Raw genomic sequence first — 57,671 nt, 5'->3', positions numbered from 1 at the left:
TCGTCGGGCAGCACGGCGTTGCGGCGCAGGAAGTCGGCGTCCTCGGTCGTGTAGATGTCGTTGGTGACGACGGCGAGGTCGTACTCCTGCCCCAGCGTGCGGCACAGGGCCGCGGCCAGCGCCGTCTTGCCCGAGCCCACCGGACCGCCCAGGCCCACCCGCAGCGGGCCGTGCCGGTGGCCGCGGGCAGCCGGGTCGTCGTAGGGGTCCACGTAGTCGTCCAGGACGTGGTCAGGCGGCACGGGAGCTCCAGTCGTCAGGGGGTTCGGGGCGGGTTCAGGAAGCGAAGAACCGGTCCGTCCGGTCGGCGTGCACCTCGGCGAGCAGGTCCAGGAGGGGGTCGGTGCCGGCCGGCAGCCAGCCGTCGGCGTCGGGCACGGCGGCGGCGGACACCTCGTCGACGGCGTCGCCCAGGCGGGCGGTCACCACGGCGACGGTGATCGGGTCCATCGCCAGCAGCCGCTGGGCCGCCGTGGCCGGACCGGTGATGGACAGGTAGGCCGCCGCGGCGGCGGCGTCGCCCGGGGCCAGGCCGGCCACCGCGGCGGCCACCCCCAGGGCGAGCGGGTGGTGCGGGTGGGCTGGCAGGTCGTCCCACACCGGGTCGGGCCAGGCCCGGCGGCCGACCCGGACCAGCCCGCGGCCCTGCTGCCGGGAGGCCGCCCGCAGCGCCGGGGACGGCGTCCGCGCCTCGGCCTCCCTGTCCAGCGCGCGGAGCGCCGCGACCCGGTCCCCAGCCGGCGCGGGGGCCGCACCGGTCCGCGGCCCGCCGGCGGTGCGGCAGGCGGCCGCGGCCAGACCGGCCGCCGTGCTGCCCGAGGTGGTCAGCCGCCGGCGGAGGAAGGTCTCCAGGCTGCGCGGGTCGGACACCACGCCGGCGGCGATGGCCTGCTCCACGCCGCCGGAGTGCGTGTGGCCACCGGCCGGCAACCGGGAGTCGGCGAGCGCGAGCAGGGCTGCGGTCATCTCAGAACAGGAAGTAGCGCTGGGCCATGGGCAGCTCGGCGACCGGCTCGGGCTCCCACACCTCGCCATCGACGGACACCGTGAAGGTGTCCGGGTCGACCCGGATGTCGGGCAGCGCGGTGTTCTCCGGCATGTCGGCCTTGCCCAGCCGGCTGGTGTCGGTGACCGCCACCAGCCGGCGGTCGACGGCCAACCGGTCGGGGAGCCCGGCGTCGAGGGCGGCCTGGGCCACGAAGTGCAGCGAGGTCTGCGCCGGGACCTTGCCGTAGGCGCCGAACATCGGTCGCGGGTAGACCGGCTGCGGCGTCGGGATGGAGGCGTTGGCGTCGCCCATCTGGCCCCAGGCGATCATCCCGCCCTTGAGCACGACGTGCGGCCGGACCCCGAAGGTCTTCGGGTCCCACAGCACCAGGTCGGCCAGCTTGCCCGGCTCCACCGAGCCGACCTCGCCGTCGATGCCGTGCGCGACCGCCGGGCAGATCGTGTACTTGGCGACGTAGCGGCGGGCCCGGGCGTTGTCCGCCGCGCCGTCCCCGGCCAGCGACCCGCGGCGGCGCTTCATCACGTGCGCGGTCTGCCAGGTGCGCATCACCACCTCACCGACCCGGCCCATCGCCTGGGCGTCCGAGCCGATCATCGAGATCGCGCCCAGGTCGTGCAGCAGGTCCTCGGCGGCGATCGTCGTGGGCCGGATCCGGCTCTCGGCGAACGCGAGGTCCTCGGGCACCGAGCTGTCCAGGTGGTGGCAGACCATGAGCATGTCGAGGTGCTCGTCGAGGGTGTTCACGGTGTGCGGCCGGGTCGGGTTCGTGCTGCTGGGCAGCACGTTCGGGTGCCCGGCGACGGTGATGATGTCCGGTGCGTGCCCGCCCCCGGCCCCCTCGGTGTGGTAGGCGTGGATGCTCCGGCCGGCGATCGCGGCCAGGGTGTCCTCGACGAACCCGGCCTCGTTGAGGGTGTCCGAGTGCAGCGCGACCGGCACGCCGTGCCGGCCGGCGACGGTGAGCGCGGCGTCGATCGCCGCCGGGGTGGAGCCCCAGTCCTCGTGCAGCTTGAAGCCGCTGGCCCCGGCCCGCAGCTGCTCCTCCAGGGAGGCGTGCGAGACGGTGTTGCCCTTGCCGAGCAGCGCGACGTTCACCGGCCAGACGTCCATCGACTCGAGCATCCGGGCCAGGTACCAGTCGCCGGGGGTGATCGTGGTGGCCTTGGAGCCCTCGGCCGGACCCGTGCCGCCGCCGATCAGCGTGGTGACGCCGGACCCCAGCGCGGTGGGCACGATCTGCGGGCAGATGAAGTGCACGTGGCAGTCGATGCCGCCGGCGGTGAGGATCTTGCCGTTGCCGGCGAGCACCTCGGTGGCCGGGCCGATGACCAGGTCGGGGTGGACGCCGTCCATGGTGTCGGGGTTGCCGGCCTTGCCCAGCGCCACGATCCGGCCGTCGCGGATGCCGACGTCGGCCTTGACCACGCCCCAGTGGTCGAGCACGACCGCGCCGGTGATGACCAGGTCGGGGGCACCCTCGGCCCGGGTCGCCCGACCCTGGCCCATCGACTCCCGGATGACCTTGCCGCCGCCGAAGACCGCCTCCTCGCCGGCCAGGCCAGGCCCGCCGGAGCGGTCCTCGGTGACCTCGATCAGCAGGTCGGTGTCGGCCAGCCGGATCCGGTCGCCGGTGGTCGGGCCGTACAGCTGCGCGTAGCGCTCGCGGGACAACCGGACCATCAGCCCAGACCCCCTTCTGCGGTCAGCCCGGGGACGACGCGGGCGCCGGCCAACGGGACGAGGACGACGGTCTGCTCGATGCCCGGCTCGAACCGGACCGCGGTGCCGGCGGCGATGTCGAGGCGGTGACCGTGCGCGGCGGCGCGGTCGAAGACGAGCGCGGTGTTGGTCTGGGCGAAGTGGAAGTGCGAGCCGACCTGGACCGGCCGGTCGCCGCTGTTGACCACCTCGAGCTCGACCCGCGGCACGCCGGGCAGGGTCTCGATCCAGCCCTCGGCCGGGATGACCTCGCCGGGCACGGCCCCGTGCAGGTCCCCGCTCGCGGGCCCCGCTCGATGATCCCGTTCGCTGGCGCTCACGGGATGGGGTGGTGGACGGTCACCAGCTTGGTCCCGTCCGGGAAGGTCGCCTCCACCTGCACCTCCTCGAGCATCTCGGGCACGCCGTCCATGACGTCGTCGCGGGAGAGCACGGTGCGCCCGCTCTGCATGAGCTCGGTGACCAGGACGCCGTCCCGGGCGCCCTCCAGCACGTGGTCGCTGACCAGCGCGGTGGCCTCCGGGAGGTTGAGCTTCAGGCCCCGGGCCTGCCGCCTGCGGGCCAGCTCGGCGGCATAGCTGAGCAGCAGCCGTTCCTGCTCGTGCGGGGTCAGGTGCACCGCTGTCCGCCCTCCGTCGTCGGTGCCCGGGACGCTAGCCCGGGGGTGTGACAGGCGTGTTGCCCATCCCCCTCTTGCGCCGAGAGGCTCGGCACTTCTATGGTTCGCTACATGAGTAACGAACCAACGAGCTACCCGGCTCGCCCGAACCGCGCCCGGTCGGCGTGAACGAGGACGGCGGCCCGATCTTCCGCCAGATCGCGGCCCAGGTGGAGAACGCGATCGTCGACGGCTCCCTCGCCGAGGACAGCCAGGCGCCCTCGACCAACGAGCTGGCTGCCTTCCACCGCATCAACCCCGCGACGGCGGCCAAGGGCCTCAACCGGCTGGTCGACGACGGGGTCCTCCACAAGAGACGAGGAGTCGGGATGTTCGTGTCCCCCGGCGCGCGCGACCAGCTGCTGGCCCGCCGCCGCACCGAGTTCGCCACCCAGTACGTCGTCCCCCTGCTCACCGAGGCCGCCAAGCTCGGCATCTCCGGCCCCGAGCTCGCCGCCATGATCGAGGAACGGAAGGACCAGGCATGACCGCCGCCGCCACCCTGGACGACGTCACGATGCGCTTCCGCGGCCAGACCGCCGTCGACGGCGTCACGGCCACCCTGCAGGAGGACTGCATCACCGGACTGCTGGGCCGCAACGGCGCCGGCAAGACCACGCTCATGCAGCTGCTGACCGGGCACCGCGTACCCACCTCGGGACGCGTTCGGGTCTTCGGCGCCGACCCCTACGAGAACGACGCGGCGCTGAGCCGCATCTGCTTCGTCAAGGAGAGCCAGCGCTACCCGGACCACTTCCGCGTGTGCGACGTGCTCAGCAGCGCCGCCATGCTGTTCCCGGGGTGGGACGACGACGTCGCCCGCGACCTGGTCGCCGAGTTCGACCTGCCCCGACGCCGCGCGGTGAAGAAGCTGTCCCGGGGGATGACCTCCATGGTCGGCATCGTCGTGGGGCTGGCCTCGCGGGCCCCGCTCACGTTCTTCGACGAGCCGTACCTGGGTCTGGACGCCGTGGCCCGCCAGCAGTTCTACGACCGGCTCATCGCCGACTACGCCGAGCAGCCCCGCACCATCGTGCTCAGCACGCACCTCATCGAGGAGATCGGCGACCTGCTCGAGCACGTGCTGCTCATCGACCACGGCCGGGTCCTGCTCGACGAGGACGCCGAGACGCTCCGGGGGAGGGCGTTGACCGTGTCGGGGCCGACCGCCGCGGTCGCCGGCTTCACCGCCGGGCGGCGGGTGCTGCACTCCGACGGCATCGGCGCCTTCACCCGCGCGGTCGTGGAGGTCGCCGGACCGGCCGACCACGCAGCCGCCGCCTCCGCCGGGCTGACCCCCGAACCGACGTCGCTGCAGCAGCTCGTCGTCGCCATGAGCCGCACCACCGACACCCTGCAGGAGGTCTCCCGATGAACCGGACCCTGGTCGCCGCGCGGCTGCACGCCGTGCACGCGCTCATCGCCCTCGGCATCCCGTGGGTGGTGGTCGGCTCGAGCTTCGCCATCAACCTGGTCGTCTGGGCGGCGCTGCCGGCCGACGCCCGCGACGAGGGCGGGACCGGCGGGATCATCTCCCTCTACGTCACCGTCGCCATCGTCTTCCTGCAGGCGGTCACCCAGCTGTTCCCGATGGCGCTGGGGCTCAGCCTGAGCCGGCGCACGTTCTACCTGGGCACGCTGCTCGCGGCCGCCGTGCAGTCCCTCGGCTACGGGGTGCTGCTCACGCTGCTGACCCTGGTGGAGAACGGCACGGGCGGCTGGGGTCTGGGGCTGTCGTTCTGGGCGCCCGGGCCGGTGGACGTGGGCAACCCGGCGCTGCAGGTCCTCGTGTTCGCCGCCCCGATGTTCCTGGCCGCATCGCTGGGCGTCGGCCTGGGGGTCGTGCTCAAGCGCTGGGGGCAGATCGGGATGTGGACCCTGGGCATCGTGCTGCTGCTCGCCGGCGGCGCCGCGGTCGCCCTCATCACGTGGCGCGGCGGTTGGCCCGCTGTGGGGTCCTTCTTCCTGGACACCTCGGTCGTGGCCCTGCTGCTCGTGGGACCCGCGGTGGTGGCGCTCCTCGTCGCCGGTGCCAGCTTCCTGGGCCTGCGTCGCGCCGTCCCCTGAGCACTCTGCTCCGCCCCCGTCAGCCGGTCCGTCCCCACGGGCCGGCTCTCGGCGTTCCGGCCCCGGGACCGGTTCGGTGCAGGCGCCAGCGGCCTGCATCGTCACCGACGAAACCGCCTACGGCCTCAGCTGAGGGCAGCTGGTGACGCGTGGGACATCGTCGGTCCGCAGCGCGCCTCCTGGACGTAGGCGCTCGCCGCCATGACGCCGAGACCCGGGGCCCATCGAACTGCCGGCCGCCACGGCGAATGGACCATGGGTCCTCTTGGTCCTGAATGCACGAAACGGGGCCACAGCAGATGCTGTGACCCCGTTTCGGGAATGGTGTCCGGCGGCGTCCTACTCTCCCACCCAGTCCCCCGGGCAGTACCATCGGCGCTGAGAGGCTTAGCTTCCGGGTTCGGAATGAGACCGGGCGTTTCCCTCTCGCCATGACCGCCGTAACGCTGTGAAAGTTTCCACCCCGAGCGCACCCGGTCAAAGGGATGCTGGTGGGGCGGTCTGTGGAGCACACACGAGGTGTGTCCGTTCTTTCAGAACCGCACAGTGGACGCGAGACAAGATCTTGCTGATTGCGTGAATGTTTGAGGTGAGTCAAGTCCTCGGCCTATTAGTACCGGTCAGCTCCACACATTGCTGTGCTTCCACCTCCGGCCTATCAACCCGCTGGTCTGGGCGGGGGCCTTAACCCACAAGGGGTGAGAGACCTCATCTTGAAGCGAGCTTCCCGCTTAGATGCTTTCAGCGGTTATCCCTGCCGAACGTAGCCAACCAGCAGTGCTCCTGGCGGAACAACTGGCACACCAGAGGTTCGTCCGTCCCGGTCCTCTCGTACTAGGGACAGCTCTTCTCAAGTCTCTTACGCGCACGGCGGATAGGGACCGAACTGTCTCACGACGTTCTCAACCCGGCGCGCGTACCGCATGGATGGGAGAGCAACCGAACCCTTGGGACCGACCCCAGCCCCAAGATGCGACGAGCCGACATCGAGGTGCCAAACCATCCCGTCGATATGGACTCTTGGGGAAGATCAGCCTGTTATCCCCGGGGTACCTTTTATCCGTTGAGCGACACCGCTTCCACATGCCGGTGCCGGGTCACTAGTCCCAGCTTTCGCTCCTGCTCGACCCGTCGGTCTCACAGTCAAGCTCCCTTGTGCACTTGCACTCGACACCTGATTGCCAACCAGGCTGAGGGAACCTTTGGGCGCCTCCGTTACATTTTGGGAGGCAACCGCCCCAGTTAAACTACCCACCTGACACTGTCCCTGATCCGGATCACGGACCGAGGTTAGACATCCAATTCGACCAGAGTGGTATTTCAACGACGACTCCACGAACACTGGCGTGCCCGCTTCACAGTCTCCCACCTATCCTACACAAACCGAACCGAACACCAATATCAAGCTATAGTGAAGGTCCCGGGGTCTTTCCGTCCTGCCGCGCGTAACGAGCATCTTTACTCGTAGTGCAATTTCGCCGAGCCTGTGGTTGAGACAGCTGAGAAGTCGTTACGCCATTCGTGCAGGTCGGAACTTACCCGACAAGGAATTTCGCTACCTTAGGATGGTTATAGTTACCACCGCCGTTTACTGGCGCTTGAGTTCTGAGCTTCGCCCTAAAAGAGCTAACCCGTCCCCTTAACGTTCCAGCACCGGGCAGGCGTCAGTCCGTATACATCGTCTTTCGACTTCGCACGGACCTGTGTTTTTAGTAAACAGTCGCTTCTCACTGGTCTCTGCGGCCACCCACCGCTGCCCACCGCAAGGGTGATGACAGTGAATGGCCCCCCTTCTCCCGAAGTTACGGGGGCATTTTGCCGAGTTCCTTAACCACAGTTCGCTCGATCGCCTTGGTATTCTCTACCTGACCACCTGAGTTGGTTTGGGGTACGGGCCGCTCAGAGCTCGCTAGAGGCTTTTCTCGGCAGCATAGGATCATCCCATTCGCCTCATTCGGCTATGCGTCAGGCCTCACCCTATTGCGGAACGGATTTGCCTATTCCACGGGCCACACCCTTGCACCGGTACTACCACTCACCGGTAGGACTACCTTCCTGCGTCACCCCATCGCTTGCCTACTACCAGTCCGGGTCCCACGTTCCACCCACACGCCACCACCCCGAAGGGCAGCAGTCACGGAGCTTCAGATGGTTAGCATCGCTGGGTTCAGCATGGACGCTCTTTCGCGGGTACGGGAATATCAACCCGTTGTCCATCGACTACGCCTGTCGGCCTCGCCTTAGGTCCCGACTCACCCTGGGCGGATTAGCCTGGCCCAGGAACCCTTGGTCATCCGGCGGGGGAGTTTCTCACTCCCCTTTCGCTACTCATGCCTGCATTCTCACTCGTGTGGCGTCCACGGCTGGATCACTCCGCCGCTTCCATCGCCACACGACGCTCCCCTACCCATCCACACACCTGGCTCAACGACCTTGATCGAGGAGCAGGCTATTGCGTGAATGCCATAGCTTCGGCGGTGTGCTTGAGCCCCGCTACATTGTCGGCGCGGAATCACTTGACCAGTGAGCTATTACGCACTCTTTCAAGGGTGGCTGCTTCTAAGCCAACCTCCTGGTTGTCACTGCGACTCCACATCCTTTTCCACTTAGCACACGCTTAGGGGCCTTAGCTGATGATCTGGGCTGTTTCCCTCTCGACTACGAACCTTATCGCCCGCAGTCTCACTGCCACGCTCTCACTTACCGGCATTCGGAGTTTGGTTGATTTCAGTAACCTTGTGGGGCCCCTAGACCATCCAGTGCTCTACCTCCGGCAAGAAACACGTGACGCTGCACCTAAATGCATTTCGGGGAGAACCAGCTATCACCGAGTTTGATTGGCCTTTCACCCCTACCCACAGCTCATCCCCTCCGTTTTCAACCGAAGTGGGTTCGGTCCTCCACGCGGTCTTACCCGCGCTTCAACCTGGCCATGGGTAGATCACTCGGCTTCGGGTCTAGAGCACGCGACTGGAACGCCCTATTCGGACTCGCTTTCGCTACGGCTACCCCACACGGGTTAACCTCGCCACGTACCGCTAACTCGCAGGCTCATTCTTCAAAAGGCACGCAATCACCCCCACGCACGAATGCGCATAAGGCTCTCACGGCTTGTAGGCACACGGTTTCAGGTACTATTTCACTCCCCTCCCGGGGTACTTTTCACCTTTCCCTCACGGTACTTGTCCGCTATCGGTCACCAGGGAGTATTTAGGCTTAGCGGGTGGTCCCGCCAGATTCACACCGAATTTCACGAGCTCGGTGCTACTTGGGAACACATCAAAGGAGAGTGCGCGTTTTCGTGTACGGGGCTCTCACCCTCTATGGCGACCCCTTCCAGAGGCCTTCCACTAACACAACACTTTTCTGACTCCCCGAACCTTCGGCAGAAGGATCAAGATGCGTCCCACGACCCCACATGCACAACGCCTGCCGGCTATCACATGCACATGGTTTAGCCTCATCCGCTTTCGCTCGCCACTACTCACGGAATCACGGTTGTTTTCTCTTCCTGTGGGTACTGAGATGTTTCACTTCCCCACGTTCCCTCCACACGCCCTATATATTCAGGCGCGGGTCACACCACATGACTGGTGCGGGGTTCCCCCATTCGGAAATCCTCGGATCAACGCTCGGTTGACAGCTCCCCGAGGCTTATCGCAGCCTCCTACGTCCTTCATCGGCTCCTGGTGCCAAGGCATCCACCGTGCGCCCTTAACAACTTGAACACACAAACAAACAATCACTACAAGATGCTCGCGTCCACTGTGCAGTTCTCAAAGAACGAACGACCACCCACCCCACACCCACCACCAACACCCGCAACCGGGCTGATGTGACGGACAGGCAGGCCCCGTACGAGATCGCATACCCCAATCCCCACCTTCCGGTGGGCATCGGGTCCGCTCCCTCAGGACCCAACAGCGTGCCTACAACCCCTCAACCGTCCCCACCCCCGTTCCCACCAGCAAGCTGGCTGTACTTGGGGCCGATGACGACCGATCGGTCGAACTGGTCAGTGTTCCACCCGTGAGCGACACCCCACACACTTCGCGCCACCAGAAGACCTGGCGACGTCATCGGCGTGGGCGTGACTCTGGACCGGACACCCACAGGAGGAACCCCATGGACATGCGCCGGCCAGTGCTCCTTAGAAAGGAGGTGATCCAGCCGCACCTTCCGGTACGGCTACCTTGTTACGACTTCGTCCCAATCGCCGATCCCGCCTTCGACGGCTCCCTCCCACAAGGGGTTGGGCCACCGGCTTCGGGCGTTACCGACTTTCGTGACGTGACGGGCGGTGTGTACAAGGCCCGGGAACGTATTCACCGCAGCGTTGCTGATCTGCGATTACTAGCGACTCCAACTTCATGGGGTCGAGTTGCAGACCCCAATCCGAACTGAGACCGGCTTTTTGGGATTCGCTCCACCTCGCGGTATCGCAGCCCTTTGTACCGGCCATTGTAGCATGTTTGCAGCCCTAGACATAAGGGGCATGATGATTTGACGTCATCCCCACCTTCCTCCGAGTTGACCCCGGCAGTCTCCCATGAGTCCCCACCATGACGTGCTGGCAACATGGAACGAGGGTTGCGCTCGTTGCGGGACTTAACCCAACATCTCACGACACGAGCTGACGACAACCATGCACCACCTGTGTGCGACCCTTACGGACCCACCATCTCTGGAGGATTTCCGCACATGTCAAGCCTAGGTAAGGTTCTTCGCGTTGCATCGAATTAAGCAACATGCTCCGCCGCTTGTGCGGGCCCCCGTCAATTCCTTTGAGTTTTAGCCTTGCGGCCGTACTCCCCAGGCGGGGCGCTTAATGCGTTAGCTGCGGCACGGAGACCGTGGAATGGCCCCCACACCTAGCGCCCAACGTTTACGGCGTGGACTACCAGGGTATCTAATCCTGTTCGCTCCCCACGCTTTCGCTCCTCAGCGTCAGTTGTTGCCCAGAGACCCGCCTTCGCCACCGGTGTTCCTCCTGATATCTGCGCATTTCACCGCTACACCAGGAATTCCAGTCTCCCCTGCAACACTCAAGTCTGCCCGTATCGACTGCAGACCCGGAGTTGAGCTCCGGGCTTTCACAGCCGACGCGACAAACCGCCTACGAGCTCTTTACGCCCAATAATTCCGGACAACGCTTGCACCCTACGTATTACCGCGGCTGCTGGCACGTAGTTGGCCGGTGCTTCTTCTGCAGGTACCGTCACTTTCGCTTCGTCCCTGCTGAAAGAGGTTTACAACCCGAAGGCCGTCCTCCCTCACGCGGCGCCGCTGCGTCACGCCTCCGCCCACTGCGCAATATTCCCCACTGCTGCCTCCCGTAGGAGTCTGGGCCGTGTCTCAGTCCCAGTGTGGCCGGTCACCCTCTCAGGCCGGCTACCCGTCGTCGCCTTGGTAGGCCATCACCCCACCAACAAGCTGATAGGCCGCGGGCCCATCCCCAGCCGAAAAACTTTCCACACAACCCCATGCGAGGCTGAATGAATATCCGGTATTAGCACCAATTTCTTGGAGTTATCCCAGAGCTGAGGGCAGGTTGCCCACGTGTTACTCACCCGTTCGCCACTAATCCACCAGCAAGCTGGCTTCATCGTTCGACTTGCATGTGTTAAGCACGCCGCCAGCGTTCGTCCTGAGCCAGGATCAAACTCTCCGTAGATGAATTTCGATCCAAGGCCGAGAACCAAGAGTTGGCACTCTCGATATCAATCAACCCAACACCCACCCCCCGAGAGGAGTGGGGATCAAACATATGGCACTGACTTTCGGCACGCTGTTGAGTTCTCAAGGAGCGGACGCGCTGACACTCAGNGGCCGAGAACCAAGAGTTGGCACTCTCGATATCAATCAACCCAACACCCACCCCCCGAGAGGAGTGGGGATCAAACATATGGCACTGACTTTCGGCACGCTGTTGAGTTCTCAAGGAGCGGACGCGCTGACACTCAGACCCGGAGGCCTTCGTCATCAGGCGGCTGCTGCACGTTACTCCACGATCCGAGCTCGTCAACCCCGGGGGGTCTGGCTCGCGGTTCGGCCTCTCAGCCTTGCCGGTGTTTCGCGGTGCATGGAGAACCATACACGCCTCTGAGAGGGGTCTGCAGGGGGGTCCCCGCAGGGGGGTCCACGACCCGGCCGGCCAGCCCCGCACGCGGCGCTCAGCAGGGCATATGGGTGGTTCAGGCGACCCCGCGGGGGCGGAACTGCACGCTCACCCGGGGGCCGACCGGCTTGCTGGTCTTCGGGATGCAGTGCTCCCAGGTGCGCTGGCAACTGCCACCCATGACGACGAGGTCCCCGTGCCCAAGGGTGAAGCGGACCGAGGCGCCGCCACCGACCGGTCGGAGCATCAGCGCCCGGGGCGAGCCGAACGAGACGATGGCGACCATCGTGTCCTGGCTCCGACCGCGGCCGATGCGGTCGCCGTGCCAGGCCACGGAGTCCCGGCCGTCCCGGTACAGGCACATCCCCGCACTGACGAACGGCTCCCCGAGCTCGGGGAGGTAGTGCGCGTCGAGGTCGGCGCGCGCCTGCCCCAGGAGCGGGTGCGGCAGCGTCTCGCCGCCGGCGTACCAGCGGAGCAACCGGGGGACGGCCACCTCGCGGTCGTACATCTGCCGCCGGTCGGCGCGCCAGCCGATGTCCCCGAGCAGGACCTCGAGCACCTCGTCGGAGCCATGCACCCACCCGGGGAGGTGGTCCACCCACGCCCCGCGGTCGAGATCGCGCCGGGTGACGCGCCCCGGCAGGGCGGCGAGCGACGCGGTCTCGGCGACGTCCCACATCGAGGGCTGGTGCACCACGGTCATGCCCGCAGCCTACGAGAAGTTTCGAACAGGTGTGCGAAACCCTGTGGAGAACCGAGTCGGGTTTCGAACAGGTGTGCGGAACCCTGTGGACAGTTGAGCTAGGCGGACAGGGCCAGCACGAACGGGAGCACGCCCGAGGCCCCGGCGCGCCGCAGCTCACGCCCGGCCACCGTGACCGTCCACCGGGAGTCGGCCAGGTCGTCCACCAGCAGGACCGGGCCGGTCAGGTCGGCCAGCCGGCCGCGCAGCTCGTCCCCGACCACGATCCGCTGCCAGACCCCGGCGAGCCGGAAGGCGGAGTTGCCGCCGGGGCCGCCGGTGGGGCCGCCGTGCTGCAGCTCCAGCTCCCCCAGGTAGGGCAGCCGCCCCAGCCGGGCGAGCCCCTGGGCCACACCCGAGACCAGCGCCGGCCGGCGGCGGGACGGGACGGCGACCACGGCGGCGGGACGGTCGGCCCAGTCCCAGGCACCCAGCACCCGGGCGCACGCGGCCATCAGCTCGTCGGTGGGTGGGGCGTCGGAGGCCACCCCGGGCCGGATCACCCGGTGGGAGACGTCGAAGGCGGCGTCGGGGTCCTCCTCGATCGAGGGCGCCTCGAGGTCCTCGGCCAGGCTGGCCACCCCTCCGACGCCGTCGTCCCCGAGCAGGGTGCGCAACCGCTGGCCCCAGCCCAGGTCGGTCAACCGGGCGACCGCCCGGCCGGTCAGCACCTGGTCGCCCGGGGCGATCTTGCCCTTGACCTCGACGCCGAGCCGGTCGGCGCCGGTCGGCCACTGCGCCCGGGGAGGCAGCTCCACACCGGGCCGGTCCAGCCGGGCGTTCGCCGCCTCGGCCGCGCCGGCCGGGATGTCGGTCGGGTACCAGGGGCCGGCGCAGACGTCGCACCGACCGCAGGGTGCCGCGGTGGGGTCGTCGAGGGCCTCCTGCAGGAACGCCATGCGGCAGACGGCCTCGTCGACGGGGCGGGCGTAGGCGATCATCGACCGCTGCTCGGCCTCCCGGGTGCGGGTGACCCGGGCGTACCGGTCGGCGTCGTAGACCCAGGGCACCCCGGTCGACCGCCACCCGCCCTGGACCCGCTCCACCGCGCCGTCGACCGACAGCACCTTGAGCAGCAGCTCGAGGCGGGACCGGCGGACGTCGGCGACGGTCTCCAGGCGGGCCACCGACCACGCCTTGCCGTCGGCCATTGCGGTCAGCACCGCCGCGGCGTGGTCCTCCCGGGGCATGGAGGACGTGGCGAACCACTGCCAGATCGCCAGGTCCTCCGGCCCGGGGAGCAGCAGCACGTCCGCGTGCTCCACCGCACGGCCGGCACGACCCACCTGCTGGTAGTAGCTGACCGGCGACGACGGCGCCCCCAGGTGGACCACGAAGCCCAGGTCGGGCTTGTCGAAGCCCATGCCCAGCGCCGAGGTGGCGACCAGGGCCTTCACCCGGTTCTCCCGCAGCGCCTCCTCGGCGTCCTTGCGGTCGGCGTCGTCCAGTCGGCCGGTGTAGGCGCGCACGTCGTGACCTGCGTCGCGCAGCAGCGCCGCGGTCTCCTCGGCCGCGGCCACGGTGAGCGTGTAGACGATCCCGCTGCCCGGCAGCTCCTCCAGGTGGGCGGCCAGCCAGCCCAGCCTCGCCCGGTCGGTGGGCAGCCGGAGCACCCCCAGCCGCAGCGAGTCCCGGGCCAGCGGACCGCGCACGGTGGTGACCTCGACGCCCCCCGACCCCAGCTGCTCGGCGACGTCCTCGACCACCCGCTCGTTGGCCGTCGCGGTGGTGGCCAGCACCGGCGTGCCGGCCGGGAGGCGGCCCAGCAGCTCGCGGATGCGGCGGTAGTCGGGCCGGAAGTCGTGCCCCCAGTCGGAGACGCAGTGGGCCTCGTCGACCACCAGCAGGCCGCAGCGGTCGACCAGGCCGGGCAGCTGTTCGTCGCGGAAGCGGGGGTTGGTCAGCCGCTCCGGGGAGACCAGCAGCACGTCGACGTCGTCGGCGGCCAGCCGGGCGGCGACGTCGTCCCACTCGGTGGCGTTGGCGCTGGAGATCTCCACCGCCTTGATGCCGGCCCGCGCGGCGGCCGCGACCTGGTCGCGCATCAGCGCCAGCAGCGGGCTGACCAGCAGCGTCGGGCCGGCCCCGCGCCGGCGCAGCAGGGCGGTGGAGACGAAGTAGACCGCCGACTTGCCCCACCCGGTGCGCTGCACGACGAGCGCGCGCTGGTGCCGCTCGACCAGGGCCGACACCGCGGAGTCCTGCCCCTCGCGGAAGACCGCATCGGGTCGGCCGGTGAGCTCACGGAGGACCGCGAGCGCCTCGTCGGCGATCTCGGTGGGGGCCACAGCGGTGCTCATGGGACCGACAGTAGGCACCCGGTCCGACAGTCCCGGCCCGCCCTGCGCGCCCTGTGGACGACGGGGGAGGATGGACCCCGATGCTGCCTCCCGACAACCACGTGCACACCGAGTTCTCGTGGGACACCGGGCCCTGGGCCTCGATGGTGGAGACCTGCGAGCGGGCCGTGCAGGTGGGGCTGCCCGCGGTGGCCTTCACCGAGCACCTGGACTTCACCGTCTGGGCCGCCGAGGACCGGGCCAGCCGCGACGGGCTCGTCGACCGGCACCCGGCCAACCAGCGACCGATCGACGTCGAGGGCTACGCCGCCTCGATCGCCGAGTGCCGCGACCGGTTCCCCGAGCTGCGCGTGGTGTCCGGGGTGGAGGCCGGCGAGCCGCACCTGTTCGCCGAGAGCGTCGCGCGCCACCTGGCCGCCGCCCCGGTCGACCGGATCCTGGGGTCGCTGCACTCCCTCACCGAGGGGAACCGGTTGATCGGGGTGAACCGGATGCTGACGAGGTCCGGCGCCGACGCCACCATGCGCCGGTACCTGACCGAGATGGCCCAGATGGTCCGCGCCAGCGACGTCTTCCAGGTGCTGGCGCACGTCGACTACCCCCGGCGGTACTGGCCCGGGGGGCGCGACCGGTACGCCGAGCGCCCGTTCGAGGCCGAGTACCGGGAGGTCTTCCGGGCCCTGGCCGAGACCGGCCGGGCCCTGGAGGTCAACACCACCAGCCCGCTGGCCTCGGTGGAGCTGGTCCGGTGGTTCCGCGACGAGGGCGGCGAGGCGGTCAGCTTCGGCAGCGACGCGCACGTGCCCACGTCGGTCGGCCAGCGGTTCGACCTCGCGGTCGACGTCGTCGAGGCCGCCGGCTTCCGCCCCGGCCGCGACCGCTTCGACTTCTGGCGCCGCTGAAGTACTTCACCGCTAAGAGAAATCCGGCTAGGGTCCCGGCATGACCTCGCAACGCCGCGTCGTGATCGCCCTGGGCGGCAACGCGATGACCGGGCCGGACGGCTCGGCCACCCCCGGCGCCCAGCGGGCGGCCATCGCCGTCGCCGCCGGGCACGTGGCCGCGGTCGTCGCCACCGGCGCGGAGGTCGTGGTCACCCACGGCAACGGGCCGCAGGTGGGGAACCTGCTCGTGAAGAACGAGCTCGCCGCGCACGAGGTCCCCCCGGTCCCGCTGGACTGGAACGTCGCGCAGACCCAGGGCACGATCGGCTTCACCGTCGTCGACGAGCTGGACGCCGCCCTCGCCGCCCGCGGCCTGGACCAGCGCACCGCCGCCCTGGTCACCCGCACCCTGGTCGACGCCGAGGACCCCGGGTTCGCCGAGCCGACCAAGCCGGTGGGCCGATTCCTGCCGCGTGAGCAGGCGCAGCGCTTCGTGGAGCTCGGCCAGCGCTGGGAGGACCGTGGCGAGAAGGGTTGGCGCCGCGTCGTCGCCTCGCCCGAGCCCCGCTCGGTGCTGGACTCCCCCGCGATCCGCGCGCTGGCGGCCGCCGGGTTCGTCGTCGTCTGCGCCGGCGGCGGCGGCATCCCGGTCGTGGACGACGGCCGGGACGGCGCTGCCCTGCGCGGCGTCGAGGCCGTCATCGACAAGGACCTGACCGCGGCGCTCATGGCCGCCGAGCTCGGCGCCGACACCCTGGTCATCGCCACCGACGTGGACCACGTGATGGTCGACTTCGGCACCCCCGACGCCCGGCCGCTGGGCCGGGTCACCGTCGACGAGCTGCGCGCGCACGCCGCGGCCGGCCAGTTCGCCCGCGGCAGCATGGGCCCCAAGGTCGACGCCGCGCTGCGGTTCGTCGCCGGCGGGCCCGGTCGTCGCGCCGTCATCACCTCTCTCGAGCACATCGCTGGAGCCGTCGCCGACGACGCCGTCGGCACCGTCATCAACCGCGCCACCAACCAGGAGGAGTCCTGATGCCCGCACCGATCGAGGTCCGCAAGGTCCCGCTGCACAACGTGAGTGACGCCTCCGAGCTGGCCAAGCTCATCGACTCCGGCGTCATGGAGGCCGACCGCGTGGTCGCCGTCATCGGCAAGACCGAGGGCAACGGCGGGGTGAACGACTACACCCGGATCATCGCCGACCGCGCCTTCCGCGAGGTCCTGATGGCCAAGGGCACCCGCAGCGAGGCCGAGGTCAAGCAGATCCCGATCGTCTGGTCCGGCGGCACGGACGGCGTCATCAGCCCGCACGCCACCATCTTCGCCACGCTGCCCGAGGACTCGGTCGAGAAGACCGATGAGCCCCGGCTGACCGTCGGCTTCGCGATGAGCGAGGTGCTGCTGCCCGAGGACATCGGCCGGATCACCATGGTCGAGAAGGTCGCCGAGGGCGTGAAGCGCGCGATGGCCGAGGCCGGCATCACCGACCCCGCCGACGTGCACTACGTGCAGACCAAGACCCCGCTGCTGACCATCGAGACGATCCGCGAGGCCAAGTCGCGCGGCCAGGAGACCTACTACGACGAGCCGCACGGCTCGATGGACCTCTCCAACGGCACCACCGCGCTGGGCATCGCCCTGGCCCTGGGCGAGATCGAGCTGCCCGAGCAGAAGCAGGTCATGCGGGACTTCTCGCTGTTCTCCGCCGTCGCCTCCTGCTCCTCGGGCGTCGAGCTGGACCAGGCGCAGATCGTCGTCGTCGGCAACGCCCGCGGGCACGGCGGCAACTACCGGATCGGCCACTCGGTCATGAAGGACGCCCTGGACCAGGAAGGCATCTGGGACGCCATCCGCGAGGCCGGCCTCGACCTGCCCGAGCGCCCGCGCACCTCCGACCTCGGCGACAACCTGGTCAACGTCTTCCTCAAGTGCGAGGCCGACCCGACCGGCTACGTCCGCGGCCGCCGCAACGCGATGCTCGACGACTCCGACGTGTTCTGGCACCGCCAGATCAAGGCCACCGTCGGCGGCGTCGCCGCCTCGGTGACCGGCGACCCGGCGGTCTTCGTCTCCGTCGCCGCGGTGCACCAGGGCCCCTCGGGCGGTGGCCCCGTCGCCGCCATCGTCAAGGCCTGACCCGACAGCTCACCGGCCCGTCACCTCGTCGAGGTGGCGGGCCGGTGGTCGTTCAGGCGACGGTGGTCTCGAGGGTGACCGGGATGTTGCCGCGGGTGGCGTTGGAGTAGGGGCACACCTGGTGGGCGGCCTCGACGAGCGCCTCGGCGGCGGCCTGGTCCAGCCCGCCCAGCTCCACGTGCAGCGCGACCTCGAGGCCGAAGCCGCCGGCGTCGTTCGGGCCGATGCCCACCTCGGCGGTGACCGCGGAGTCGCTCAGGGTCGCGCCCTGGCGCTTGGCGACGACCTTCAGCGCCGAGTGGAAGCAGGCCGCGTACCCGGCGGCGAAGAGCTGCTCCGGGTTGGTCGCGCCGCCGGCGCCGCCCATCTCGACCGGGGTGGCGAGGTCGACGTCCACGATGCCGTCCGAGGAGCGGGCGTGGCCGTTGCGGCCGTCCCCCGTGGCGGTGGCGATGGCGGTGTACAGGACGGGCACGGTGTTCCTCCAGGAGATCGGGATGGTTCCCACCTGGCGCAAGACGCCTGGTGGCCGGGGGATTCCCCCGGTCAGCCGCGGGCGGCCAGCACCCGGGCGGCGTCCCGCTCCGCGGCGGTGTTGACCACCCCGGCCCGCGAGCCGCGCAGCTTGGCGGCCACGTGCTCGCCCACGGTCACCGGCAGGTACCGCGGCTCCTCGCCCGGGCCGACGCAGGACGGCAGCACCGAGATCACCGCGTCGACGTCCCCGTCGTGGAAGAACGCGGCCGAGCGCCGACGGCGGATCGTGCCGTCCACGACCGGCGGCTTGACCCGGTGCAGGGTGGACGTCCAGCGCTCGTTGGTCAGCCGCGCGGTGACGTCGCCCAGGTTGACCAGCAGCGCGCCGTCCACCGGGGAGACGTCGTGCCAGCCGCCGTCGGCGCCGAGGACCTGCAGGCCCGGCACCTGGTCGGCCCAGAGCACGGTGACGATCCCGTAGTCGGTGTGCTCGCCCATCCCGGTCAGCTCGCCGTCCAGGTCCACGGTGCCCGGCGGCAGCGCGTAGTTGTTCATCCGCAGCACGTCGAGCGAGTGCCCGGTGATCGCGTCGAAGAAGTCCGCCGGCAGGTCGAGCGCGTCGGCGAACACCCGGGTGAGGGTTCGGGCGACGCGGGCGGCCTCGCCGAACCAGGTGTCCACCGCGTCCTGGAAGCCGGGCACGTCGGGCCAGGTGTTGGGCGCGTAGTCCGGCAGCGGCAGGCCCGGGGAGCCCGGGTAGGTCTCCTGCGAGGCGCCGACGTTGAAGGCCTCGAAGAAGTCGTTCATCCGGGTCGCCGACGCGACGCCCAGGCTCAGCGACAGGGACTCGCTCTTCGGCGGGCTGTACCCACGGTTGACCTCCGGCGGCGTCCGGACGGCGGCCTTGGCGTGCGCGGGCAGGCCGAAGAAGGCATCCATCGCCGCGGCCAGCCCGTCGGACGCCGTCCTCGGGACGCCGTGGCCGACCACCTGCACGAAGCCGACCGTCCGGCACGCGGCGTCCATCGCGGCGGCCGTGGCGGACCGGTCCCCCACGCCGGTGACGTAGGGCGCGATGTCGACGACCGGGACCTCGAAGCTCACCCCTCCAGGCTGGCGCACCCGTATTGCGCCGGTGTCACGGCAGGATCGAGTCCACGTAGCCGCCGTCCACCCGCACCGCGCCGCCGGTGGTCGCCGAGGCCAGCGGCGAGGCCAGGTAGACCACCATGTTGGCGATCTCCTCGGGCTCGATCAGCCGCTGCAGCAGCGACTGCGGCCGGTGCACGCGCATGAACTCGCGCTGCGCCTCGTCCCACGGCAGGTCCCCGGGCACCAGGGAGTGGACGAAGTCCTCGACCCCGCCGGTGTGCGTCGGGCCGGCGATGACCGAGTTCACCGTGACGCCGGACCCGGCCGCCTCCTTGGCGAAGCCGCGGGAGACGGCGAGCAGGGCGGTCTTGGAGACGCCGTACTGGATCATCTCGACCGGGGTCACGATCGCGGAGTCGCTGGCGATCTGCAGCACCCGGCCCCAGCCGCGGTCCCGCATCGCCGGCAGGTAGGCCCGGATCAACCGGACGGCGGTCAGCACGTTGACCTCGAAGTAGCGGCGCCACTCGTCGTCGGGGATCTCCAGCGCGGGCTGGGCGCCGAAGACACCGAGGTTGTTGACCAGCACGTCGACGTCCGGGACGGCGGCCAGCAGCGTGGCGGTGCCCTCGTCGGTGCTGACGTCGGCGGCCACGGTGGTGACCTCGGCGCCCTCGACGGCGGCCCGCACCTCGTCGGCCGCGGCGGCCAGCTTCCCCTCCCCGCGCGCGGTGAGGACGACGGCGGCCCCGGCCGAGGCGAGCCCGGTGGCGATGGCCAGGCCGATGCCCTGGGAGGAGCCGGTGACGAGGGCGGTCTTCCCGCTGAGGTCCAGTCGCATGCGCCCACCCTGGCGCACCCGGCCGACCGGTGTCAGGCGAAGCCGGTGCCGACGAGGTCGAACCCGCGGCCGACCAGCTCGGCGAAGCGGGCCGGGTCGTCGTCCGGGGACCAGCTGAGGAAGGCGGTCATCAGCACCGCCGCGGCCGTCTCGCCGACCAACCGGGCGCTGAAGGGGTCGTCGGGCAGCTGGGCGCCGACCCAGCCGTCGATCGCCTCGCCGACGTGCCGGTGCGCGGTGCGGTGGTAGGCATCCAGCTCGGGGTCCCCGACCAGCCGCCGGCGCACGGCGAGCACCTCCTCCTGCCGCGCCACCAGGGCCAGGCAGACCTCGCGCAGCGCCGGCCAGACACCGCCCGAGGTGTCGGCGCCGGCCAGCAGCGCGGCCAGGGCCTCGGCGTCGTCCGGGTGCGGGTCGAAGAGCGCAGCGGCCTTCGTCGGGAAGTGGTTGAAGAAGGTGCGGCGGGAGACCCCGGCCGCCACGGCGACGTCCTCCACCGTGACGGCGTCGAAGCCCCGTTCGCTGACCAGCGCCAACGCCGCTGCCTGGACGGCGGCCCAGCTGTCGCGGCGCTGCTGCTCACGGACCGGCGTCGGCACGCCGCCCACGCTAATCGAGCAGGCGCTACGGTGACCACGCTCACGTTGCACTCAGTGCACCCAATACGACGTGCCTCCGACGAGGCCCGGAGGAGATCCCCATGACCACCCCCACCTCCCGCCGTCTCGAGGGCAAGGTCGCCCTCGTCACCGGGGCCGCCCGCGGCCAGGGCCGCGCGCACGCCGTCCGGCTGTCCGCGGAGGGCGCCGACGTCATCGCCGTCGACGTCTGCGCCCAGCCGGCCACCACGCACTACGCCGGCGCGACCGCCGACGACCTGGCCGAGACCGTGCGGCTGGTCGAGGCGCAGGACCGGCGGATCGTGGCCCGGCAGGCCGACGTCGCCGACTTCGCGGCGCTGTCCGCGGCGGTGTCCGAGGGCGTCGCCGAGCTCGGCCGGCTGGACGTCGTCGTCGCCAACGCCGGGATCTGCTCGGCCGGCAACAGCTGGGAGATCACCCTCGAGCAGTGGAACGAGACGGTCGCGGTCAACCTGACCGGCGTCTTCCACACCGCCAAGGCGACCATCCCGACCCTGCTCGAGCAGGGCACCGGCGGGTCGATCGTGATCACCAGCTCGGTGGCCGGGCTGCGCGGGCTGCCGTTCCTGTCGGCCTACGCGGCGACCAAGCACGGGGTCGTGGGGTACGCGAAGTCGCTGGCCAACGAGCTGGCCCAGCACAACATCCGGGTCAACACCGTGCACCCGCACGGCGTGGCCACCGGCATGACCGTCGACGACCTGGGCCCGCTGATCGCGGCGAACGCCCAGACCCTCGCACCGATCTTCATGCAGGCGCTGCCGGACCAGGTCTCCCAGCCCGAGGACATCGCGAACGCCGTCGCCTTCCTCGCCTCGGACGAGGCCCGGCACATCACCGGCATCCAGCTGCCCGTGGACCTGGGCACGCTGATCCGCTGACGCGGGGGCCGCGCCGCCCTCAGCCGAGGGCGGCGCGGGACTCCTCGGCGAGGGCGGCGACGGCCTGCTCGAAGCACGACGCCGGCGGCTGCACCAGACCGGCGCCGACCTGGCCGGTGCCGGCCACCCGGCCGGCCATGCCGGTGTTGATCTGCGGCAGCCAGCCGGTGCGGGCCACCGACAGCACGTCGATGCCGGTGGGGGCGCCGCGGAAGCCCAGGATCGGCACCTGCATGGCCGGGTTCTCCTGCAGGGTGATCTGGTACATCCGCTCGGTGGTGGCCAACGCGTCGGGCACGGTGCCGCCGACGAACCGGACGATCGCCGGGGCGGCGGCCATGCAGAACCCGCCGACGCCGTAGGTCTCCATGATCGCGGAGTCGCCGATGTCGGGGTTGGCGTCCTCGGGGCCGTAGTCGCCCAGGAACAGCCCGACCGGGGTGTTGGCCGGCGCGGTGAACCAGCGGTCGCCGGTGCCCGCCGTCCGGACGCCGAACTCGGTGCCGTTGCGGGCCAGCGTCGTCACCATGGTCGAGCCGGGCACGTGCCCGACGGCGTCCATGGCCAGCTTGGCCGTGGGCATGCCCAGGTTGAGGAAGAAGTGCTCGTTGCCGCCGATGAAGCGCAGCACCTCGGCGATGTCGTCCTTGGGCGCGTCCACGGCGACGATCGAGGGCGACAGCTCGCGCAGGGTCATCAGCGACCCGGCCCGGTTGCGGTTGTGCCCCTCGTCGCCCATCTGCAGCATCTGCGCGAGCACGCCGGTGACGTCCAGCGGCTCGGGCCGCGAGCGGACGGCGGCCTGCAGGATCGGGCCCATCACGTCGGTCATCCAGTGCAGGCGGGTGACCACCTCGGGGCCGTAGGCGCCCATCCGCAGCACCTTGCCCAGGCCCTCGTTGAGGTTGGAGAAGGCCTGCCGGCCGTCGGTGGGGTCGGTCAGGCACCACATCCACATCGACGGGCTGGTGACGCCGGCCATCGGGCCCACGGTGCGGTGGTGGTGGCAGCTGTCGAGCGCGACGCCGCCGGAGGCCAGCAGCTGCTCGGCGGCCTCGGGGGTGTCGGCCCAGCCCTCGAACAGGCAGGCGCCCATCAGCGCACCGCGCATCGGGCCCGAGGCGGTCTCCCAGCTCAGCGGCGGGCCGGAGTGCAGCAGCGTGCGCCCGGTGAGCCCGATGACCTCCGAGGCGGGGGCGACGTCGGTGAGGGTGGACCGGCTGGCCAGCACCCGCTCCACGGCGACCCGGTTCGCGGCGGCCCGGCGGGGGTCCAGCGCGAGCTGGGTGAGGTCGTCCGCGGACCCGATCGTCGGGGGCCGCCACTCCACGTCGGTGACGGCCGCACCCTGGGCGCGCAGCGCGTCGGAGAACACGTCGACCCCGGCGGCCACGACGGCCGGCGGTCCGCTCAGCAGGTTGGTCACTTCGAAGCCCCGATCAGGTCGATCGCGTACCGGGTGGCCGCGGAGTTGGAGGCGAACACGTGCACGCCGGCCGCGGCCAGCGCGTCGGCCTGCCGGGACCACCCCTGCGGGTCGCCCTCGGTGCCGACCAGCGCGACCACGACCGGGAACGGCAGGTCGCGGACGGCGGGGACCAGCGCGGCGGCCGGGTCGGGGTCGGCCCCGTACCCGAGGACGACGTCCAGCAGCAGGACGGCGGGCTCCCCGCCCGCGGCGAGGCCGGCGATGGCCTCCAGCCGCAGCGTGGGGTCGATCATCGGGTGCGCGCGGCCCACGGTGAGCGCGTCGTCGCCGAAGTCGACGACCACGTGGCCCGTCGCGCCGAAGTCGGCGCCCAGGTCCAGCTCCGGGCGCAGCGGGGTGTTGCTGCGGACGTCGCCCAGCGCGGGCGCGGCGACCAGCATGGCCTCGTCGGCCAGCGTCCCGCCGGAGTAGAAGCCCTTGAGCACGGCACCGGCCGGGACCGCGCGGTCGGCGCCGGCGCGGGTCGGCCAGGTCGGGACGTCGACGCCCATCTCCTGCAGCAGCGCCTCGACGGAGGCGGTGAGGTCGGGGCTGGCGGCGCTCAGCGCGGCGCTGGAGAACGGGGTGCCCAGCTCGGCGGCCGTCCCGGCGACCTGCTCGGCGACCTCGGGTGCCGGGGGCTTGCTGACCAGCAGCACCCGCTCGGTGGCGGCGTCGCCGTCCAGCATCCGCAGCGCGTCCAGCGTGGCCAGGCCGCCGACGGCGGCCGACAGGTCCCGCCCGCCGACGCCGAGCACGTGGCTGACACCCACGCCGGCCATGTCCAGCAGGCAGCTGACCTGCTGGGCACCGGTGCCCGACGCCGCGACCAGGCCGACCGGCCCGGGCCGGACGACGTTGGCGAAGCCGAGCGCGACGCCGGAGACGATCGCCGTCCCGCAGTCCGGGCCCATGACCAGGACCCCGGCCTCGTGCGCGGCCCGCTTGAGCGCGATCTCGTGCTCCACCGGGACGCCGTCGGAGAAGACCAGCACGCTGCGGCCGGCGGCGACGGCGTCCATGGCCTCGGCGACGGCGTACGGGCCGGGGACGCTGATGATCGCCAGCGGGGTCTCCTGCTGCTCGCCCAGGGCGAAGCCGACCGTGCGCGGCGGGATCGCGTCGGCCGAGCCGCGCTCCTCCCGGGCGGTCAGCGCGGCGTCGACCGCGGTGATCGCGGCGGCCAGCTCGGCCTCGTCGACGGCGCGCAGGGCGATGAGCAGCTGGTCGGGCTTCGCCCCGGCGTCGGGCGACAGGCCCATCCCGGCGGCGAGTTCGAGGTTCAGCGGGGTGGCCATCGCGACCAGGACGGCGGTGACGCCGTCGCGGCCGCCGACCGCCTTGCTGACCTGCATCAACTTCACCGAGTCGGCGTACACGCCGCTGCGGAGGGAGACGTGCCGGGCGTCGGTGGGGTCAGGTGCGGAGCCGCTCACAGTGGCGCACGCTACCCCGGAAGTACCTCAGCGGTGAGAGAAATGTGGTGGCAACATCACGGGTACGAAGATTTAGCGCTGAGGTACTTCCGCAGTGTCGGTGGTCGGTGTCACAGTGGCCGCTCCCGGCGGGATCGTGCTCGCCGGGCAGGGTCCGCGGCCCGTGGTGGCCGCACCGAGCAGGAGGAACATCAATGGCGTTCGGGTGGAAGCTGTACGGCGACGGGAAGACCCCGCCGCCCGGCGAGGCCGTGGCCCCCGACGAGCGGCTCTCGTGGCCGTTGACGGTCGGCATCGGTGCCCAGCACGTGGTCGCCATGTTCGGTGCCACCTTCGTCTTCCCGCTGATCATGGGGCTGGACGCCAACCTGGCGATCATGATGAGCGGGATCGCGACGATCGTCTTCCTGCTCATCGTGCAGGGCAAGGTGCCCTCCTACCTGGGCACCTCCGCCGCCTTCGTCGGCGGCGTGGCCGCGGTGCGGGCCGGCGGCGGTGACTCCGGCGACGTGGTCGGCGCGATCCTGGTCTCCGGTGTCGTGCTCGCGCTCGTCGGCCTGGTCATCCAGCAGGCCGGGCCGGTCGTGGTGAACAAGGTGCTGCCCCCGGCGGTCACCGGTGCCGTCGTGCTGCTGATCGGCTTCAACCTGGCCCCGGTCGCCGCGCAGACGTACTGGCCCCAGGACCAGTGGGTCGCCCTGGCCACCATGGCCTTCGTCGTCGTGGTCTCCCTGGCCCTGCGCGGCTTCTGGTCGCGCATCTCGATCCTGCTCGGCCTGGTCTTCGGCTACGTGCTGTCCCTGGTGCTCGACGCCCTCTCCGGCCCGATCACGGCGCCCGACGGCGCCGGTGTGGTCAGCGCGCACGACCGGGTCAACCTCGACGGCGTCGGCGCGGCCGACTGGTTCGGCTTCCCCACCCTCACCGCCCCGAGCTTCTCGGTGAACTTCTCGCTGCTGGTGCTGCCCGCCGTCATCGCCCTGATCGCCGAGAACGCCGGGCACGTCAAGGCCGTCGGCGAGATGACCAAGCGCAACCTGGACCCGGTGCTCGGCCGTGCGGTCTTCGCCGACGGCGTCGGCACGGTGCTGGCCAGCTCGGTCGGTGGCTCGCCCACCACCACCTACGCGGAGAACATCGGCGTCATGGCCGCCACCCGCGTCTACTCCACGGCCGCCTACTACGTGGCCGCGATCGTGGCCATCGTGCTGGGCCTGGTGCCCAAGTTCGGCGCGGTCGTCAACGCCACCCCGGGCGGTGTGCTCGGCGGCATCACCGTCGTCCTCTACGGGATGATCGGTCTGCTGGGCGCCAAGATCTGGAAGGAGAACCGGGTCGACTTCGCCAACCCGATCAACCTGGTGCCGCTCGCGGCCGGGATCATCATCGGTGTCGGCAACGTCAACCTGCAGTTCTCCGACAACTTCTCCCTCGGCGGCATCTCGCTGGGCACGATCGTGGCCGTGGTCGGCTGGCACGTGGCCCGGGCCCTCGCCCCCCGGGAGATGAAGGAGTCCCTGCTGGCCGAGGACGGCTTCCGGCACGGCACCGGGCCGGCGCTGGGCAACACCGGGGCGCACGACGCCGCCGGCAGCGCCGACCCCTCCACGCTGGACCAGCAGACCGGTACGCAGACGATCGAGAGGGAGACCCGCAACCCGTGAAGCCCGCGCCCTTCGGCTACGCCGACCCCACCTCGCTCGACGAGGCGCTGACCCTCCTCACCGAGGACGGCGCCAAGGTGTTGGCCGGAGGGCAGTCGCTGCTCCCCCTGCTGTCCATGCGGCTGGCCTCCCCGGCCACGCTGGTGGACATCAACCGGATCCCCGGCCTGGACTCCGTCGTCGTCACCCCCAGCGGTGACGGCGCTGGGGTCCGGGTCGGGGCCCTGGTCCGGCACGTCGAGCTGCTGCACCACGCCGAGGCCGCGCAGGTGCAGCCGCTGCTGGCCCGCGCGACGTCCAACGTCGCCCACCCGGCCATCCGCAACCGCGGCACCACCGTCGGCTCCATCGCCCACGCCGACCCCTCGGGCGAGATGACCTCCGTGCTGGCGCTGACCGGTGGCTCCGTCACCGTCGCGACCCCGGCCGGCTCGTCCGCCGTCGGCTGGGCCGACTTCTTCGTCGGCCCGCTGGAGACCTCGGTGCACGGCCCCGCCGTCGTCACCGAGGCCTTCTTCCCCGCGCTGCCCCCGCGCACCGGCACCGCCTTCGAGGAGGTGTCCCGCCGCAAGGGCGACTACGCGGTCTGCGGCGCCGGCGTGACCGTGACCCTCGACGAGGACTCGAGGGTCACCTCCGCCCGCGCCTCCTACATCTCCGTCGGCCTCGTCCCCGAGGTGCACGACCTGACCGACGCCGTCGTCGGCCAGTCCGTCGACAGCGCCGACTGGACCGCCGCCGGCGCGCTGGCCCGCACGCTCGTCGACCCCGACGGCGACCTGCACGCCAGCGCGGACTACCGCCGGCTGCTGGTCGGCGTCCTCACCGAACGCACCCTCGCCCGCGCCGCCCAGGAGGCACAGAACCGATGATCGTCTCCACCGAGCGCACCATCTCCGTCACCGTCAACGGTGTGCCACGTGAAACCACCGTGCCGGCCCGCCGGCTGCTGTCCGACGCGCTGCGGCACGACCTGCAGCTGACCGGGACGCACGTCGGCTGCGAGCACGGCGTCTGCGGCGCCTGCACCGTGCTGGTCGACGGCACCCCGGTGCGGTCCTGCCTGGTGCTCGCCGTCCAGGTCGACGGGAAGGCGGTCACCACCGTCGAGGGCCTGGCCCGCGACGACGGCCGGGGCGGGGAGATCCTGCACCCGGTGCAGGAGGCCTTCCGCGAGTGCCACGCCCTGCAGTGCGGCTTCTGCACCCCCGGTTTCCTCATGACCATGGCGGCCGGGCTCGAGGCCCGCGACCGCAGCACGGACATCACCGAGGACGAGGTCGACGAGATCGTCGGCGGCAACCTCTGCCGGTGCACCGGCTACGCCAACATCAAGAAGGCCTGCCGGCACGCCGCGGGCCTCATGAAGGAGGCCGCGGAGTGACCACCAAGCTGATGGGCGAGCCGGTCCGCCGGCGCGAGGACCTGCGGCTGATCACCGGCCGCGGCCGGTACACCGACGACATCGGGCACGGCGCCGCCGCTGCGGCCTTCGTCCGCAGCCCGTACGCGCACGCCCGGATCCTGGGCATCGACGTGGACGCCGCGCTGGACGTCGAGGGCGTCATCGCCATCTACACCTACGAGGACCTCGTGGGCCCGATGGCCGAGCCGCTGCCCGTGCTCATCCCGCACCCCCAGCTCACCGCCCCGCGCACCGGCTTCCCGCTGGCCCGCGACGTGGTGCAGCACGTGGGCGAGGCCGTGGTCATGGTGGTCGCCACCGACCGGTACGTGGCCGAGGACGTCTGCGACCGGATCACCGTCTCCTACGAGGAGCTGCCGGTCGTGGTCGGCGTGGACGCCGCCCGCGCCGCCGCCCACGCGGTGCACGAGGACGTGCCCGACAACGTCGCCGCCCGGCACCACCAGGAGACCGGGGACGTCGAGGCCGCCCTGGCCGCGTCGGCCCGCACGCTGAGCTTCACCCAGTACATCGAGCGCAGCGCCTGCATGCCCATGGAGGGCAAGGGCGTGCACGCGGTGTGGAACCACGACGACTCCTCGCTGCGGGTGCACACCTCCACCCAGGCCTCCACCTCGGTGCGCGCGGCGATCGCGGCGAAGCTGCAGCTGTCGCTGGAGAAGGTCGAGGTGATCGCGCCCGACGTGGGCGGCGGGTTCGGCGTCAAGATCGTGCACCCGTGGCCCGAGGAGCTGCTGGTGCCGATGGCGGCCATCGCGCTGGGCCAGCCGGTGCACTGGGCCGAGGACCGGCGCGAGCACTTCATCTCCTCGGCGCACGAGCGCGAGCAGCGCCAGGAGATCACCGTGGGCTACGACGACGAGGGCCGGGTGACCGCCCTCGACGTCCGGGCCTGGCACGACAACGGCGCCTACACGCCCTACGGGATCATCGTGCCGATCGTGACGGCCACCCAGCTGGTGGGCCCGTACGCGGTCCCGGTCTACCGGGTGCGCATCGACAGCGTCTACACGAACACGGTCATCGTGACTCCCTACCGCGGCGCCGGTCGCCCGCAGGGCTGTTACGCCATGGAGCGCACGATGGACCGGATCGCCCAGGACCTGGGGCTGGACCGCGCCGAGGTGCGCCGCCGGAACCTGATCCAGCCCGACCAGTTCCCCTACGACCACCACCTGACGTTCCAGGACGGCCGGCCGGTCATCTACGACTCGGGCAACTACGAGGGCCTGCTGGACAAGCTGGTCGCCCTGGTCGGCTGGGACCGCGCCGAGGAGCGCCGGGCCGAGGCCGCCTCCCGCGGCAAGCAGCTGGGCATCGGCATGGCGATGTACGTCGAGGGCACCGGCCCCGGCCCCTACGAGGGCGGCCACGTGCAGGTGCTGGGCAGCGGCAAGGTGCTGGTCTCCACCGGCCTCACGTCGCAGGGCCAGGGCCACGAGACCGCGTTCGCCCAGATCGTGGCGCACGAGCTCGGCGTCCCGATCGAGGACGTCGAGGTCACCACCGGCGACACCCGGCGCTTCGGCTACGCGGTGGGCACCTTCGCCTCCCGGGCGGCGGTGATGAGCGGCAACGCCATCGCGCTGGCTGCCCGCGGCGTCCGGGCCAAGGCGCTGCGGATCGCCGCGGACGTGCTGGAGGCCGACGTCGACGACCTCGAGATCGACGAGGGCCTGGTGCAGGTCAAGGGCACGCCCGGGGCGTCGATCCCGCTGCGGACCGTGGCCGTTCTGTCCAACCCGCTGCGCTACGCCTTCGACGAGGCCGCCCGGCAGGCCACCCAGTTCGCCGGCCCCGGCGACGACAGCAAGCCCCCCGTCGCGGTCGGCGACGCCCCCGGCCTGGAGCACGTCGACTACTACTCCCCCATCCGGTCCACCTTCGCCTCCGGCGCGCACGCCGCGGTGGTGGAGATCGACCCGACCACCTGGGAGATCGACGTCGTCGACTACGCGGTGGTCCACGACTGCGGCAACATCATCAACCCGATGATCGTCGAGGGCCAGGTCCACGGCGGGGTCGCCCAGGGCGTGGGCGGTGCCCTCTACGAGCGGATGGCCTACGACGGCGACGGCCAGCTGCAGAACGCCTCGTTCATGGACTTCCTCATGCCCTACGCCAGCGAGGTCCCCGACGTGGTCATCGACCACCAGGAGACCCCGTCCCCGCTCAACCCGCTCGGGCTCAAGGGCGCCGGCGAGGCCGGGGTCATCCCCGGCACCGCCTGCATCGCCTCGGCGATCGAGGACGCCGTCGGCCGCCGCATCGCGGCCATGCCGATCAGCCCGACCGAGCTCTACGACCTGGTCCGCAACCCCGACGCCGAGCGCGTCCCCGCCGCACCCACTGGAGTCCCCGCGTGAAGCTCGACGGCACCGCCACCCTGTCCGCGCCCCCGGCGGAGGTCTGGGCGGCGATCACCGACCCGGCCGTGCTGGCCCGCACCATCCCGGGCTGCCAGGGCCTGGAGCGCACCGGCGAGGACGAGTACGCGATGACCGTCTCGGTCGGCGTCGGCGCCATCCGCGGCGTGTACGCCGGCGAGGTCAAGCTGACCGACAAGCAGGAGCCGACCCGCTACGTCATGCACGCCTCGGGCTCCGGCGGTCCGGGCTCCGTGCGGGCCACCGTGCCGATCACCCTGGAGGCCGTCGACGGCGGCACCAAGCTGACCTACGACGCGGACGCCGTCACCGCCGACCTCGGGCCGCTGGTCGAACTCGCGCAGCTCCAGCTGTCCCACCTCGACCGCGCGGCGCAACCGGGTCTCCACCAGAGCCCGCTCGGCGTCGGACACCCGTAGCAGGGACGGCGGCACCGGCTCGCTCACGAGCAGCATCCTGGCAGCCGCCGGGCACTGCGCTCCACCGAGTGCGGAAGGAGAGCGGCCAGAAGGTTCTCGTGACCGTCCTGGCTCAGCACTCGACGGCGGCGACCCGTGGGCAGCGCCGTCCGCCGCGCCACGGTGCCGGGCCGGTGCGACCGCGGTGGGTCAGCCGTGCCAGCTGTCCAGCAGGTGCCGAGCCGCCGCGACATCTCCCTGGGCCATCGCGCGGACAGCGGCGTCGACGGCGGCCCGCGCCGACTCCGCCCGCTGACGTGTCCCGGTGCGCNGCTCGTGAGCGAGCCGGTGCCGCCGTCCCTGCTACGGGTGTCCGACGCCGAGCGGGCTCTGGTGGAGACCCGGTTGCGCCGCGCGGTCGAGGTGGGACAGCTGGAGCTGCGCGAGTTCGACCAGCGGGCCGCGCTGACCTGGGCGGCCCGGACCCGGGGCGACCTGGACGCCGTCACCGCCGACCTCGGGCCGCTGCCCCCGCCCGAGGTGACCGCGGCGTCCCGGCAACCCGCCGTCCGCGGGGAACGCCGGCCGGTGTTCAGCGACACCGGCGGCGGCACCGCGATGCGGGTGCTGGCGATCATCTGGGCCTGCGTGTTCTCGATCAACGTCGTCACCTGGGCAGCGGTGAGCCTGGGCACCGGCGACCCGGCGTTCCCGTGGCCGCTGTTCGTGCTGTCCCCCGGCGTCGTCCTGCTGACGCTGTACCTCTGCGGCATCGGACGACCCCGGACCTGACGTCTCGACGGGTGGAGTGGCTCCACCTGGTGCAGGGTGACCGGAGCACACCCACCCGACTCGGAGGTCCAGACCATGGGCGACTCGCTCCGGAACGCACTCAGCGACATCGTGACGTTCCTGCCCAAGCTGCTGCTCGCGGCCATCATCCTGGTGGTGGGGTACTTCATCGCCAAGGCGTTGGAGAAGCTGCTGGTGAAGGTGCTCGAGAAGGTCGGCTTCGACCGCGCCGTCGAGCGCGGCGGCATCAAGAGGGCCCTGCAGAACAGCTCGTACGACGCCTCGCAGATCCTGGCGAAGATCGTCTTCTACGCGGTCATGCTCTTCGTGCTCTCCACCGCCTTCGGCGTCTTCGGCCAGAACCCGATCAGCGACTACCTGTCGGCGATCATCGGCTACCTGCCCAAGGTCTTCGTCGCGATCCTCATCCTGGTCATCGCCGCGGCGATCGCGGCCGCGGTGAAGCTCGTGGTGCAGAACTCGCTGGGTTCGCTGGGCTACGCCCGCACGCTGGCCACGGCCGCCTCCACGGTGGTCCTGGCGCTGGGCGTCATCGCCGCGCTGAACCAGCTGGAGATCGCCCAGAACGTGGTGAACGCCGTCCTGTACGCCGTGCTGGTCGCGGTCGTGGGCGTCGTCGTGGTCGCCGTCGGCGGTGGCGGCATCGTGCCGATGCGGCAGCGCTGGGAGAACGCGCTGAGCAAGGTGGAGGCCGAGGCCCCCAACGTCCGCCGCGAGGCCCAGCAGGCCCGGCCGGCCGGCGAGGTGCTGCAGGCCGAGGCCGACCGCTTCGCCGCCGAGCGCCGCCGCGCCGAGGAGGAGCGCCAGCGCGCCGAGCTCGAGCGGCAGCAGGCCGAGCGGGCGGAGGCCGAGCGGCAGCAGGCCCAGCGGGCCGAGGCCGAGCGGATGGCGGCCGAGCGGGCCGCCGCCGAGCGGGCCGCGCAGCAGCAGGCCGCCGCGCCGCAGGCCTACGGCGCACCGGTCCCCGAGGCGCAGGGCTACGACCAGTCCGGCTACCAGCCGACCCAGGCCTACGACCCGCAGTCGCTGACCGGCGACCCGCAGCAGTCCGGCTACGGGCGGCCCGCCGCCCAGCCGTACGGGACGCAGGACCCGTACGGGACGCAGGACCCGTACGAGGCGCCGTACGAGACCCAGGCGCCGTACGAGGCCCCGTACGACGGCCAGGCCGCGGACGACGTCCAGCCCGGGGAGCAGCGGTACGACGAGCAGTACGGCCAGCCGCAGCCCTGGTCGACCGGGTCCACCGCGGCCACCGCGGCGCCGGACCCGCAGCAGGCCTACGACAGCCCGCCGATGCCCACCGAGGACCCCTACCGCCTCGAGGAGCAGCAGCGCACCGACGAGCCGGGCACCGCCCAGCTGCCCCGGATCACTGACGAGGACCTGCCGCCGAACCAGGACGACCGCCGCTGACGGGAACACCCCGCGCTCGAGGTGCGCTGCCAGGTGGCATGTCGAAGACCTGGTTCATCACCGGTGCATCGCGCGGCTTCGGCCGCGCGTGGACCATCGCCGCCCTCGAGCGCGGGGACTCCGTCGCCGCCACCGTCCGCGACACCGCCTCCCTGGAGGACCTGGTGGCCCGGTTCGGCGACCGGCTGCTCCCCGTGCAGCTCGACGTGGACGACCGGACGGCGGTGTTCGCCGCCGTCGAGCGGGCGCACGCCCACCTCGGCCGCCTGGACGTCGTGGTCAACAACGCCGGCTACGGCCAGTTCGGGATGGTCGAGGAGATCTCCGAGGCCGAGGCCCGCGCCCAGTTCGAGACCAACGTGTTCGGCGCGCTCTGGGTCACCCAGGCAGCGCTGCCGTTCCTGCGCGAGCAGGGCTCCGGGCACGTGCTGCAGGTGTCGAGCATCGGCGGGATCTCCGCGTTCCCGAACATCGGCATCTACAACGCGTCCAAGTGGGCGCTGGAGGGCTTCTCCCAGGCGCTGGCCGCCGAGGTGGCCGACTTCGGCATCCACGTCACGCTGATCGAGCCCGGCGGGTTCGACACCGACTGGCCCGGCGCCTCGGCCAAGCACGCCACCCCGAACCCCGCCTACGACGAGTTCCGGGTGAAGGCCGCCGAGCAGCGCAAGGCCCGGGTGTCCTCCCCCGGCGACCCCGAGGCGTCCGCCGCCGCCGTCCTGCAGCTCGTGGACATGGACACCCCGCCGCTGCGGGTCTTCTTCGGCAGCGCCCCGCTGGCCATCGCGACCAAGGACTACGAGTCCCGCCTGCAGAGCTGGAACGACACCCAGCACTTGGCCGAGCTCGCCCAGGGCTGACGGTCCCCCCGTGATCATGGGGTTGTCGCCCACCGACGCGCCGGGGACGGCGTGTCCAGCGGGCCGCAACCCCATGATCACCGCGGGCAGGGGCTAGCCGAGGGCGGCGTACACCGCCGTGGCGTAGGCGGCCGAGCGCTCGGAGCCGATGATGCCGGGGCCCATCCGGTTCATCACGTAGCTGATGGTCAGCCGGCGGTCCAGGTCCATGACGATCAGCGAGCCGCCCCAGCCACCCCAGAAGCAGACCCGGCCCTCCGGGATGAACGGCAGGGTCTGCGGCACCGGCAGCCCGTAGCCGATGCCGAACCGCAGCGGGACGCCGAGCACCAGGTCCACGCCGTCGCTCTGCTGGTCGAAGACGAGGTCGATGGTCTTCGGCGACAGCAGCGCCCGGCCGTCCACGGTGCCGCCCAGGCTCAGCACCCGCAGCATCGTCAGCAGCCCGACGGCGGTGGCGTGGCCGTTGGCGGCCCCGATCTCGGCGCCCTGCCAGCCGGCCGTGTTCGCGTCGTTCGCGTCCGCCACCGGCCCGGTGAACGTCCGGACGACGGGGCTCGTCGGGTCCATCGCGGCCAGGTCGAACGGCAACGGCGGCGGCGGGACGACGGGGGCCACCCGGGACCGGTCGGCCTCCCGGCAGCCGATCTGCACGTCGGCGCCCAGCGGTCCGGCCAGCTCGGTCGCCACGAAGTCGGTCAGCGACTGCCCGGTCACCCGCCGGATCACCTCGCCGACCAGGTGGCCCTGGTTCAGCGCGTGGTAGCCCGACGCGGTGCCCGGCTCCCACCAGGGCGCCTGCGCGGCGAACCGCTCGGCGGCCGCGGCGGTGTCGTAGAGGTCGGCGACCACGGCGGGCTGGTCGAGGCCTGAGACGCCGGAGGTGTGCGACATCAGGTGCCGCACCTCCACGCCGGCCTTGCCGTTCTGCGCGAACTCCGGCCAGTACTCGGCGACCGGCGCGTAGACGTCGAGCAGCCCGCGCTCCACGCAGAGCAGCGCGGCCAGGCTGGTCACCGTCTTGGTGCACGACCAGACGTTGACCAGGGTGTCCGCCGTCCAGGGCGTCGTCCGGGCCTCGTCGCGCCAGCCGCCGTGCAGGTCGACGACCCGCTCGCCGTCCAGGTCGACGGCGATCGCCGCGCCCAGCTCCTCGCCGCTGTCCAGCTGCGCGGCCAGCGCCGTCCGCACGCCCTCGAAGCGCGGGTCGCAGTCCCCGGTCACATCCATCCAGACCTCCTCGTCCGAGCGGTCCGCACGGGCCGCGCACGGAGGAGACCACGGTCACACCCCCCAGGACCAGGCCCGGTGGCGCACCGTCGATCAGGGGGGTGCGCCGGAGTCCGTCCTCCTGCAGCAGCTCTGGTGCAGGAGGACGGAATTCCCGGCACCCCCCTGATCAACGCTGGGGGGAGGAGGGGGTCAGCGGCGCGAGCGGGCGGGGCGGCCGATGAGGCCGGCGGCGGCGTCGGCCAGCAGGGACCCCACCGTCTCCTCGGCGTCCGAGCGGTTGGCGCCGATGCCGCCCGACGGGCCGCGCTTGGCCCAGCCGACGACGTAGGTGCCCACCGGCGCACCGGTCACCCGGCCCGCCTCGTGCGGCACCCGGCCGGCCTCGTCGTCGAAGGGCAGCCCGGGCAGCTCGGTGCCGCGGTGGCCGATCGCCCGCACCACCAGCTCGGCGGGCACGGTCGTCGTCCCCTCGGTGCCGGTGAAGGTGATGCCCTCGACCTGCTCGTCGCCGACCACCTCCTCGGCGGCCAGCCCGAAGGCGAAGACGATCCGGCGGCCGGGCTCGGGCGGGGCGGCCAGGTCGTCGTCGAACCGGTCCAGCCCGGCGAACAGCTCGCCCAGGCTGCCGGGCGCCGCGCCGTCGGGGGCCTTGCCGGTGAGCACGGTGCGGACGCCGTCCAGGTGGGTCAGCGCCCGCAGCTCCGACCGGCTGCAGGCCGCCGCGTCGGCACCGCGCCGACCGACCACCACGACCTCGCGCAACGCGCTGGTGCGCAGCGCAGCCAGCGCCGCCGGCGAGGTGGCCGTGCCGGCCAGCCGCCCGGCGTCCCCGGCGAGCATCCGGGCCACGTCCAGCGCCACGTTGCCGGTGCCGACGACGACCACCCGCTGCACCTGCGACAGGTCCACCGGGGCCGCCTCGGGGTGGCCGGTGTACCAGTTGACGACCTCGCGGGCCGAGACGCTGCCGGCCAGCTGCTCGCCGGGCACACCCAGCGCCTTGTCGCCGGCCGCGCCGGTGGCGTAGAGGACGGCGTCGTAGCGCTGCGCCAGCTCGGCCGGGGTCACGTCGCGGCCGACCTCGACCCCGGTGCGCAGCGTGACCCGGGGGTGCCGGAGGACGGCGGTGGTGTGCTCGAGCACCCGGCGGGTGCCCGGGTGGTCGGGGGCCACGCCGTAGCGGGCCAGCCCGCCCGGGGTGTCCAGCCGGTCCAGGAAGGTCACCCGGGCCTCGGTGGCCCGCAGGATCGACTGCGCGGCGTAGACGGCGGCCGGACCGGTGCCGACGATCGCCACCTCGAGCCGGCCGATCGCCGACAGGTCGACGGTCGGGAAGCGCGGGGCGTCCCATACCGGGGCGGCCGGGGCGTCGGGGCGGGTGAACCAGTCGGCGTTGACCTGGGCGTAGACCTGCTGGTCGGCGCGCAGCACCCAGGTGGGCGCGATCGCGTCGACCGGGCAGGCGTCGGCGCAGGCCCCGCAGTCGATGCAGGTGGCCGGGTCGACGAAGAGCGTCTCGGTGTGCCCGAACTCCGGCTCGTCCGGTGTCGGGTGGATGCAGTTGACCGGGCAGACCGAGACGCAGGAGGCGTCCGAGCAGCAGTTCTGGGTGATCGCGAACGCCATGGCGGGCCGGCCTCAGATCATGTGCAGGCGGCGGTAGATCGCCACCGCGGGACCGGTGAGCATGCCGCACTCGCCGAGGAAGGCCATCAGGTGCCGGCTGCTGGTCCGCATCATGGCCTGGTGGTGCTTGTTGCCGGCGGCCTCGCGCTCGGCGCGGTCGGCGTCCAGGCCGGCGGCGGTGTAGACGTCGCGGTGCACCAGGTTGGTCACGACCACCGAGGTGACGATCGCGATCAGCAGGGCCGAGGAGCGCACCCGGGCCCGGGACGCCCCGACCAGCGACTCGCGCATCTCCTGGCGGGCGTAGGTCATGTGCCGGGACTCCTCGACCACGTGGATCCGGCTCGTGGTGCGGATCATCGGCAGGACGTCCTCGCCGCGCATCCAGTCGCGCTGCATGACGTCGAGCACCTCCTCGGCCACGAGGGCGGCGCCGAAGGCCCGCTCGGCACCGGCGAAGGTCTTGAAGAACCGGCCCAGCTCGATGCCGCTGCGCTTGGGCGAGTACCCGGTCGCGCCGAGCTTCTCGCAGGCGCGGGCGAACATGATCGAGTGCCGGCACTCGTCGGCGATCTCGGTCAGCGCGAACTGGAAGTCCTTGCGCGTGGTGTCCCCGGCGTAGTGCTCGCGCAGCAGCATCTGCTGCAGGATCATCTCGAACCAGATGCCGGTGCTCATGATCGAGGCGACCTCGTGGCGGGTCAGCGTGACCCGCTGCTCCTCGGTCATCTCGTCCCACAGCTTGGTGCCGTACAGCGTGCTCCACTCGGGGTTCAGGCCGTGCAGCCCCTCGCCGAGCGGCTCGTCCCAGTCCACCTCGGTGGCCGGGTCGTAGGACAGCTGGGCGGCGGAGTCCAGCAGCCGGGCGGAGACCGCCTCGCCGTCCCGCTCGTGCGCGCTGAACGCGGCGCCGAGGTGGTCGGTGGTCGGGTTCGGCAGGGTGCTGGTCATGGCTGGCGTTCCTCCGCAGTCGGGGAAGAGTGCGTGTAACCGTCGGTCACGTGTAACAGCATGACGGACGGCGCCGGTACCTGCAACCCCACGACACGGTGTCAGCCCAGCGTGCTGGCGATGCCCCCGACGCGGCCCAGCTCGTCGAAGCGCACGGTGACGACGGCGCCGGGGAGGGACAGCTCCACCTCGGTGCCGTCCGGCGACCACCGGGAGGCCAGCGGGCGCGCGGCGGCGTAGGCGGCGACGGCGCGCCGGTGGTCGGTCAGCAGGGGTGCGGCCATCAGCCCCTCGCTGAGCACCCGGACCACGCGCACCCCCTCGGGTGCGGGCAGCACGAAGGAGGGGTGCTCCAGGAGGAACGCCGCCCGGGTGCCGCCACCGACGGGACCGCTGTACCCGGCCCACCGACCCGCCGCGGCCTTGGCGGCGTCCATCAGCACCGCGCCGGCGACCAGCGGGTCGTCGGCACCGGGGACGTCGGCGAAGCCCACCTCGGGCTCGACGAGCTCGCGGACGCCCTGCTGCTGGCCGAACCCGCGCAGCCAGCGGGCCAGGTCGGTGACGTCGTCCGACCAGCCCTGGGAGGTGGCCCAGGACCACAGCCAGGACCGCGGACCGGGCGCCGCGGACCCGAGCAGGTGCACCCGGGCGCAGACCAGGTCCTCGGTGTGCTCACCGGTGCCGCCGCCGAAGACGAACCGGCCGGCAGCGAGGTCGACGTCCCAGCGCCGGTCACCGATCACCTCGGCCAGGTGCAGCTGGGTCTCGAAGGACAGCAGAGCGGCGTCGTCGCACAGGTCGGCCAGGGTCAGCGTCACACCGCCACCCTGCCAGGGCGGTGTCGCCGAACCCTTCCGCCGGAGATGTCTCAACGCTAAGGTAAATCCCATGACGAGCAGGCGGGTACGCATCGGCATCGACACCGGCGGCACGTTCACCGACGTGGTGGCGGTGGACGAGGAGACCGGCGCCACGACGACCACCAAGACGCCGTCGACCCCGGGCAACCCGGCCGACGGGTTCCTGGCCGGGGTGCAGAAGGTCCTGGACCTCATGGACCTCACCGGCGACGCCGTCACCGCGGTCAGCCACGGGACGACGGTGGCCACCAACCAGCTGCTCGAGGGCAAGCTCGACCGGATCGGCTTCATCACCACCGAGGGCTACGCCTCCGTGCTGGAGATCGCCCGCCAGTCCGTGCCCGACGGCTACGGCAACAGCTACTTCTGGGTCAAGCCGCCGCGGATCGTGCCGGCGGACCTGGTGAAGACCGTCGGCGGGCGGCTGGACCACAGCGGCGCCGAGGTGCGGCCCTTCGACCGGGAGCAGGCCGTCGCCGCGGCGACCTTCTTCAAGGACGCCGGGATCACCACCGTGGGCGTCTGCTTCCTGCACGCCTACGCGAACGACGCCCACGAGCTGGCCATGCTCGAGGTGCTGCGCACCGAGCACCCCGACTGCGTCGTCTCCATCTCCTCCGGCGTGCTGCGGGAGTACCGGGAGTACGAGCGGTCGGTGACCACGCTGGTCGACGCCGCGGTCAAGCCCAAGGTCGGCGCCTACGTCACCAGCATCCGCGAGCGGCTGGACTCCCTGGCCCCGGGCGTGCCGTTCTACGTCATGAAGAGCAACGGCGGCGTGCTGAGCGCCGAGGAGGTCGTGCACCAGCCGATCACGACGATGCTGTCCGGCCCGGCCGCCGGCGCCCTGGGCGCCGCGCTGATCGCGCAGACCGCCGGCTTCGACCGGATCCTCACCTGCGACGGCGGCGGCACCTCGACCGACGTCACCGTGGTCATCGACGGCGAGCCCGCGCTCACCACCGAGGGCACGGTCGGCGACTACCCGTCCAAGATCCCCATGATCGACGTGGTCACCGTGGGCGCCGGCGGCGGCTCGATCGCCTGGCTGAGCCCCGAGGGCACGCTGAAGGTCGGCCCGAAGAGCGCGGGCGCCGACCCGGGCCCGATGTGCTACCCCAGCCGGGGCCCCGAGCCCACGGTCACCGACGCGCACGTCGTCCTCGGCCGGATCCCCCCGCACCTGCTCGGCGGGGAGATCCCGCTCAGCGTGGACGCCGCCCGCGGCGGCCTGGGGTCCCTCGGCGGGAAGCTGGGTCTGGCCACGGAGAAGACGGCCACCGGGATCCTGGAGATCTCGGCGTGGAACCAGGCCAACGCGCTGCGCCAGGTCACCGTCGCCCGCGGCCTCGACGTCCGGGACTTCACGCTGACCACCTTCGGCGGCTCCGGCTCGCTGCTGGCCTGCCGGCTGATGGACATCCTGGGCCTGCCGCGCACCCTGGTGCCGCCGAACCCGGGCAACGTCAGCGCGTTCGGGCTGCTCACCGTGGACGTGCGCAACGACTACGTGCAGACGATGGTCGCCAAGCACACCGCGCTGGACGCCGACGCCGTGGCCACCGCCTTCGGCCGGCTCGAGGAGCAGGCCGCCACCGCCCTGGACGGCGAGGGCTTCGCCCGGGCCGACCAGCGGATGCAGCGGACGGCGGACCTGCGCTACGTCGGGCAGGCCTTCGAGGTCCGGGTGCCGGTCGGTGACGGGCCGCTGGACGAGGTCGCTGCCGCTTTCCACGCCGCGCACCGGCAGCTCTACGGCTACGACTTCGCCGCCGACCCGCGACAGGCCGTCGAGTGGGTGAACCTGCGGGTCAGCGGCATCGGCCCGATCCGCCGTCCCGACCTGGTCGCGCTGCCCGACCGCACCGAGGGCACCGTCGCCGACGCCGTCACCGGCACCCGGCCGGTCTTCTTCGACGACTGGACCGAGACCCCGCTGTACGCCCGCACGCAGCTGCAGCCCGGCGACGTCGTCGTCGGCCCGGCGGTCGTGGAGGAGTTCGGCTCCACGGTCCCCGTGCACCCCGGCTTCACCGCCACCGTCGACAGCTACTCGAACCTGCTGCTCACCAAGGAGTCCTCGCGATGACCGCTGCAGACCCGGTCCTGGTCGAGATCGTCGCCGGCACGCTGGCCGCGATCGAGATGGAGGTCGAGACCGCCATCGGCCGGACCTCGCGCTCCCCGATGATCCGCGACGCGCACGACTTCCGGGCCGGCATCCACGACCGGCAGCTGCGCAAGCTCACCGGCCGGTCGTACTCGGCGCTGGTGCAGCCGGTCGTGCGGGACTACCCGATCGACCAGATGAACGTGGGCGACGTCTTCTTCCACAACGACGTCTACCTCTCCGAGGGCGGGATCGGCCACCTGCCCGACCTGTGCGTCACGGTGCCGGTCTTCGCCGAGGGCGCGGTCGTCGCGTTCATCCAGGCGTTCGGCCACCACGACGACATCGGCGGCGCCGTCCCCGGGTCCATGCCCTCGGCGGCCACCAGCATGTTCGAGGAGGGCCTGATGGTCCCCCCGATCAAGCTGTGGGACCGCGGGGTGCCGAACGAGTCGGCGCTGAAGATCATGACCCGCAACTCGCGGATGCCCGACTCGCTGGCCGCCGACCTGGACGCCGAGTGCTCGGCCTGCCTGGCCGGTGCCCGCCGGCTGGGCGAGCTGTTCGAGCGGTACGGCGTCGCGGCGGTCGAGGCGTGCTTCGACGCGATCCTGTCGAGCTCGACCGAGGTCTACCGGACCGAGATCCTGTCCCAGATCCCCGACGGCACCTACGTCTGGGAGGACTACGCCGAGCACGACGGCGTCGACGAGCCGATGCTGCACCGCCAGCGGATCACGCTGACGATGGACTCCACGGCCGAGGTGCCGCTGATCATCGACTTCACCGGCACCGGCCCGCAGGCCAAGGGCCCGATCAACCACTGCGGCGACTACTCCGACGGCAACTTCCTCAAGAAGTGGCTGGCCCCGGTGCTGCGCAACCTGGCGGCCACCCCGGAGCGGATGGCCGAGCTCGACGTCAACGAGGGCGTCGTCCCGCTGATCGAGATGCGCTTCCCGGAGAAGGGCACGCTGCTCACCCCGGTGTTCCCCGCACCCACCAACGCCCGCACGTTCGTGATCCTGCGGCTGCTCGGCGTGCTGGCCGGGGTGCTGGCCAAGGCCACCGGCGGCCGGATGCCCGCCGACCAGGAGACGATCCGCTACACCGGCGTCTACGGCACCGACGCCGACGGCGAGTCCTACCTCATGCGCGAGGTGCTCGGCGGCGGCTCGGGCGGCCGGTACTACGCCGACGGCGAGGACACCATCCACGTCGTCCCGGACTCCCGGAACCTGCCCACGGAGTTCACCGAGGGTCGCTTCCCGCTGCGCATCGAGGCCCTGGGCCTGGCGCTGGACTCCGGCGGCCCCGGTCGGTACCGGGGTGGCTGCGGCTACGAGAAGCACATCCGGGTGCTCCGCGACGCGCACTTCATGTCCATCGCGGACCGCTCGATCCTGGCCTGCTGGGGCGTCAAGGGCGGCAAGGCCGGCCGGCCGTTCCAGATCACCGTGGACCCGGGCGGCCCGGACGAGCACGAGGTCGACGCGCTCGCCGACGCCGAGCCGCTGACCGCCGGCACCGTCGTCCGCGTCCGGACGACGGGGGGCGGTGGCTGGGGCGACCCGCTGGAGCGCCCGGTCGAGGAGGTGCTGCAGGACATCGCCTGGCTCAAGGTGAGCGTCGAGGGCGCCCGCCGCGACTACGGGGTCGTGGTGGACGGCGAGGGTGACGCCGACCTGACCGCCACCGATGCCCTGCGCGCGGAGATGCGGTCGCAGCGCACCGGCGAGGAGCCGTTCTTCGACCGCGGCCCCGGCTACGCCACGCTGTCCGGCGGCGCCGCGTTCAACGAGTTCGACGTCCTGTAGGCCCCGCCTGCGGGGTGGGCCGGCGTCGACCGCGGCCCACCCTGCAGAGCGCGCCCGCGCGCGCGAGGCTGGTTGCATGACCGAACCGCAGAAGGAACAGGCCGAGACCGAGCTGCACCCCGGCCCGCGCGACGAGGGCGGCGAGGGCGGCATGGCCACCCGCGAGCTCAAGGCGCACGAGGCCGAGGAGGACTGACCTCAGCAGGCGGCGCGGCGACGGCCGCGGCCCAGCGCCGCCCGGGCCACGTCGGCGTCGGAGAACCGCACCGCGGTCGCCGCGTCGACCTGGCCGGGCGCGTCCTGCAGCAGGGTCTCGTGCCCCCGGCCGACGACCAGGACGACGTCGTCGGGCCCGGCGGTGTCGCCCGCGCGGGTGACCGCCCCCCGCCGGTCCAGCACGGTCTGCACCCGGGCATCGGAGCCGAGCAGGCCGACCGCCAGCTCGGCGACGATCGCGGCCGGGTCCTCGCCGTGGCTGCCCTCGTTGGTCAGCCACACATCGTCGGCCGCCCGCGCCGCCTCGCCCAGGCCCTGGCGCTTCCACCGGTCGCGGGCGCCGCGCGCCCCGAGCACCAGGTGCACCCGGCCGCACGGGCGCAGGTCCGCCGCGGTGGAGACGGCCGCGGCCAGCGCCGCCGGGGTGTGCGCGTAGTCGACCACCACGAGCGGTGACCCCGGCGCGCTGAGCAGGGTGTTGCGCCCCGGCGGGGGCAGCACCACCGCCAGCCGGTCGCGCACCGCCTCGGGGTCGCAGCCCAGCACGACGGCCGCAGCCCACGCGGCGGCCACGTTGGTCACGTGCACGTGGCCGACGACCGGGGTGCGGAGCAGGTGCCGGCGGCCGTCGTGGACCAGCAGCACCTCGGTGCCCGTGGCGTCGGAGGTCCCGCGCAGCACCCGGACGTCGCAGTCGGCGTCCCGCCCCACCCGGGTGACCGGCACCCGGGCCTGGTCGGCCAGCCGCCGACCCCAGGGGTCGTCGGTGACCACGACGGCGGCCCGCGTGCGGTCCGGGGTGAACAGCTCGGCCTTGCTGGCCCAGTACTGCTCGAGGGTGCCGTGGTGGTCGAGGTGGTCGGCCTCGAAGCCGGTGAACACCGCGACCTCGGCCGGGAGCGCGTCGACCCGGCCCATGTCCAGCGCGATCGAGGACGCCTCGACCACCGCCGAGGCGGCACCCCGCTGCACCATCCAGCGCAGCAGCCGGTGCAGGTCCGGCGCCTCCGGCGTGGTCAGCGCGGTGCTGCGGGTGTGCGGGCCGAAGGTCGCCCCGACCGTCGTCACCAGACCGCAGCGGTCCAGCACCCCGGCCAGCAGGGTGCTCGTCGTCGTCTTGCCGTTGCTGCCGGTGACGGTCGCCAGCCGCAGCCGGTCGGCCGGGTCGCCGGCCAGCAGCGCACCGACCGGGCCGAGCACCGCCCGGACCGAGGGGACGACGACCACCGGGACGCCGAGGTCGGCCGGCAGCCGGTCGGACCGGTCGGCCAGCACCGCGACCGCCCCGGCCGCCACTGCCTCGACGGCGTGCCGGTGCCCGTCGGCCCGGGCGCCCCGGACGCAGGCGAACAGGCTGCCCGGGCGGACCCGGCGGGAGTCCATCACCAGGTCGGCCACGGGCGCGCCGGGGTCGGGCAGGTCGGCGGTGCTCCGGGCGCGGTGGGCGACGGCGCCCAGGGTGGAGCCCGGGAAGGGGAGGTCGGGGAGCAACACTGGCCTCTCGACGGCAGGTGCGACGGCGAGGGCGTGGTCTCCACCCGCGGCCATCATGGGGACCTGTCGCCCGACCCGGCCACCGGAGGCTCAGGCGGCGGTGCGGCCCCGGGCGATCGAGCGGACCACCGGCAGCAGCGCCTCGGCGATGAGCGCGTAGCCCGCCGACGAGGGGTGGAAGCGGTCGGCGGCGAAGAGCCCGGGCTGGTTGCGGAACCGCTCCCCCAGGTCGGCGCCGATCGGCACCGCCACCCCGCCGGCGGCCTCGACGGCCTCGTCCTGCCGGCGCTGCAGCTCCGCGCTCGCCGTCGCCACCAGCGCCTGGAACGCCGGCGGCACCCACGGCACGGTGGACAGGTCCGGCGCCGGGACGACGAGGACGTCGGCGCCGAGCACCCGCAGGTCGCGCACCGCCGCACCGAGCTGCTGGGCCGCGGTGGCCGGCGGCACCAGGCGGGTGAGGTCGTTGGCCCCGACGACGACCAGCGCCAGGTCGCAGCGGGTCACCTGCCGCACCTGACCGGCCAGCGCGGCCGAGGTCGCGCCGGGGACGGCGACCACCTGCAGCGCCACGTCGACGTCGTCCTCGGCCAGCGCCCGCACCAGCCGGGGCCCGATGGCGTCAGCCGGGTCCGCGGCACCGGTGCCGAAGGCGATGGAGTCACCGAGGACGGCGAGGGAGTAGGTCACGCCTGGTCGAACGGGGGGTGGCGGACCGGTGTTCCAGGGCGCAACACGTCTGGGACGTCTACCTCGTTCGTGCAGGTCAGCGGCGAGCCGGGTGGCGGCCGGAGGGCCCGGACAGGGCAGACTGGTGACCGTGGACACCGACGAGCAGCTCCAGCTGACCCCGGAGCACCTCGCCGTCCGCACCCTGGGTGAGCTCACCTTCCCGTCCCCGCTGGACGGCGGCCTGCTCGAGCGCGGGGAGTCGATGCACTACGTGGGCGAGCACGACCGCGTGCTGGTCGACGGCACGCTCGGCGTGGCGTCCCGGCGCGGCGTCCCGGTCGAGGAGCTGCCCACCTTCGAACCCGGTGGTCCGCGCCGCAAGCTCTACTTCGACCCGAAGAAGACCAAGGTCGGCATCGTCACCTGCGGGGGCCTGTGCCCCGGGCTCAACAACGTCATCCGCGGCCTGGTCGGCGAGCTGGCCGAGCACTACGGCGTGCACTCGGTGCTGGGCTTCCGCGACGGCTACCTCGGGCTGACCCCCCTGGGGGCCGAGCCGGTGGAGCTGACCCCGGAGTCGGTGCGCTGGATCAACCAGCAGGGCGGCACGGTGCTGGGCACCTCGCGCGGCGGCCAGGACCCCAAGGTCATGGTCGAGACGCTGCGGCTGCGGCAGATCGACGTGCTGTTCGTGATCGGCGGCGACGGGTCGCTGCGCGGGGCCCAGGCCATCGCCGACGAGTCGCTGCGCCAGGGCCTGCCGATCGCGGTGGTCGGCGTCCCGAAGACGATCGACAACGACATCCCCTGGATCGACCGCAGCTTCGGCTTCCAGACCGCCTTCGGCCGGGCCGCGGAGTCGATCCGGTCAGCGGCCACCGAGGCGCGCTCGCACCGCGGCGGGGTCGGCCTGGTGAAGCTGATGGGCCGGCACTCCGGGTTCATCGCCGCCTACGCCACGCTGGCCAGCGACGACGTCGACCTGGTGCTCATCCCCGAGGTACCGATGCCGCTGGACGGCGAGCGCGGCGTGCTGGCGCACGTGGAGCGCACCCTGGACCGGCAGGGCCACGCGCTGATCGTGGTCGCCGAGGGCTACGGGCAGGACATGTTCGCCGGCACCGAGGGCGGCGCCGACCCCTCGGGCAACGCCAAGCTGTTCGACATCGGCAAGAAGCTGCGCGACGAGCTCGGCAGCCACCTGACCGCCGCGGGCACCGACTTCCAGCTGCGCTACGTCGACCCGGGCTACGCCATCCGCAGCGTGCCGGCCAACAGCCACGACTCCGTCTACTGCACCCGGTTGGCGCAGGCCGCCGTGCACGCCGCGATGGCCGGCCGGACGGCGACCGTCGCCGGGCGCTGGCACGGCCGGTTCGTCAACCTGCCGATCCCGTTGGTGACCCGCACCCGCAACCAGGTCGACCCGCGCGGTGACCTGTGGCTGTCGGTCCTCGAGGCGACGGGCCAGCCGGTCCACGTCTGAGTCCACGTCTGCTCAGCGGCGGACCGCGTAGCGCAGGCCGAGGAAGCCGCCGGCGAACCGGCGCGGGTCGCGCAGCAGGTCCAGGGCGAGGGGGACGTCGTCGGGCAGCGCCTTGAGCCCGCGGCCCACGTTCGCCGGGGCGACCAGCAGGTGCACCTCGTCGACCAGGTCGGCCCGGAAGGCGTGCGCGGCCAGGGTCGGCCCGTCCACGGTGACGTCCTGCTCGGCGTCCCGCACCAGCGCGGCGACCTCCACCGGGTCGAAGGAGCGCACCAGCCGGGTCCGCCGGGTCACCACGTCGGTCAGCGTGGTGGAGACGACGACCTTCTCCGCCCGCTGCCAGTGCGCCGCGAAGTCGGCCGACCCCTGGTCGCCCTCGGCCCACGACGGGTCGGTCTCCCAGCCCTGCATCAGCTCGTACATCCGGCGCCCGTGCAGGAAGGTGCCGACCTGCGCGGTGTCCTCGTTGACCGCGGCCAGCACCTCGGGGTCGGGGAAGGCGAAGCCGAAGTCGCCGGCCTCGTCGGCGACGAACCCGTCCAGGGAGCAGATGGCGGAGTAGAGGAGTCGGGCCACGGGTCGAGCATGGCGGCCGGGCGGTTCCTGCGGAAGACGTCAGCCCCGACCCCGCCCCACCACGGCGCGGACCAGCAGACCGGCGACCAGCGCCCAGAACGCGGAGCTGATGCCGAGGAAGGCTACCCCGGACGCCGCCGTGACCAGCGCGGCGATCGCCGGGACCCGGTCGGCCGGGTCGGCCAGCGCCGCCTGGGTCGAGGCGGCCAGGGTGCCCAGCAGCGCGAGCCCGGCCACCGCGGCGACCACCCCGGCCGGGGCCAGCCCGACCAGGGCGGCCACCGCCGTGGAGCCGAGCCCGAGGACCACGAGGACGACGCCGGCCGTGGAGCTGGCGATCCACCGCCGTGACCGGTCCTCCCCCGCCTCCGGCCCGGCGGTCAGGGCCGCGCTGATCGCGGCCAGGTTCACCGCGTGCGCCCCGGCCGGCGCGGCGACGACGGTCGCGACCCCGGTCACCAGCATCGCCCGGCGCCACGGCACCCGGTAGCCCAGGCCGGCCAGCACGGCGACCCCGGCGACGTTCTGCGAGGCCATCGTGACCAGGTACAGCGGCAGCGCGATGCCGGTCAGCGCCTGCCAGGTGAACGTCGGCGTGGTCAGCTCCAGCCCCGGCGCCAGCTGCCCCGCCGCGCCCGTCGCGGCGACCACGGTGACCACCGCGGCGGCCCCGAACGCCAGCGGCACGGCCCAGCGCGGGGCGAGCCGCAGACCCAGCAGCCAGACGGCGACCACCACGCCCACCGCGACCGGCGACCGCTGCAGGCCGGTGAGCACCTGCAGGCAGATCTGCAGCAGCACCCCGGCCAGCATCGCCTGCGCCAGCGACGCCGGGATCCGGGCGACCAGCGCACCCAGCTGCGGCACCAGGCCGGTCAGCACGACGAGCACGCCGGTGACCAGGAAGGCCCCGACCGCGGCGGGCCAGCCCCCGGCCACCCCGCCGGTGGTCACCAGCAGCGCCGCGCCGGGGGTGGACCAGGCCGCGGCGATCGGCAGCCGGGTGGTCACCGACAGCACGACGCAGGCGACGCCCATCGCGACGCTGGCCGCCAGCAGCCCGCCGGCCGCCTGCGCCGGGGTCGCCCCGACGGCGGACAGGCCGGTGAGCAGGACGACGAACGAGCTGGTGAACCCGACCAGGGCCGAGACGACGCCGGCGGTGACCGGCGCCGTCAGCCCCTGCCTCACCCCACGGAACGTACGGCGGCGACCGCCCGCTGCCCGAGCGCCGCGCGGAGCGTGGCGCCGTCCTCGTCGGCCAGGGCTGCGGTGCGCAGCCGGGCCAGCCGAGCGGCGTCGTCGTCGGACCCGGTGAACGCGTCGACGGCCTCCATGAGGAGCGCGAAGCTCTCCCGGCCGTGCTCGTGGGTGGCGCCGTAGCCCTTGAGCACCCGCTGGCACTCCACGACCTCGCGGGCGAGCGCGGGGTCGGTGGCGCCGAGCCGCACCGCGTGGTCCAGCCAGGCGTCGATCGCCTCCTGCTCGCGGCCGAAGCGCAGCGACCGGGGCCGCAGCGGCCGGCCGTGCGCCATGGTCCACAGCATCGAGTAGCCGACGATGCCGGTGGTGTTGACCACGATGCCGTCGCGGGTCACCTTGCCGACGACCTTCGCGAACCCCTTCGAGGCGGCCAGCCGGCGGCCCAGCGCGGTGGGCAGGGTGTCGGTGATCTCCTCGACCTGCGGGTGCAGGTACTCCTTCACGTCCACCAGCTGGGTGTCGTCCTCGGCCCCGGCCTCGGCGCGGACCCCGGCCAGCCGGCGGCGGCGGATCTTCTGGTGCGCGACGTGGATGGTGTCCTGGTAGGTCATCCACAGCGCCGCGTGCCGCGCGGTCTCGGTGACCAGCCCGGCGGCGTCCTCGGGGTCCAGCGGCACCACGCGGGCGACCCGGTCGAGGTAGCGGTCGGTGTAGGCGGTGTCCTGGTAGACCGCCGTCCGGACGATGCCCTGCAGCAGCATGTCCCGCGCGGAGGCCGGGAAGTCGGCGACGACGCGCTGCACCCGGCCCCGCAGGGCCGGGCCGACCAGGCTCTCGGGGTCGGACTCCGCGACCTCGCGCCGGCGCTGCTCCTCGCTCTGCGCCGCCGCCTCCTCGGGGTCGACCGGGCGGCGGGTCAGCAGGGTGATCGGCACCGCCCCGGGGCCGGGTGCGGGTGCCGGTGCGGGGGTCGGCACCGGCTCCTGCGCGGCGTCGTAGCCGGCGGCGAAGGCCCGCAGCGAGGCCTCCACGCCCTTGCCGGCGGCCCGGATGGCGTCCTCGAACCGGGACCGCTCGACCGGGACGACGCCGCAGCCGGCCAGCGCGCCGAACAGCGAGGCGCTGATGACGCTGCCGGCCTGGCGGGCGAGGGCGTTGAAGTCGGCCGCGACCAGCCGCTTCGAGCCCAGGCGCGCGGCGTCGAGCAGGCCCGCGCTGTCGACCCGGCCGTCGCCCAGGGCGAGCTTCTCGTCCATCGAGTAGACCCGGTTGGTCGAGGCGATCAGCGTCGTCCGGTCCGGGGTGGTGAACCCGCGCTGCACCGCGCGGCCGGCCTCCATCAGCTCCGAGGCGATGACCACGTCGACCTCGCCCGGGGTCGGGAAGAGGCTCAGCACCGGCTCCGCACGGACGCCGCCGCCCTCGCCGGCCGGGTAGAGCTCGACGTAGTAGACGGTGGCGCCGGTGCGCTGGGCGACCCCGGCCACCGAGGTGGTCTGGGCGAAGAAGCCGGCGCCCTGGCCGACGGCGACGATCCAGTCGGCCAGCACGCCGCCGCCCTCGCCACCCATGGCGAGGATCGCGATGGTGATCGGCCGGCGTCCCTCGGTCCAGCTGGTCACGCGGTCACCGCCTCGTACCGGGAGGCGCGCTTCTCCACGCCGGTGGACAGCGCGCTGGTCCAGGTCTTCCGGGCCCGGGCGAGCACGCGGTCCTTGCGGGTGGGGTTGTGCACCAGGTCGGTCCGGTAGAACGACGGGCACAGCGAGGCCGCGTGCGCGTTGGCCCCGCAGACCCCGCAGCCGACGCAGGAGTCGATGACGGTGGCCACCGGGTCCTGGCGCATGGGGTCGGGGTTGGCCTTGATGGTCAGCGACGGGCAGCCCGAGACGCGGATGCAGGCGTGGTCACCGGTGCAGGTCTCGGCGTCGACGCCGAACCGTTCCTTCACGACCCGCTTGCCCTCCTTCACCGCCTTGGCGCGCAGCGGCTTCTCCCGGCGGTCCTTGTTGAGCTGGCACTCCGAGGTGGCGACGACGACCTTGGGCCCGCGCTCCTTGGTGGTCAGCGCCTCGACCAGCAGGTCGCGCAGCTCGCCGATCCGGTAGGTGTCGGTGACCGAGCGGACCCACTCCACGCCGATGCCGCGGACGGCCTTCTCGATGGGGTGCTTGGTCGAGCGCAGCGCGTTGTCGGCCTTGGACGACAGCACGTCCTGCCCGCCCGTGGCCGCGCTGTAGGCGTTGTCCACCACCAGCAGCAGCTGGTCGTTGTTGTTGAACACGGCATTGCCCACGCCGCTGGTCAGCCCGTTGTGCCAGAACCCGCCGTCGCCCATCACCGCGATCGTGCGGCGGTCGGCGTCCTTGCTGTTCAGCGCCGCGGCCCCGGCCGAGCCCAGGCCGTAGCCCATCGTCGTGGCGCCCAGGTTGAACGGCTCGTTGATGGCGAACAGGTGGCAGCCGATGTCGGCGCTGACGTGGTGCTCCTTGCCGATCTCCTTCTCCGCGAGCTTGAGCGCGGAGAAGATCGGCCGCTCGGGGCACCCGGTGCACAGACCCGGTGGGCGGGCCTTGACCACCTGCGGGTCGACCCGGGGCGCGAACGGGCTGCCGGGGTCCTCGGCCGGCTTGAGCAGCGCCGGCTCGGTCTTCTTGACCTCGGGGAGGTACTTCGTGAGGAAGGCGTCGACCCCGCGGGTGACCGCGGCGGTGGTGTACTCCCCCGCCACCGGCAGCAGGTCCTTGCCGTGCAGCGCGACCGGCGACCCGGCCCGGCGCAGGATCGTGTTCAGGTTCTGCTCGATGTAGTCGGGCTGCCCCTCCTCGACCAGCAGGACGGCGCGCTTGCCCGCGCAGAAGTCGACGATCTCGGAGTCCACCACCGGGTAGGTCACGTTCATCACGTAGACCGGCACCTGGGTGTTGCCGAACGCGTCCGAGCAGCCCAGCAGCTCCATGGAGCGGTTCAGGGTGTTGTAGACCCCGCCCTGCACGATGATCCCGACGTCGGCGGTGTCCGCGCCGAGGACCTCGTTGAGCCCGCGGGCCTTGATGAACTCGACCGCGGCCGGCCAGCGGTCCTCGATCTTCTCCTTCTCGTGCAGGAAGCTCGCCGGCGGCAGCACGATCCGGTCCAGCTGCCGCTTCGGGTTCTCGATCGCGTCGGTCACCGTCATCGGGGGCCGCACGTTGTCCTTGGCCTCGAAGCTGCCGTAGAGGTGGCACGAGCGCAGCCGCAGCTGCAGCATCACCGGCGTGGAGCTGGCCTCCGACAGCTCGAAGCCGGCCTCGACGGCGTCCACGATCGCGCCGATGTTGGGCCGCGGGTCCAGCAGCCACATCTGCGACTTCATCGCGAAGGCGTGCGAGCGCTCCTGCATGATGCTCGAGCCCTCGCCGTAGTCCTCACCGACGATGACCAGCGCACCGCCGGTCACCCCGCCGCTGGAGAGGTTGGCCAGCGCGTCGGCGGCCACGTTGGTGCCCACCGTGGACTTGAAGGTGATCGCACCGCGCAGCGGGTAGTTGACCGAGGCGGCGAGCATCGCCGCGGCGGTGGCCTCCGACGCGCTGTTCTCGAAGTAGACCCCCAGCTCCTCGAGGATCTCGTGGGAGTCACCGAGGACGTCCATGAGGTGCGAGATGGGGGCGCCCTGGTAGCCACCGACGTAGGCCACGCCGGACTGCAGCAGCGCCTTGGTCACCGCGAGGATGCCCTCGCCGGAGAACGTGGTGCCCGCGCCGTCGCGCAGCTTGGTCACCTCGTGGGCGAACGAGCGTTCGGCCATGGTCGGTGCTCCTCTCGAGCTGGGGGTCGTGCTCTTCGGGGTGGGTCAGGCGGGGACGACGGCGAACGCCCGGGCGGGCGAGCCGGTGCCGCCGACGACGGGCAGCGGCGAGACGACCAGCAGCGCGCCGGTGCGCGGCAGCTTGTCCAGGTTCTGCAGCTGGGTCAGGCCGTACTTGTCGGCGCCGAGCAGGAAGTGGTGCACCGGGAACGGCGGCTCGAGGCCGCCGGCCTGGCCGGCGTCGATGCCGACGGTCTCCACGCCGTAGCCGGTGATCGGCGAGGCGGCCAGCCACTGCGCGCCCGCGGCGGAGACGCCGGGGGTGTGCGGGCCGGCATCGTCGGCGTTGGCGAAGGCGGCGGCGTCGTGGCCGAACCGGCTCCAGCCGGTGCGGAACAGCAGCCNGCCGGTGATCGGCGAGGCGGCCAGCCACTGCGCGCCCGCGGCGGAGACGCCGGGGGTGTGCGGGCCGGCATCGTCGGCGTTGGCGAAGGCGGCGGCGTCGTGGCCGAACCGGCTCCAGCCGGTGCGGAACAGCAGCCAGGCGCCCTCGGGCAGCGGGCCGTGCTCGGCGACGTAGGCGTCCAGGTGCTCGGGCTCGAGGAGGAAGTCCGGGTCGGCCGAGGCCTGCTCGGTGAAGTCCAGGACGACGGCCGGGCCGACCAGCCGGCGCGGCGGGATGACGTCGACGGTGGCGCCGTCCCGGCCGGTGGCCCAGTGCGCGGGGGCGTCGACGTGGGTGCCGGTGTGCTCGCCGGTGTGGATGTTGTTCCAGCCCCAGAACGGGCCGTCGTCGTCGAAGTCGCTGACCTTCTCCAGCGACAGCGGGATCGTGTTGGCGAACGGCGCCGGGAGCTGCAGCACCGGCGTCTCCGGGGAGAGCGGGGCGGTGAGGTCGATGATCTCGACCTCGCCGGAGTCCAGGGAGGCCAGGAGTGCGTCGATGACGGTCACGGGGAGGGTCGTCCTTCCGGTCGCATGAGGCAGGTCACAGCTGCCGTGGCGTGCGACGCTAGGCCGGTCGCCGTCCCGGATCTATCCGCGATGCGCAGCCGGCAGCCGGTTTGCGCCGTGCCCGGCCCCGACCTCAGCGCGACCGGCGCGCTGGCCGGACTGCTCGTCGGCCAGTGAGCTAGGAGCGGAGCTTGTGCGATGAGCCGGTGGTGCTCCCGGACCGGCCACCGAGGGCAGCGACCAGGTCGGAGAAGCGCTGCCGCCACACCGGGTTCGACCACCCGGCATCGGCCGCCCACCGAGAGGCTGAGTCGTCGTCCAGCCTTCCGAGCACTGCGGCCGCGCCATCCGGACCCAGGACGTCGGCCATACCGGCGCCCAGCAGTGCAGCTCCCGCCCGGGACGGGTCGAAGTCGCAGTCGGCCAGCACCTCTTCGTGCTCAGCTGCGTAGACCTCGTCGAGCAGCGGTCCTGTTCCCCACCAGCCCATGATGATCGCCAGATCGACGGCGTCCCTGGTGGTGTCGAGGCGGCGATCGAGCCATGCGATCACCTTCAGCGAAGCAAGGGCCGGGACGGACGGGACAGAGGTCCGGACTCCTCCGGGCAGGAGCACCGGTACCCGCACATCCAGTGCTTCGCGGAGACCGAGCACGTTCATCACGTGGTCGTCCGCCCATCGGATGGTCCGGTCTTCGGCCTCGACCTCACCGAAGGGCACGACGTCCACCGGCACGCCCTCGACCACGAAGCGGTGCTCCACGTTTCCCTCCGGGGTCAGGAGCGAGGTCAGCGTGCGGAGTTGGTCCCAGCTGCTGACCGCCACGGCGACGTCGACGTCCTGGGTCGCCCGGGACGGCAGGCCCTCGGTCAGGGCAATCGACCACAGCGTCCGTGCGCTTGCCCCTACGAGCATGGGTTCCAGTCCGACCTCCTCAGCTCGGGCCCCGAGGGTTCCGAGGGCGACCGCCATTCCGACGACATCAGGATCCGTCGAGTTCGAGAAGTCGAGCATCTGCCCTCCTCAGTCGCTCGGCGTGCTCGCGCAGGCGTGGCTCACCGGAGGTCACGAGGTCGGCAAACACCAACGTTGTGGGGGCAAGCCCCTTGCTTCCCCGGACGACCTGTTCGTCCCAGAATCGCCGTTTGAGGTGGACGTTCGCCTCCTTCCTGGGCACCGGGACGAGCCGGTGCTGCCGAACCAGCTGGGTGGGGGTGCGGGTGACATAGAAGGTCACGGACTCAGGACGGAGCATCGTGTCCAGGGCTGCGGCCGCTGCCTCACCGCCGACGACGAGGTCCGGATCCTCCGACCGGGCTGCCCGCCACCAGTCGAGCCGGTCGGCTCTGAAGGACCTGAGGTACAGGCTCGGCGACAGTCGCGTGGCATACGCCTCGACCCACCTGTCGTACAGCTGCCCCGGTCGGTGCAGACGTCGCCCCGTCGACGTCGGAACCAGGGCGCCCGTCTGTTCTAGCTCGCCGACGACGCCCTGCGCCGTCCCGAGCGACGTACCCGATGCCTCGGCCAGCTGTCGAAGCTTTGTCGAGGCCGCAGCGGGCTGGGTCAGCAGGACGAAGAGGACCTGCAGACCCGCCCGCGTGAAGGCCCGGTCCCCGCGCTCGGGCCCGGACTGGACGGAGTTCTTTGCAGGGCGCTTCCCCCGCACGTCGATGTACACCCCCGGCCACCGCAGGCAGCCGTTCCCGACCATGTCCACGTAGTCCACTGCCATCCCGCGAAGCACCGCGCCGACCGCGTCAGAGATGTACGGGGCCACCACCATGAGCGGCAGCTCGTGATTGCTCCGCACGGTGGTCGCCAGGCCCGGCGTAAGACGACGCTTGACCTCCAAAACGTACGACCGTGCTCCCACCCCGGGCACGGAGACCCGGATCCGGGCATCCTCGAGCCGGTCGTGGTGGTGCGTCACCCCTAGCTCGACCCGAGCCCCGAGTTCGTCAAGAACCCGAGGTAGCGCGTCCAGCAGATCGTCGGTGTTCACTTCGCACACCGTTCAATGATTGTGAACATAGGGTAATTTTGAACGCCTGACGCCGGTCTTGCGCGACGACACGCTGAGCCCAAGAGGATCGGTTACCGAGACCGGCGCAGGGTGTCGCTCGGGCTCTCCCCGAAGGCCGCCCGGTAGTCCCCGGCCAGCCGGCCCAGGTGCGGCACGCCCCAGCGCAGCGCGGCGTCGGTGACGCTGGCGGCGCTGCCGTCGCTCAACGACTCCCGCACCCGCTCCAGCCGGACCCGGCGCAGGTAGGCCGTCGGCGTGCAGCCCAGGTGCGCGCGGAACCCGGCCTGCAGCGCCCACACGCTCAGGTGCACCGCCTCGGCGACGTCCGGGGTGCCCAGCGGCTCGGCGCAGTGCTCCTCCAGCAGCCGGGCCGCGCGACGCACCACGGACTCCGCCGGGGTGGCCGGCTCCGGGCCCGGGTCGGCGAGCCCGGCGACCAGGCCGTCGACCAGCGCCAGCCGCAGCGACGCCGCCGCGGCCGGGTGTGCGGCCAGGCCGTCGGGCCGCTCCAGGTCCACCAGCAGCAGGTCGACCAGCCCGCGCCAGCAGCGGCCGGCGCCCCGGGTCAGGTCCAGGGTGGTGCCGCCGGCCGGGCAGGTGGCCCGCGCGACGGCCGCCCGGTCGCGCAGCAGCGGGACGGCGACCCGGACCATCAGCCGCGGGTTGCCGGCCGAGTAGTGCATCCGCAGCGACCGACCCACCGGGGTCACCGCCGCCGTGCCGGGGACGGCGACCACACCGCCGATCGTGGTGCGCCCGGCCAGCGGGATCTGCACCAGCTGGAAGTCCAGGCCGTCGACGGCGACCTCCACCTCGGTGGCGTAGTCGATGAAGTGCAGGCTCAGGCCGTCGAGGTCCACCGCGTTGTGCAGCGCCCGGAAGCCCTCGCCGCGGCCCACCGGGGTCAGCCGGTGCGGAGCCAGGGAGTCCGAGACCGAGGCGCGGGCGGCGTCCACGCTGGTCGTGCGCAGGACGCCGTGGGAGGCCAGGGGTGTCGCCGTGCGGGCCACCGGGACCTCCTCGCCGCGTCGTCGTCCTCACGAGTGTGCGACGAACGTCCGCAGAACGGAACACCTCGCTTCCTGGACAGCCGGCGCCGCGGGTGGATGGCGACCGGTGCACCCGCGCCCGCATGATCGCCGGCACCCCGATCCGAGGAGAGCCACCGTGAGCACCCCGATCCTCGAGGCGGACCACTTCCGCCTCGGCCTGTTCTCGTCCAACTGCAGCGGCGGCCTGGCCGTCACCACCGTGCCCGAGCGCTGGTCGGGCTCGTGGGAGGACAACCTCCGGCTGGCCCGGATCGCCGACCGGGTGGGCATCGACTTCATGCTGCCGATCGCCCGCTGGATCGGCTACGGCGGCGAGACCAACTTCCACGAGGGCGTGCTCGAGCCGGTGCCGTGGGCGACCGCGATCGTGGCCAGCACCGAGCGGCTGACCGCCTTCGCCACCGTGCACACCGCGTTCAACCACCCGGTGGTCACCGCCAAGCAGCTGGCCACCGTGGACCAGGTCGCCCCCGGCCGGGTCGGGCTCAACGTCGTCGCCGGCTGGAACCAGCCCGAGTACGAGGCCATGGGCGTGGACCTGCCCACCGACCACGACTCCCGCTATGCGCTGGCCCAGGAGTGGATCGACGTGGTCACCGAGCTGTGGAGCCGGGAGGGCCGGTTCGACCTGCCGGGCCGGTTCTGGGACCTCACCGGCGTCGAGGCGCTGCCCAAGCCGGTCGCCGGCCGGATCCCGATCCTCAACGCCGGGTCCAGCACGCAGGGCCGGGCCTACGCCGCCCGCAACGCCGACTTCGTGTTCACCATCGTCGGCGGTCCCGAGGACGGCGCCGGCGTCGTCGAGCAGCTCACCGCGGACTCCGCCGCGCAGGGCCGCCGGGCCGGCGTCATGACCCCGACCCACGTGGTCTGCCGGCCGACCCGCACCGAGGCGGAGGAGTACCTGCACCACTACGCCGACGAGAAGGCCGACTGGGACGCCGTGGACAACCTGATGCGGCTGCAGGGCCTGCACGCGCAGTCCTTCAGCGCGGAGATGCTGGAGACCTTCCGCGGCCGGTTCGCCGCCGGGCACGGCACCTGCCCGGTGATCGGCTCGCCGGACGACGTCGCCGACGAGATCGAGCGGTTCGCCAAGGCCGGCTTCGGCGGCATCACGATGGCCTTCGTCGACTACGCCGGCGAGCTGGAGTACTTCGCGCAGGAGGTCATGCCGCGCCTGGCCAAGAAGGGCCTCCGCCCCGAGGTCGGCTGAGGCTCCCCCTCTCGCACCGCGGCAGAGGAACCTCTGCACCCCCTCGTGAGCTCGGAAGGGGATGCAGAGGTTCCTTTGCCCCAGCGGGGGGTGGGTAGGGCGCCCCATCCCGGCGCGGGCAATGGATCCCTCCGCAACGGATTCACGTGGAACGTTGCGGAAGGGATCCCTTGCCCCGGCGCCGGAGGGGTCAGCTGCGGACGGCGGCCAGCTTCGACCGCACGGCTGCGGCCAGGCGCTGGGCAGCCGGGGGCCGGAGCAGGCCCTGCGCCACGATGTGGCCGGAGCCGCCGCCCAGGCCGGGGCCCGGGTGGGTGAAGGCGCCGATGTGGAACAGCCGGGCCACCCCGGTGCGGTGCCCGGTGCCGGTGCCCGGCCGCCACAGCAGCGACTGGTCCAGCTCGGCCGCCCCGCCGTACGGGTCGCCCTGGACGGCGTTGGCGTTGGCCGCGCTGAGCCCGGCCGGGGAGATGATGTGCCGGCCCACCACCCGGTCGCCCAGCCCAGGCGCGTACCGCTCCACCCGGGCCAGCACGCGGTCGGCGTAGGCGTCGGCCACCTCGGGGGTCCAGCCACCGGTCGTGTCGATCTCGCCGGCCGCGTCCCCGGTCGGCGCCCAGGGCAGCTCCTGCAGCTGCAGCCACAGCGTCGCGCCGCCCGCGGGGGCGCGGGTGGGGTCCAGCACCGTCTGCTGGCCGACCACCACCGTGGGCTCGGCGGGCAGCAACCCGGCCTCGGCCTGCGCGCACGCCACCCCGGTGCTGTCGGACCCGTTGCTCACGTGCACCAGCGGGACGGCGTCCAGCCGGCTGTCGGCCCAGCTCAGCGGCCGGTCCAGGGCGAGGTGCAGCTGGGCGGCGGCCCGGCCCGGACGGTGCCGGACCACGGCCTGCCGCCCGCCGTCGTCCACGTCCTCGGGCCGCAGCAGGTCCCCGTACAGCCGGCC

Annotated in this window: 46 protein-coding genes, 3 rRNA genes and 2 pseudogenes (2 of these 51 cut by a window edge); 19 read left to right on the top strand and 32 right to left on the bottom strand. The window is 72.2% G+C overall.

The window, feature by feature from the left end:
* The 5 genes in view from ureG to LFA75_RS12305 are tightly spaced (at most 34 nt apart) and all read right to left on the bottom strand, a layout consistent with a single transcriptional unit that may run on beyond the window.
* A protein-coding gene (ureG, locus tag LFA75_RS12325) for an urease accessory protein UreG (RefSeq protein ID WP_225233928.1) crosses the window boundary here: on the bottom strand, window positions 1–242 show its beginning. 445 nt of this gene lie to the left of the window's left edge; 242 of the gene's 687 nt are visible here — the first part of the coding sequence; the start codon lies at window positions 240–242; its stop codon lies beyond the left edge, outside the window.
* 34 nt (window positions 243–276) lie between these two features.
* Window positions 277–966 (bottom strand): urease accessory protein UreF, encoded by a 690-nt coding sequence (locus LFA75_RS12320; RefSeq protein ID WP_225233927.1) that lies wholly within the window; start codon window positions 964–966, stop codon window positions 277–279.
* 1 nt (window position 967) lies between these two features.
* Window positions 968–2,689, bottom strand: a complete 1,722-nt coding sequence (locus LFA75_RS12315; RefSeq protein ID WP_225233926.1) for an urease subunit alpha — start codon at window positions 2,687–2,689, stop codon at window positions 968–970.
* Window positions 2,689–3,048 carry an urease subunit beta gene (locus LFA75_RS12310; protein ID WP_225233925.1) on the bottom strand — a complete coding sequence of 120 codons (360 nt, stop codon included), beginning with the start codon at window positions 3,046–3,048 and terminating at the stop codon, window positions 2,689–2,691. Before LFA75_RS12310 ends, LFA75_RS12315 begins: the two co-directional genes overlap by 1 nt.
* Window positions 3,045–3,347: an urease subunit gamma gene (locus LFA75_RS12305; RefSeq protein ID WP_225233924.1), complete on the bottom strand. Its 303-nt coding sequence runs from the start codon at window positions 3,345–3,347 to the stop codon at window positions 3,045–3,047. The genes LFA75_RS12310 and LFA75_RS12305 overlap by 4 nt, the downstream gene beginning before the upstream one ends.
* Before the next feature lie 164 nt (window positions 3,348–3,511).
* Between LFA75_RS12305 and LFA75_RS12300 the strand changes: the two genes are divergently transcribed.
* From LFA75_RS12300 to LFA75_RS12290, 3 genes are read left to right on the top strand one after another with little or no spacing between them, the layout of a single operon-like run.
* Complete coding sequence (locus LFA75_RS12300) at window positions 3,512–3,874, top strand: GntR family transcriptional regulator (RefSeq protein WP_225233923.1); 363 nt, start codon at window positions 3,512–3,514, stop codon at window positions 3,872–3,874.
* The gene (locus LFA75_RS12295; protein WP_225233922.1) at window positions 3,871–4,761 is read left to right on the top strand and encodes an ABC transporter ATP-binding protein; all 891 of its coding nucleotides are present in this window, start codon (window positions 3,871–3,873) and stop codon (window positions 4,759–4,761) included. The genes LFA75_RS12300 and LFA75_RS12295 overlap by 4 nt, the downstream gene beginning before the upstream one ends.
* On the top strand, window positions 4,758–5,453 hold the full coding sequence (locus LFA75_RS12290; protein WP_225233921.1) for a hypothetical protein: 696 nt from the start codon (window positions 4,758–4,760) through the stop codon (window positions 5,451–5,453). Before LFA75_RS12295 ends, LFA75_RS12290 begins: the two co-directional genes overlap by 4 nt.
* Before the next feature lie 326 nt (window positions 5,454–5,779).
* Here the strand turns inward: LFA75_RS12290 and rrf are convergent.
* The 5 genes from rrf to LFA75_RS12265 form a co-directional block, all read right to left on the bottom strand.
* Window positions 5,780–5,896, bottom strand: a 5S ribosomal RNA gene (gene rrf, locus LFA75_RS12285).
* Window positions 5,897–6,043: 147 nt separating this feature from the next.
* A 23S ribosomal RNA gene (locus LFA75_RS12280) occupies window positions 6,044–9,181 on the bottom strand.
* A gap of 426 nt (window positions 9,182–9,607) precedes the next feature.
* Window positions 9,608–11,127: ribosomal RNA gene (locus LFA75_RS12275) — 16S ribosomal RNA — on the bottom strand.
* Together the 16S, 23S and 5S rRNA genes form the textbook arrangement of a ribosomal RNA operon.
* A gap of 520 nt (window positions 11,128–11,647) precedes the next feature.
* Entirely contained in the window at window positions 11,648–12,277 is a 630-nt protein-coding gene (locus LFA75_RS12270) for an alpha-ketoglutarate-dependent dioxygenase AlkB (RefSeq protein WP_225233920.1), read from the bottom strand.
* A gap of 98 nt (window positions 12,278–12,375) precedes the next feature.
* Entirely contained in the window at window positions 12,376–14,616 is a 2,241-nt protein-coding gene (locus LFA75_RS12265) for a RecQ family ATP-dependent DNA helicase (protein ID WP_225233919.1), read from the bottom strand.
* Between the two features lie 80 nt (window positions 14,617–14,696).
* On the opposite strand from LFA75_RS12265, the gene LFA75_RS12260 reads away from it, so the two are divergent.
* From LFA75_RS12260 to bar, 3 genes are read left to right on the top strand one after another with little or no spacing between them, the layout of a single operon-like run.
* Window positions 14,697–15,518 (top strand): PHP domain-containing protein, encoded by an 822-nt coding sequence (locus LFA75_RS12260; protein WP_225233918.1) that lies wholly within the window; start codon window positions 14,697–14,699, stop codon window positions 15,516–15,518.
* Window positions 15,519–15,558: 40 nt separating this feature from the next.
* Window positions 15,559–16,536 carry a carbamate kinase gene (locus LFA75_RS12255; protein ID WP_225233917.1) on the top strand — a complete coding sequence of 326 codons (978 nt, stop codon included), beginning with the start codon at window positions 15,559–15,561 and terminating at the stop codon, window positions 16,534–16,536.
* Entirely contained in the window at window positions 16,536–17,639 is a 1,104-nt protein-coding gene (bar, locus tag LFA75_RS12250) for a barbiturase (protein ID WP_225233916.1), read from the top strand. Before LFA75_RS12255 ends, bar begins: the two co-directional genes overlap by 1 nt.
* A gap of 52 nt (window positions 17,640–17,691) precedes the next feature.
* Here bar and LFA75_RS12245 read toward each other — a convergent pair whose 3' ends face one another.
* The 4 genes from LFA75_RS12245 to LFA75_RS12230 form a co-directional block, all read right to left on the bottom strand.
* Entirely contained in the window at window positions 17,692–18,114 is a 423-nt protein-coding gene (locus LFA75_RS12245; RefSeq protein ID WP_318249987.1) for an organic hydroperoxide resistance protein, read from the bottom strand.
* 71 nt (window positions 18,115–18,185) lie between these two features.
* On the bottom strand, window positions 18,186–19,220 hold the full coding sequence (locus tag LFA75_RS12240) for an isopenicillin N synthase family dioxygenase (RefSeq protein WP_225233915.1): 1,035 nt from the start codon (window positions 19,218–19,220) through the stop codon (window positions 18,186–18,188).
* 34 nt (window positions 19,221–19,254) lie between these two features.
* Window positions 19,255–20,049 carry an SDR family NAD(P)-dependent oxidoreductase gene (locus LFA75_RS12235; RefSeq protein ID WP_225233914.1) on the bottom strand — a complete coding sequence of 265 codons (795 nt, stop codon included), beginning with the start codon at window positions 20,047–20,049 and terminating at the stop codon, window positions 19,255–19,257.
* 32 nt (window positions 20,050–20,081) lie between these two features.
* Window positions 20,082–20,648 carry a TetR/AcrR family transcriptional regulator; helix-turn-helix transcriptional regulator gene (locus LFA75_RS12230; RefSeq protein WP_225233913.1) on the bottom strand — a complete coding sequence of 189 codons (567 nt, stop codon included), beginning with the start codon at window positions 20,646–20,648 and terminating at the stop codon, window positions 20,082–20,084.
* Window positions 20,649–20,749: 101 nt separating this feature from the next.
* Between LFA75_RS12230 and LFA75_RS12225 the strand changes: the two genes are divergently transcribed.
* Window positions 20,750–21,571 carry a mycofactocin-coupled SDR family oxidoreductase gene (locus tag LFA75_RS12225; protein ID WP_225233912.1) on the top strand — a complete coding sequence of 274 codons (822 nt, stop codon included), beginning with the start codon at window positions 20,750–20,752 and terminating at the stop codon, window positions 21,569–21,571.
* Between the two features lie 19 nt (window positions 21,572–21,590).
* Here the strand turns inward: LFA75_RS12225 and LFA75_RS12220 are convergent, their stop codons facing one another.
* On the bottom strand, window positions 21,591–22,997 hold the full coding sequence (locus LFA75_RS12220; protein ID WP_225233911.1) for a YlbE family protein: 1,407 nt from the start codon (window positions 22,995–22,997) through the stop codon (window positions 21,591–21,593).
* A complete protein-coding gene (locus LFA75_RS12215; RefSeq protein ID WP_225233910.1) occupies window positions 22,994–24,475 on the bottom strand; it encodes an FdrA family protein in 1,482 nt (493 codons plus the stop codon). Before LFA75_RS12215 ends, LFA75_RS12220 begins: the two co-directional genes overlap by 4 nt.
* A 194-nt stretch (window positions 24,476–24,669) precedes the next feature.
* Here LFA75_RS12215 and LFA75_RS12210 point away from each other — a divergent pair, with 194 nt between their 5' ends.
* The 5 genes and pseudogenes from LFA75_RS12210 to LFA75_RS24100 all read left to right on the top strand — a co-directional run.
* Entirely contained in the window at window positions 24,670–26,139 is a 1,470-nt protein-coding gene (locus LFA75_RS12210; protein WP_225233909.1) for a uracil-xanthine permease family protein, read from the top strand.
* The gene (locus LFA75_RS12205; protein ID WP_225233908.1) at window positions 26,136–27,011 is read left to right on the top strand and encodes an FAD binding domain-containing protein; all 876 of its coding nucleotides are present in this window, start codon (window positions 26,136–26,138) and stop codon (window positions 27,009–27,011) included. The genes LFA75_RS12210 and LFA75_RS12205 overlap by 4 nt, the downstream gene beginning before the upstream one ends.
* Window positions 27,008–27,523: a (2Fe-2S)-binding protein gene (locus LFA75_RS12200; RefSeq protein ID WP_225233907.1), complete on the top strand. Its 516-nt coding sequence runs from the start codon at window positions 27,008–27,010 to the stop codon at window positions 27,521–27,523. Before LFA75_RS12205 ends, LFA75_RS12200 begins: the two co-directional genes overlap by 4 nt.
* Window positions 27,520–29,931 (top strand): aerobic carbon-monoxide dehydrogenase large subunit, encoded by a 2,412-nt coding sequence (gene cutA / locus LFA75_RS12195; protein ID WP_225233906.1) that lies wholly within the window; start codon window positions 27,520–27,522, stop codon window positions 29,929–29,931. The genes LFA75_RS12200 and cutA overlap by 4 nt, the downstream gene beginning before the upstream one ends.
* Window positions 29,928–30,209: pseudogene (locus tag LFA75_RS24100) on the top strand (SRPBCC family protein); the annotation flags it as partial. The gene cutA and the pseudogene LFA75_RS24100, both read left to right, overlap by 4 nt.
* Before the next feature lie 111 nt (window positions 30,210–30,320).
* On the opposite strand, the pseudogene LFA75_RS24095 reads toward LFA75_RS24100, so the two are convergent.
* Window positions 30,321–30,407 (bottom strand): annotated as a pseudogene (locus LFA75_RS24095) (hypothetical protein); the annotation flags it as partial.
* A gap of 279 nt (window positions 30,408–30,686) precedes the next feature.
* Between LFA75_RS24095 and LFA75_RS12180 the strand changes: the two are divergent.
* The 3 genes from LFA75_RS12180 (at window position 30,687) to LFA75_RS12170 (ending at window position 33,439) form a co-directional block, all read left to right on the top strand.
* Window positions 30,687–31,142 carry a DUF1707 SHOCT-like domain-containing protein gene (locus tag LFA75_RS12180; RefSeq protein ID WP_225233905.1) on the top strand — a complete coding sequence of 152 codons (456 nt, stop codon included), beginning with the start codon at window positions 30,687–30,689 and terminating at the stop codon, window positions 31,140–31,142.
* 75 nt (window positions 31,143–31,217) lie between these two features.
* Entirely contained in the window at window positions 31,218–32,579 is a 1,362-nt protein-coding gene (locus tag LFA75_RS12175; protein WP_225233904.1) for a mechanosensitive ion channel family protein, read from the top strand.
* A gap of 38 nt (window positions 32,580–32,617) precedes the next feature.
* Window positions 32,618–33,439: an SDR family oxidoreductase gene (locus LFA75_RS12170; RefSeq protein WP_225233903.1), complete on the top strand. Its 822-nt coding sequence runs from the start codon at window positions 32,618–32,620 to the stop codon at window positions 33,437–33,439.
* A gap of 93 nt (window positions 33,440–33,532) precedes the next feature.
* Here LFA75_RS12170 and LFA75_RS12165 read toward each other — a convergent pair whose 3' ends face one another.
* The 4 genes from LFA75_RS12165 to LFA75_RS12150 form a co-directional block, all read right to left on the bottom strand.
* Entirely contained in the window at window positions 33,533–34,669 is a 1,137-nt protein-coding gene (locus tag LFA75_RS12165) for a serine hydrolase domain-containing protein (protein ID WP_225233902.1), read from the bottom strand.
* A gap of 192 nt (window positions 34,670–34,861) precedes the next feature.
* Entirely contained in the window at window positions 34,862–36,298 is a 1,437-nt protein-coding gene (locus tag LFA75_RS12160; RefSeq protein WP_225233901.1) for an FAD-dependent oxidoreductase, read from the bottom strand.
* A gap of 12 nt (window positions 36,299–36,310) precedes the next feature.
* Window positions 36,311–37,249 (bottom strand): AurF N-oxygenase family protein, encoded by a 939-nt coding sequence (locus LFA75_RS12155; RefSeq protein ID WP_225233900.1) that lies wholly within the window; start codon window positions 37,247–37,249, stop codon window positions 36,311–36,313.
* 101 nt (window positions 37,250–37,350) lie between these two features.
* Window positions 37,351–38,070, bottom strand: coding sequence for a DUF6882 domain-containing protein (locus LFA75_RS12150; RefSeq protein WP_225233899.1), 720 nt, complete (start codon window positions 38,068–38,070; stop codon window positions 37,351–37,353).
* Window positions 38,071–38,140: 70 nt separating this feature from the next.
* On the opposite strand from LFA75_RS12150, the gene LFA75_RS12145 reads away from it, so the two are divergent.
* Complete coding sequence (locus LFA75_RS12145; protein WP_225233898.1) at window positions 38,141–40,201, top strand: hydantoinase/oxoprolinase family protein; 2,061 nt, start codon at window positions 38,141–38,143, stop codon at window positions 40,199–40,201.
* Window positions 40,198–42,039, top strand: a complete 1,842-nt coding sequence (locus LFA75_RS12140) for a hydantoinase B/oxoprolinase family protein (RefSeq protein ID WP_225233897.1) — start codon at window positions 40,198–40,200, stop codon at window positions 42,037–42,039. Before LFA75_RS12145 ends, LFA75_RS12140 begins: the two co-directional genes overlap by 4 nt.
* Window positions 42,040–42,237: 198 nt before the next feature.
* Here the strand turns inward: LFA75_RS12140 and LFA75_RS12135 are convergent, their stop codons facing one another.
* Together LFA75_RS12135 and LFA75_RS12130 are read right to left on the bottom strand one after the other, a co-directional pair.
* Window positions 42,238–43,749 carry a Mur ligase family protein gene (locus LFA75_RS12135; RefSeq protein WP_225233896.1) on the bottom strand — a complete coding sequence of 504 codons (1,512 nt, stop codon included), beginning with the start codon at window positions 43,747–43,749 and terminating at the stop codon, window positions 42,238–42,240.
* A 90-nt stretch (window positions 43,750–43,839) separates the two neighbouring features.
* On the bottom strand, window positions 43,840–44,439 hold the full coding sequence (locus LFA75_RS12130; protein WP_225233895.1) for an SGNH/GDSL hydrolase family protein: 600 nt from the start codon (window positions 44,437–44,439) through the stop codon (window positions 43,840–43,842).
* A 130-nt stretch (window positions 44,440–44,569) separates the two neighbouring features.
* Here LFA75_RS12130 and LFA75_RS12125 point away from each other — a divergent pair, with 130 nt between their 5' ends.
* Window positions 44,570–45,907: an ATP-dependent 6-phosphofructokinase gene (locus tag LFA75_RS12125; protein ID WP_225233894.1), complete on the top strand. Its 1,338-nt coding sequence runs from the start codon at window positions 44,570–44,572 to the stop codon at window positions 45,905–45,907.
* A gap of 12 nt (window positions 45,908–45,919) precedes the next feature.
* Here the strand turns inward: LFA75_RS12125 and LFA75_RS12120 are convergent, their stop codons facing one another.
* From LFA75_RS12120 to LFA75_RS12085, 8 genes are all read right to left on the bottom strand, one after another.
* The gene (locus LFA75_RS12120) at window positions 45,920–46,483 is read right to left on the bottom strand and encodes a dihydrofolate reductase family protein (RefSeq protein ID WP_225233893.1); all 564 of its coding nucleotides are present in this window, start codon (window positions 46,481–46,483) and stop codon (window positions 45,920–45,922) included.
* Between the two features lie 39 nt (window positions 46,484–46,522).
* The gene (locus LFA75_RS12115) at window positions 46,523–47,674 is read right to left on the bottom strand and encodes a benzoate/H(+) symporter BenE family transporter (RefSeq protein WP_225233892.1); all 1,152 of its coding nucleotides are present in this window, start codon (window positions 47,672–47,674) and stop codon (window positions 46,523–46,525) included.
* A complete protein-coding gene (locus LFA75_RS12110) occupies window positions 47,671–49,308 on the bottom strand; it encodes an indolepyruvate oxidoreductase subunit beta family protein (protein ID WP_225233891.1) in 1,638 nt (545 codons plus the stop codon). The genes LFA75_RS12115 and LFA75_RS12110 overlap by 4 nt, the downstream gene beginning before the upstream one ends.
* Complete coding sequence (locus tag LFA75_RS12105) at window positions 49,305–51,476, bottom strand: thiamine pyrophosphate-dependent enzyme (RefSeq protein WP_225233890.1); 2,172 nt, start codon at window positions 51,474–51,476, stop codon at window positions 49,305–49,307. Before LFA75_RS12105 ends, LFA75_RS12110 begins: the two co-directional genes overlap by 4 nt.
* Window positions 51,477–51,521: 45 nt before the next feature.
* Window positions 51,522–52,430: a cyclase family protein gene (locus tag LFA75_RS12100; protein ID WP_225233889.1), complete on the bottom strand. Its 909-nt coding sequence runs from the start codon at window positions 52,428–52,430 to the stop codon at window positions 51,522–51,524.
* A gap of 178 nt (window positions 52,431–52,608) precedes the next feature.
* Complete coding sequence (locus LFA75_RS12095; protein WP_225233888.1) at window positions 52,609–53,445, bottom strand: nucleotidyl transferase AbiEii/AbiGii toxin family protein; 837 nt, start codon at window positions 53,443–53,445, stop codon at window positions 52,609–52,611.
* The gene (locus LFA75_RS12090) at window positions 53,414–54,436 is read right to left on the bottom strand and encodes a type IV toxin-antitoxin system AbiEi family antitoxin (protein ID WP_225233887.1); all 1,023 of its coding nucleotides are present in this window, start codon (window positions 54,434–54,436) and stop codon (window positions 53,414–53,416) included. Before LFA75_RS12090 ends, LFA75_RS12095 begins: the two co-directional genes overlap by 32 nt.
* A gap of 92 nt (window positions 54,437–54,528) precedes the next feature.
* Window positions 54,529–55,467 (bottom strand): AraC family transcriptional regulator, encoded by a 939-nt coding sequence (locus tag LFA75_RS12085; RefSeq protein WP_225233886.1) that lies wholly within the window; start codon window positions 55,465–55,467, stop codon window positions 54,529–54,531.
* Window positions 55,468–55,624: 157 nt separating this feature from the next.
* On the opposite strand from LFA75_RS12085, the gene LFA75_RS12080 reads away from it, so the two are divergent.
* Window positions 55,625–56,725, top strand: a complete 1,101-nt coding sequence (locus LFA75_RS12080) for an LLM class flavin-dependent oxidoreductase (RefSeq protein ID WP_225233885.1) — start codon at window positions 55,625–55,627, stop codon at window positions 56,723–56,725.
* 190 nt (window positions 56,726–56,915) lie between these two features.
* On the opposite strand, the gene LFA75_RS12075 is transcribed toward LFA75_RS12080, so the two are convergent.
* Window positions 56,916–57,671: the 3' end of a phytoene desaturase family protein gene (locus LFA75_RS12075; protein ID WP_225233884.1), read on the bottom strand. The gene runs 870 nt beyond the window's last position; the window shows 756 of its 1,626 coding nt (coding positions 871–1,626); the start codon falls outside the window, past its right edge; its stop codon occupies window positions 56,916–56,918.

The sequence above is a fragment of the Klenkia terrae genome (assembly GCF_900491935.1).
Taxonomy (GTDB): Bacteria; Actinomycetota; Actinomycetes; order Mycobacteriales; family Geodermatophilaceae; genus Klenkia; species Klenkia terrae.
This window is presented reverse-complemented; position numbering and strand designations above follow the sequence as displayed.

What these genes read in the sequence shown, in the direction of transcription:
- LFA75_RS12170 (WP_225233903.1), top strand. Translation starts at nt 32,618, where the DNA reads ATGTCGAAGACCTGGTTCATCACCGGTGCATCGCGCGGCTTCGGCCGC.
- LFA75_RS12260 (WP_225233918.1), top strand. Translation starts at nt 14,697, where the DNA reads ATGCTGCCTCCCGACAACCACGTGCACACCGAGTTCTCGTGGGACACC.
- LFA75_RS12105 (WP_225233890.1), bottom strand. Translation starts at nt 51,476, where the DNA reads ATGGCCGAACGCTCGTTCGCCCACGAGGTGACCAAGCTGCGCGACGGC.
- LFA75_RS12200 (WP_225233907.1), top strand. Translation starts at nt 27,008, where the DNA reads ATGATCGTCTCCACCGAGCGCACCATCTCCGTCACCGTCAACGGTGTG.
- bar (WP_225233916.1), top strand. Translation starts at nt 16,536, where the DNA reads ATGCCCGCACCGATCGAGGTCCGCAAGGTCCCGCTGCACAACGTGAGT.
- LFA75_RS12165 (WP_225233902.1), bottom strand. Translation starts at nt 34,669, where the DNA reads ATGGATGTGACCGGGGACTGCGACCCGCGCTTCGAGGGCGTGCGGACG.
- LFA75_RS12295 (WP_225233922.1), top strand. Translation starts at nt 3,871, where the DNA reads ATGACCGCCGCCGCCACCCTGGACGACGTCACGATGCGCTTCCGCGGC.
- LFA75_RS12155 (WP_225233900.1), bottom strand. Translation starts at nt 37,249, where the DNA reads ATGACCAGCACCCTGCCGAACCCGACCACCGACCACCTCGGCGCCGCG.
- LFA75_RS12265 (WP_225233919.1), bottom strand. Translation starts at nt 14,616, where the DNA reads ATGAGCACCGCTGTGGCCCCCACCGAGATCGCCGACGAGGCGCTCGCG.
- LFA75_RS12175 (WP_225233904.1), top strand. Translation starts at nt 31,218, where the DNA reads ATGGGCGACTCGCTCCGGAACGCACTCAGCGACATCGTGACGTTCCTG.
- LFA75_RS12210 (WP_225233909.1), top strand. Translation starts at nt 24,670, where the DNA reads ATGGCGTTCGGGTGGAAGCTGTACGGCGACGGGAAGACCCCGCCGCCC.
- LFA75_RS12255 (WP_225233917.1), top strand. Translation starts at nt 15,559, where the DNA reads ATGACCTCGCAACGCCGCGTCGTGATCGCCCTGGGCGGCAACGCGATG.
- LFA75_RS12315 (WP_225233926.1), bottom strand. Translation starts at nt 2,689, where the DNA reads ATGGTCCGGTTGTCCCGCGAGCGCTACGCGCAGCTGTACGGCCCGACC.
- LFA75_RS12270 (WP_225233920.1), bottom strand. Translation starts at nt 12,277, where the DNA reads ATGACCGTGGTGCACCAGCCCTCGATGTGGGACGTCGCCGAGACCGCG.
- LFA75_RS12145 (WP_225233898.1), top strand. Translation starts at nt 38,141, where the DNA reads ATGACGAGCAGGCGGGTACGCATCGGCATCGACACCGGCGGCACGTTC.
- LFA75_RS12140 (WP_225233897.1), top strand. Translation starts at nt 40,198, where the DNA reads ATGACCGCTGCAGACCCGGTCCTGGTCGAGATCGTCGCCGGCACGCTG.
- LFA75_RS12095 (WP_225233888.1), bottom strand. Translation starts at nt 53,445, where the DNA reads ATGCTCGACTTCTCGAACTCGACGGATCCTGATGTCGTCGGAATGGCG.
- LFA75_RS12225 (WP_225233912.1), top strand. Translation starts at nt 20,750, where the DNA reads ATGACCACCCCCACCTCCCGCCGTCTCGAGGGCAAGGTCGCCCTCGTC.
- LFA75_RS12320 (WP_225233927.1), bottom strand. Translation starts at nt 966, where the DNA reads ATGACCGCAGCCCTGCTCGCGCTCGCCGACTCCCGGTTGCCGGCCGGT.
- LFA75_RS12160 (WP_225233901.1), bottom strand. Translation starts at nt 36,298, where the DNA reads ATGGCGTTCGCGATCACCCAGAACTGCTGCTCGGACGCCTCCTGCGTC.
- LFA75_RS12290 (WP_225233921.1), top strand. Translation starts at nt 4,758, where the DNA reads ATGAACCGGACCCTGGTCGCCGCGCGGCTGCACGCCGTGCACGCGCTC.
- LFA75_RS12235 (WP_225233914.1), bottom strand. Translation starts at nt 20,049, where the DNA reads ATGCGACTGGACCTCAGCGGGAAGACCGCCCTCGTCACCGGCTCCTCC.